The organism is Rhizobium metallidurans (genome assembly GCF_014196505.1).
In the GTDB taxonomy this organism is placed as follows: Bacteria; Pseudomonadota; Alphaproteobacteria; order Rhizobiales; family Rhizobiaceae; genus Rhizobium; species Rhizobium metallidurans.
In genome coordinates this window covers 111,645-155,145 of the sequence record NZ_JACIDW010000011.1, presented here as the reverse complement: position 1 = coordinate 155,145, position 43,501 = coordinate 111,645, and the positions used below count along the sequence as shown (strand labels likewise).

Below are 43,501 nucleotides of genomic sequence, written 5' to 3'. Positions count from 1 at the left end.
CGGGCGAGCTTGCGCGGAACGCCGGTGCTCTGGACCGCGATGACGCGCTTGGCGGTGTTCTTGCCGAGGTCGCCGACGCGCTCGAGGTCGGCGGCAATGCGGATCGAACCCATGATCTCGCGGAGGTCGGCAGCCATCGGCTGACGGCGGGCGATCGTGATGATGGCCTTTTCGCCGACTTCACGTTCGGCGTTGTCCAGGATCACGTCGTCGGAAATGACCTTCTGGGCGAGCGAGATGTCACCGTTGACCAGCGCCCGGACAGCGTCCGAGACCATCTGCTCGGCAAGGCCGCCCATCTCCGAAATACGGCGGGTCAGGAACTTGAGATCATCGTCATAAGCGGAATAGATATGTGTCGATGCCATGGGGCTTATCCTTGAATGTCCTGAGGTTTACCGGTTTCGGAGATCAGCCGAAGCGACCCATGATGTAATCCTGGGTGCGCGGATCGTCCGGGTTGGTGAACATCTTGTCGGTATCGTTCTCCTCGACAAGGTTACCGAGGTGGAACATGGCGGTGCGCTGCGAGACGCGGGCCGCCTGCTGCATGGAGTGCGTGACGATGACGATCGTGTAGGCTTCACGCAGCTCGTGGATGAGTTCCTCGACCTTGGCGGTCGCGATCGGGTCGAGCGCCGAGCAAGGTTCGTCCATGAGGATGACTTCAGGGCTGACGGCGATCGCGCGGGCGATGCACAGACGCTGCTGCTGACCGCCCGAGAGGCCGGTGCCGCCTTCATGCACGCGGTCCTTGACTTCGTTCCACAGGCCGGCGCGCTGCAGGCTCTGCTCGACGATGACGTCCATGTCGGCCTTCGTCTTGGCGAGACCATGGATGCGCGGGCCGTAGGCGACGTTTTCGTAGATCGACTTCGGGAAGGGGTTCGGCTTCTGGAACACCATGCCGACGCGGGCGCGCAGTTCGACGACGTCGATATCCGGATCGTAGATATCATCGCCATCGAGCGTGATCTTGCCGGTGACGCGGCAGTTGTCGATCGTGTCGTTCATGCGGTTCAGGCTGCGCAGGAAAGTGGACTTGCCGCAGCCCGACGGACCGATGAGAGCCGTCACGGTGTTTTCGCGGATGTTCAGCTTCACGTCGAAAAGCGCACGCTTGTCGCCGTAGTAAACCGAGACGTCCTGGCCGATCATTTTATACGGAATGGTATTCATCTTCTGGTCTAGCGCCTTCTCAACTGCTGCTTCCGTCAACATGTTCATGATGTTTACTCCGTTTACCAGCGGCGCTCAAAGCGACGACGCAAGAGGATGGCTCCGAGGTTCATGACGATCAGGAACAGGAGCAGGACGATGATCGCGCCGGACGTGCGCTCGACAAAGGCGCGTTCGGCTTCGTTTGCCCACATGTAGACCTGCACCGGCAGAGCCGTGGAGGGATCCATCGGGGTGGTCGGCGCATTGGCGACGAAGGCGACCATGCCGATCAGGAGCAGCGGCGCGGTTTCGCCGAGCGCGTGCGCCAGACCGATGATGGTGCCGGTCAGGATGCCAGGCATTGCCAGTGGCAGGACATGGTGGAACACCATCTGCATCTTCGAGGCGCCGAGGCCCAGCGCCGCGGCGCGGATCGACGGCGGCACGGCGCGCAACGCCGCGCGGGTGGCGATGATGATGGTCGGCAGCGTCATCAGCGTCAGCACCAGACCGCCGACCAGCGACGCGGAGCGCGGGAGCCCAGCGAAGTTGATGAAGACGGCGAGACCGAGCAGACCGTAGACGATGGAGGGCACCGCCGCGAGGTTGTTGATGTTGACCTCGATCAGGTCGGTCAGCTTGTTCTTCGGCGCGAACTCCTCGAGATAGATCGAGGCAGCGACGCCGATCGGCAGCGACAAGGCGAGAACGATCAGCATCAGGTAGAGCGAGCCGATCAGGGCCACGCCGAGACCTGCTGCCTCAGGACGGCTGGAGTTGCCGTTGACGAAGAGGCCGGTGTTGAACTGCTTGGTCAGCGCGCCGCTGGCGGTAAGCTGCTGCATCCAGCCGACCTGGCGGTCGTTGACCTTGCGGTTCTTCTCGTCGACCGTCAGATCGATCTGGCCCTTGTTGGCCGAGTCGACGTTGGCGTCGGCGAGCAGCGTGACGTTGACCGTCTTGCCGATGAGCGACGGGTCGGCGACGACCATGTCGCGGAGCACGATCGGCGCGCCCTTGGAGATCATCGCGGTGGCGTCACGCGTTTCCGGACGGCTCTGGGCGTTGATGCCCAGCGTCTTGACCATGGCATCGCGGATCAGCACCGGATAGTTGCCGGTGATCAGCACCGAGGGGTCGGTGGCGCGCTTGTTGTTGGGATCGAGAACCTTTTCGGAGAACTCGATGGGGAGCGTGATCGCGGTCTGCTGGAATGCCGTGTAGCCCTGACGGACGACCGTCGTGATCAGGATGGCGAGGAAGATCAGACCGAAGGAGATGGCGGCGATGCCATAGGCCTGGAACCGGCGCTCGGCGGCGTAGCGACGCTTGATGCCGATGTCGCGGCGGGCCGGCGCCTTGGAGACGACGACGCCCTGCGAGGAGGAAACAACGTCCGTCATTCGTACTGCTCCCGGTATTTGCGCACGATGAAGAGCGCGTAGATGTTAAGGCAAAGCGTGATGAAGAACAGCGTGATGCCAAGCGCGAAGGCAACCAGCGTCTGCGGCGAGGTGAACTCGAGGTCACCCGTCAGCTGGTTGACGATCTTGACCGTCACCGTCGTCATCGGCTCGAAGGGGTTGATCTGGATGCGGGCGGCGACGCCGGCCGCAAGCACGACGATCATGGTTTCGCCGATGGCGCGCGAGGCGGTCATCAGGAGAGCGCCGACGATGCCAGGCAGGGCGGCGGGGAGAACCACCTTCTTGATCGTTTCCGAGCGCGTGGCGCCGAGACCGAGCGAACCGTCACGCAGGGCGCGCGGTACGGCGGTGATGATGTCGTCCGACAGCGAGGAGACGTACGGGATCAGCATGATGCCCATGACGATGCCGGCGGTCAGTACGCTCTGCGCCTGGATGAAGTTGCTGTAGTCGCCGGTCAGGAGACCATTCACCTGGGAAGAGAGGTCGCGCAGGAACGGACCGACGGTGACGAGGGCGAAGAAGCCGTAGACGATGGTCGGGATACCGGCCAGGACTTCGAGCAGCGGCTTGGCGATACCGCGAATCCTGGGAGCCGCGTATTCCGCCATGTAGATGGCCGCGAACAGGCCGACCGGAACGGCGACGAGCATGGCGACGAAGCCGATGTAGAGCGTGCCGAGCAACAGCGGGATGAGGCCGAACTGACCGAAGGACGAACTGCCGGCGCCGGCGAAGCGCGGATCCCAGACCGTGCCGAAGAAGAACTCGGCGGCCGGAACCTCGGAGAAGAAGGCGGCCGCTTCCGTCAGCATCGACATGACGATGCCAACCGTGGTCAGGATGGCGATGGAGGACGCAAGCAACAGGCCCCAGAGCATGACGCGCTCGACGCGGTTGCGGGCACGGAAACGTGGGGCGACTTCGCGCAGCGCATAGGCGCCGCCGGCGACGGCAAGCACCAGAACGACCAGCGTCATGATCAGGCGGCTGACACCGCTCTCGGCGTTCAGCGTCTGCGCGCCTTCGATCATGTAAGGCTGCGGCACGCCGGCGAGCGGAACGCCCTTAGCGGCGAGCTTGGCCTGCAGGCCGGCGGGATCGCCGACGCCCGCGGCGACGTCTTCCTGCGCGAGCAGCGGCAGACCACGGGCGATGGCGTTGACCATGCCGTAGTTCAGGTTCTGCTGTGCGGCCGGCAGGGCCTTGACGTCTTCAGGGAAGCCGCCACGGACGGAGGATTCGATGATGGATGGGCTGATGATAAGCCAGGCGCACAGCACGAGCAGCGCGGGCAGGACAGCCCAGATAGCGGCGTAGGCACCGTAGTAGCCGGGCCGGGAATGCAGTGCCGAGGACTTGCCTCCGGCAAGCGCCGTCGCGCGGCCGCGCGCTGCCACGAAGGCAACGGCGCCAAGCACAACGAGGCACAAGAGTAAGACGGATGTACTCATTCGTTAAGGTCCCCCAGGCCCTTGGCCCCCAAAGAGCGAAATGCCAGCACGGCCATTTCGGCTTCCAATCATGGAGTAGTTCAACTTCGCCGCCCCCTTAGAGCGGACAAAGGCAGTGCCGGCGCGAACCCTTCGGTTCGCGCCGGCAAAGTCGATTACATGGTCTTGCCGTCTTCGACTGCCTTGCGGGTCGCTTCGCGCTCGGCGTCCGGAGCAGCAACCAGGCCGTACTCGACGAGCGGGCTGTCAGGGCCAACCATCTGGTCGGATACGAAGAAGTTCACGTATTCCTTCAGACCCGGGATAACGCCCAGGTGAGCCTTCTTCACGTAGAAGAACAGCGGACGGGAAACCGGATAGGTGCCGTTAGCGATCGTTTCCGGGGTCGGAACGATGCCCTTTACGGTGGCAACCTTCAGCTTGTCAGCGTTGTTTTCGTAGAAGGAGAGGCCGAATACGCCAACGCCGGTCTTGTTGGCAGCGATGCGTGCCAGCGTTTCCGGGTAGTCGCCGTCGATGTCGACTGCAGCGCCGTCCTTGCGAACAGCAACGCAAGCCTTGCTCTGGGCAGCCTTGTCGGTGATTTCCTTGGAGATCACGTCGAGAGCGCCGCTATCCTTGCAGCCAGCAGCGAGAACGTTCAGTTCGAACACTTCGCGGGTGCCGTGCTTTTCGCCAGGGATGTAGGCAGCGATATTAACAGCCGGGAGCTTCGGGTTGACTTCCGACCACTTCTTGTAGGGGTTTGCGACCAGCTTGCCGTCGACAACAACCTGAGCAGCGAGAGCCTTGTAGAGGTCGGCCGGCTCGTAAGCGACGTCAGGGTTGGACGAGTCGGTCGCGAAGACGATGCCGTCGTAGCCGATCTTGACTTCCTGGACGTCGGTGACGCCGGCAGCCTTGCAGGCTTCCAGTTCCTTGGCGTTGATCGGACGCGAAGCGTTGGCGATATCGATCGTGTCAGGGCCTACGCCCTTGCAGAATTCCTTGAGGCCAGCGCCGGTGCCGCCGGATTCAACGACCGGCGTCTTGAAGTCCTTGAAGGTTTCGCCGAAGCTCTCGGCAACGATCTTGGCGTAAGGCAGAACGGTGGACGAACCACTGACCTGCACCTGGTCGCGAGCAACAGCCGCGCCTGCGAAAGCGGCGGAAGCAGCAAGTGCGGCGACCGTAAGTTTAAAAGCGTTCATAATAGTCTCCCGGGCTTATAGCTGTCTGGGTGGGGCCTGGAACGGCCCCTGACGGTGCCGTCTCTGTCAGCGGCACGCATTCTTTAGCCCCTGATGACAAGAGCTTTTATGTCAATTCGGTGAAACATTTATGACAGTCTATGCATTTGAAATACATAGATAAAACTGAACTTCACGAACGAAGACCGTTCTTTTATGTCAAAATCGGACTGTAAAGCTCGTTCCCTTGCCGACCTCGGACTTCACGATCAGGCGCGCACGGTGGCGGGTCAGGATGTGCTTGACGATGGCAAGCCCCAGCCCGGTGCCCTTCTTCGAACGGCTGTCCTCGATGTTGACGCGGTAAAAGCGCTCCGTCAGGCGCGGAACATGCTCAGCCGGAATCCCCGGTCCCTTGTCGACGACGGTGACCTCGACCGGTCGGCCGGGACCATTGTTGAGGAAGACCTCGACGACCTTTCCTTCCTGGCCGTACTTGCAGGCGTTCTCGATCAGGTTTTCAAATACCTGCACGAGCTCGTCGCGGTCGCCGAGCACCTCGGCCCGGCCTTCCGGCAGATGCAGCCGGATATCGACGCCGACATCGTTTGCAAGCGGCAGAAGCGCATCCCGGACATGGCCGAGCAGCGGAACGAGATCGACCTTCTCGTCGGGCGCGATATGCGACTTCAGCTCGAGACGCGACAGCGACAAGAGGTCGTCGACCAGCCGGCTCATGCGCGTCGTCTGGTCGAACATGATGCCGAGAAAGCGTTCCTGTGCCTTCAGGTCGCTTTTTGCCGGGCCCTGGATCGTTTCGATGAAGCCGCGCAGCGAAGCGAGCGGCGTGCGCAGCTCATGGCTGGCGTTGGCAACGAAATCCGAGCGCATGCGGTCGATACGGCGGACCTCCGATATATCGCGGAAGGACAGGACGAAGAGGCGCTCGCCTGATCCACCAACGATACCATTGATGGCGCCGAGCTCCACCGGCGAGCTTCGGACAATATAGACGCGCTCGGACGGCAGGCGTTCCGAGTGCTCGATCTGGTTCGGGGCATTGGTGACGATCGTTTCGCGAACCATGTCGAGAATGCTCGGCGAGCGGAGGCGCGCGGAGATATGCGCCCCGATGACGACCTCGCCAAATGCCTTTTCGGCGGCGCGATTCTGGAACAGCACCGAGGCATCGCCGGCCAGCACCATGACCGGGATATCAAGCGCGGAAAGCGTGGCAGACACCTCGGGCAAGAGGCTGCGCGCTGGCTCATCGACCTCGGGCACAGGTGGCGCCGGCGTGATCTGCTTGCGCGGCTCGGACGAACACATGATGGCGAGAAGCATGATCGCCAGCAGCCCGAGCACGCCCCATCCGTTCATGCCCGCGGTAGCGGCGATGAAAGCGATCGCCACTGCGACAAGAAGCACGAAGCTCTCCCGACGGATCTTCGCCGTCAGTTTTGCCGTCCATGGCGTTTGCTGTTCCAAGTGCCCCTCGCGACGTTGATTCGTTCTTCGTTGGCTATCAAACTTCGCCTGATAGCGCTCTTTCATGACAGAAGTTTACCGATGCCGCCAGCAAACCGACAAGCGCCAAGCCTACGCACATAATTTTTACCGGCGCCAAGATGTTTGATTTTCAAAAGGAAATATGTTCGCCTTGGCCGCTACTCATAGACCGAGGAGGATCGTCATGGCGCAGGAAGTCGAAAGCAGGGCAGTCGAACTGGAAATTCGCGGCAAGAAGCGCGTCTTCGACGTGGATGACCCCGTTCTGCCCGACTGGGTCGACGAGGAAGCGCTGAAATCGGGCGACTTCCCCTACAACAAGAAGCTCAAGGAAGATGAGTATCTCGAAGAGCTGAAGGCGCTTCAGGTCGAACTGGTGAAGGTGCAGTTCTGGCTGCAGGCGACCGGAAAGCGCGTCATGGCGCTGTTCGAGGGCCGCGACGCGGCCGGCAAGGGCGGCGCGATCTCCGCCTCTTCCGCGCACATGAACCCCCGCCTTGCCCGCGTCGTGGCGCTGACGAAGCCCACCGACCGCGAGGCCGGGCAATGGTATTTCCAGCGCTACATCGCGCAGTTTCCGACGGCTGGCGAATTCGTGCTGTTCGACCGCTCCTGGTACAACCGCGCCGGCGTCGAGCCGATCATGGGCTTCTGCACGCAAAAGCAATACGAGGACTTTCTCGCGCAGGCACCGCAGATCGAGAAGGTGATCAGCCACGAAGGCATCTTCTTCTTCAAGTTCTACCTGGATATCGGTCGCGAGATGCAGCTCAAGCGGTTTCACGACCGCCGCCATGATCCGCGAAAGGTGTGGAAGCTGTCGTCGATGGATATAGCCGCGCTGACGAAATGGGACGAGTACAGCGAAAAACGCGACCGGATGCTCAAGCAGACGCATACGGAATTCGCGCCCTGGACCGTCGTTCACGCCAACGACAAGCGTCGCGCCCGGCTGAACCTTATCCGCCACATGCTGAAGACGATCGAATATGACGGCAAGGACAAGGACGCGATCGGCAAGCTCGACGACAAGATCATCGGCCAGGGACCGAAGTTCCTGGCGTGATCGCACCCAAGCGCGTCACCTGAGCGCGTTACTGGCCGGGCAGAATGCGCACGGCGTAGAGGTTGATGCCCCGCGCCTTGCCGTCCACGTCGCTGTTGATCAGCAGGTTGCCGGCGGAGGTGGGCGCCAGCGATCGATCGAACCGGACCTGCAGCAGCACGTCCGACTTCTCCCTGTTGATCGTGAAGCGGTGACGGGCGCAATCGCCGAGCGACTGGAAGTCGCATTCGACGGTGATCTGCGTCGGCTCGTCGGAGGTCGACTGCAGGGTAATGGCGATCGTCGAGGACTTGCCCGCGAGCTGCTGCAGGATATCGGGGGGAACGCTGATCCCGACATTGCCGTCGGTTCCCGGGGCTTGCGACGTCAGGCGGAGTGCCGGGCCATCATTTTCCGCGACGTTTTCGACACGCGCCTGCGCACCCTTGACGATCTTGTTGGTATCGGAGGGTTTGAAAACCTCGAGCCAGGCGGCGGAGAAGGAATTCTGCGGATCGATGGCAGGCGCCGTGTCGCTATCGGCGCTATGGCCGTCATCCGTGCTGGTGCCGTTGAAATCCTCCGGCGCGGTGGTGGCGGGCGGATTGGCGACGCTGGTATCACGCTCGGCAGCGGTCATCAAAAGGCCGGAGGTCTGCACCCACCAGGCGCCCATGCCGATAAAGGCGAGCAAGACGCACCAGACGAGCAGCCGGGAGAAGAACTTTCGCGGCTTGCGCCGGGAAACCGCACGTTCCGGGCGGAAATCCATGCCGGCCGGCTTCTTTTCGGCCGCCAAGGGTTCGGGTGCGGCCGACAGATGATCCGCATTTCCGGCGTGCAGGCCGGCGAGGCCGGAATCGTCATCTTGGCGATGATCGGCAACCATGACCTCGGGGGCGCGCGTTTCGCCACCGATCGAGGGGCTGTCGAAATCCTCGCGGGCGCGCGGAGCCGGCGGGGGCGGAAGATCGACGACCGGCGGCACCGGCACCTCCGGCGGCCCCTGGCGCGGATGTAGGCGCTGCCGCTCCTCGGCCTCGATCATGTGGATCGTCGTTTCCAGGCGGTGGCGATGATGCGCGATCGCGTTGGTATCGGTGACGTCCTGCTTGCGCAGACCGGCCTCCAGCGCCTGGCGCGCGGATTGATAGATCTTGGCTCGGACTTCGGGATTGTCGCGATCGGCGTTGTCTAGCGCCGTTCTGATAGCCGTTTCTAATCCGCTCACGTCCGGTCCTTCGTTCTGATGACAGGCGTCATTATGCTTAACAATATGCCACTGCGGTAGCGGCTGATGCCGCAAACCGCAAGGCTGAGGCTGCCAACGGCCCCCGTTCAACAGGGGATAATACCGAAAGGCAGACCTTTTTATAGAGCAACCGATGTTGGCGGAACCGCGACGGCGGTCTTTTCCTGGCGAAAACTCTCTGCTATCACATTGACGTTTTCGTAAACGTCAATTCTTCACGGTGACCCATGGCCCTGCCCCCGATCCTGACGCGGAACCTCAGACTGCCCGTGGTGGCCTCTCCGCTGTTCATCATCTCGCATCCGGCGCTGACGCTGGCGCAGTGCAAGGCCGGCGTGATCGGCGCATTCCCGGCGCTCAACGCACGGCCGGAAAGCCAGTTCGACGAATGGCTTGCGATGATGACCGAGGACCTCGCAGCACACGACGCCGCCAATCCGGACAGGCCGGCCGCACCCTTTGCGGTCAACCAGATCGTCCACACGTCGAACAAGCGGCTGGAGCACGACCTGATGCTCTGCGTCAAATACAAGGTGCCGATCGTCATCTCCTCGCTCGGCGCCGTGCCCGAGGTGAACGCCGCCGTGCACTCCTATGGCGGCATCGTGCTGCATGACGTGATCAACAACCGCCACGCCAACTCGGCCATCCGCAAGGGCGCCGACGGACTGATCGCGGTGGCGGCGGGTGCCGGCGGCCATGCGGGCACGTTGTCGCCGTTTGCTCTGGTGCAGGAGATCCGCGAATGGTTCGACGGCCCGCTTCTGCTTGCCGGCGCGATCGCCAATGGCGGCGCGATCCTGGCGGCGCAGGCGATGGGCGCCGACATGGCGTATATCGGCAGCCCCTTCATCGCGACCGACGAGGCACGCGCCTCCGACGCCTACAAGCAGGCGATCGTCGACTGTGCGTCCACGGACATTGTCTATTCCAACTATTTCACCGGCGTCGCCGGCAACTACCTGAAACCGTCGGTCAAGGCCGTCGGCCTAGACCCCGACAACCTGCCGGTGGCCGACGCCTCGAAGATGGATTTCGAACAGGCCGTGGGCGGCGCCAAGGCCTGGAAGGACATCTGGGGCAGCGGCCAGGGGATCGGCGCCATCAAGGCCGTCGAACCCGTCGAGGCGCTGGTGGAGCGACTGAAAAAGGAATACGACACGGCCCGCGGCCGGCTGGCGCTGCCCGCGCCGGTCTGAGCCGCGCCGGGTAATTTCCACAGCGACGTTCTTTTTTGCCAAAGACGTGACAGGGCGCTTGAAATCTTTGGCCAATGCTTGTATCAGCGCCATGCAAATCGCGGGCCGAACACAAATCACCCGCCGGATTGCCGCTTTAGCTCAGGTGGTAGAGCACATCATTCGTAATGATGGGGTCGCAGGTTCGAGTCCTGCAAGCGGCACCACTATCCAACTGATGATACTAATGATTTTTTGGGCGCGATGAGCCTGCATAGCGGGTAATTGCGCGGGTCGCCACCGGGTCGCCACGTTTATGGCGCTTCGCCGCTGCCTCGACAATCACTGCGTTCGTCGTCTGATTCCTGTACCCAGAAAAGAAGTTCGACGGCAAAGGTGGCAATTGTCGTTTCCGAGCCTTGTCCATCTGGCTCTCAACGTCATTTATGACTAGCTCGCGATCCCGAACGTCCCCAATGGTAGTCGCAATCGACCATCCATTCTTGTGACGAAAAAGCACCGCTTGAACTTCGTTGATCGAGCGGAGCGCGGCGTCAGGAACCGTAGCGCGATGTTTCCACGGAATGAAAAAGCGAATGATACTTTTCGACGCTTGACGTCGACCGCAGCCGACCAGACCATAGAGAGAGACACCGCATCATCGGGCTGGAACCCTCCGCGGTGTCTTTCGGAGTACGTGATGATCATCGCCGCTGGCACGATTGCTGTAAAGACCCGCCGCCGTAATCGGTGAGCCCCGGGTCGGGACATATCCCGACCGAGACGACGCCACCGCCTGACCCTCCAGTCAAAAATGTTGACAGCGCCAGAAACAGCAAGGATTTCTCTGGCAATCCTCATCTTGCCGATGCGGTTTTGACCACCCGCGAGCAGGAGCGCAAGTATACCACCTGGCTCGAACAGGCCGAGAAGGCGAAGCGTCAGAAGGCCGACAGCCGGCGCAATGCCAAAGCCTCGCGCCTCGCCAGCATTCAGTCGCTTCCAGAACGCCTTGCCGCGCAGGCGGCGATGATCGAAGCCCATGGCGGGCGTCTTCCCCCGCGCTGGCGCTATGAACCCGCCAGGAAGAAGGTCAAGGGCGAACTCGTCGAGTACTACAAGCGTATCGTCAATCGCCCCGCTTACATCCCGACGATGCCCTACGATCCGGAGATCGACGGGCGTCGGCGCGAAACCCTTCAGGAGCGGGCCGCCGAACGGCGCGATCGGATCGATGTCGGTTTCCGTCTCAGCCACGATGTCGTGCTGTCTGGGCACCTCGTATCCAAAGGACTCGAATACGAAGGCTATAAATCGGAATCCCTCGGCACCCGGTCGGCGCTCCGCTGGCCCGCCCTCGTCCATCGTTCGAGTAAAATGCGCGTCTGCTGGCATCGCGGGAACCATAGCGACCTCGAAATCCAGGTTGCTGCAGCGCGGGCAAATGGTGTTCCGGAATGGATGCTCGCCGAGCATGGTATCGAAATGACCGACGGGGATGTCCGCGATATCGTTGCGGATGCTGATGACCAGGATTTGAACATGCGCGTGCTGGAACCGGCGCATCATAAAGTGCTCGGCCTCGATGCCCCGACTGTCGAAGGCAACAAAACGTTGTTCGGGTTTCTGCGCATCGACACGGACCTGACATGGCGGAGCGTCGAGCATCTGATGAGGAAGCTGCGTAAGAAGGTCGAGGATCGAAAAATCAGGTCCCTGCCTAACTTCATCGTAGGCATCAAAACCGACGATGGCCGTCTCATCCGCCCCCACTTGATCTGGCTTCTGCCCATCGACATGGGCGTGCTGAATGTCGACAACAAGCACCTACGCCTGTTCAAAGCGGTCTATTACGGCCTGTGCCACGCCCTTGCCGACTTGGGCGCTGATCCACAAGCGCCAGCCACGTCGCAATTGACGAAAAACCCGTTGTCGCCGCTCTATCACACGGAATGTCTTGGCGACGAATGGCCGACGCTCACCGAGCATGCGTCATGCCTGGAAATGGGCCACAACCGGGTCAAGCTCATCCGCGAGTCCGTCGCGACGGTCACGGGTGAGACGTTCAGGCACTCGAACGAGTATCTCAATGGCTGCATGGATGCAGCCCGCGGCCTGATGGCGCGCTGGCTGGAAGAGAGCGATCCGGTTTACGTTGAGGCTTTCGATACCAACGACCATGGCCTTCTCATCCACCGTCTGCAGGAAGCGCTTTCGACGCTGGTGACATGTGAAGGCATGCGATCGAGCTCGATGGAATATGCCCGATACAAAGTCGCTACGTGGATCGTCGAGACCTGGAACCCCAGCAAGGTTTCTAGGTCTGGACTTCAGACACGGGGCCGGCTCGGTCACATCGTCGAGGAAATCCGAGGCACCAGGGCGCGTCAGGCTGTTGCGGGGCAGTATTCGGCGAAGGTTCGTGCCGACAAGACGCTCGGGCGTCTGCTTGAGGCTTGGGATCGGCTTTCCGTCAATGGCGTACCGTCGAAATCGGCACTGGCGAGGGAATCTGGTCTCACTCGTCAGACGGTGCATAACCGCTATGACGATCTCCAGGCGGCAATCACCGAACGCGGTGTAAAAGACGCAGTTACGTTATATGGGAGGGTCATACCCGCCAGTCCCGAAAAAATCTCCATCACCACGCACTGCAACCCTATTGAAGAGAAAATACGCATCACACCTGACAGTGAGGCGCATGGCGAACGGGATGTCGTTTTGGATGATATCAATCTCACCGGGGACGGTGATGACGATCTGGAGGCGTTAACGGCACACGAGATATGGATCGCCAAACAGGAAGGCCGCATGCTACACCATGACATCAGGAATGCGGTTTCGGCGTCAGTCGGACCCGCGTCCCGCCAATGGCGGCACGATGCTGACGCTCCTGCGGCTGACGTTTCCTCCGAAACCGCATGCGCGAATTCCCGTCCCATCTCCGTCCCGGAGAACGCTATGCTTGGCTCTCCGATATGCTCATTCTCCTGGACGCGGATTCCCGCGTCGAAGAGCCATTTGGGCGATTTTGCCGAACTCCACCCCCAAACGACTGCCACAGAAGCCCGTACACCGCGTTTCTCGGTTCTCGGTGACCTGGACACCATCCCTTTTTGAGGGGTTTTGTCCAAAACGAAGAGCTTGCCAACGTGCTCACTCGGTCAACGGCAATGCCGTCCTCCACTCCGTTCTGGCCCCTTGCGGGGTGACCACCATTCCGCGCGCCGGCCCGCTTTGAGGTATCGGGACGGGGAACATCCAGTTCCGCGCATTGCGCGGGTTCGACTTGCCTGCGGCCGCATCGAACAGGGAACATGGGATTCAGCGCCATCATGAACCAACTACGGTTTCGTTATAATCTGATCGACCCCGTTCACAGCTCCTCCGGCACAATCGGGCTCGACCTTGGACGGTCCTGGGCTCCATTGGTGGCAAATGGTAGAACAAGACATTGAAAAAGCGGGCAATCGAGGCATTGTATGGCGACCACGATTACACAGTTCCAAGGGCTTACGTTCAGCATTCTGGTCGAGGAATTTCACGACAAGGGCACTGACGGTCGCCTTAACTGCTATCTCGCATCGATCTATACTCAGGACAAGGCAACCGCGGTGCGCCATCTGGTTCGTCGATCCCGCCTGCCTGGAGCGGCATCCGCCATGAAACGCGAGATCGAACGTGAAGGTATTAAGGCATTCCACCGTCTTCGCGGCGAGAAGCGCCATGACCGCGTTGATGGCTAGGGTCCCAGTGCTCCAGGCAGCACGGGGTCAGGTAGAAAATTTGTCAGCGGCGATCCCGACGAACCGGCCGCGATGTAACCGCGGAGCATCATCGCGGCGAAAGGGATAATCGTCATATTATCGACCGCTGCGTGGCCGTGACAGCAATCGTTGCCATAACCATGACCGTTCGCACGACTTGACCGTACTCCCCGCCAGAAGGCGGGTTTCGGCGTAGTCAGATAGTGGCGTCGTTCTTCATCCGCCAGAGGCCACATTTCCTCGGACGAACAGCGTCACACGTACTAGGTATCCGCTACCAGGCTCGAAAACCTCCACTGCGTCCGCCGCAAAGAAAAATGGGCCACCTCCCTTGCGCTGTCTGAATTTTGGACCCAGCATCATGATGTGGGGCGCACCAAGACACGGCTTCACAAATTCTCACCTCCTGAAAATCAGGAATAAAGTCCACTCATACCGTCGCTTTGGCGCGGATGGCGAAGCTATGTCCGCGGGGCATTTCGCCAGGCTCAACAGGAAAGAAATCGAAATGGATCGACACATCAGTAGGATTATCGGCGGACTCCGGTACGACACCACGACCGCAACCGAAGTCTGCGTTCACGAGAGCGGTGAGTTCCAGGGCGACTTCGATTTCGAAGTCACGGGCCTCTACCGGACGCCGCGCGGTCGCTTCTTCCTTGCCGGCCATAGCGGCGCGCGGAGCCGCTGGTCAAGGCCCGTTCAGGGCAGTTGCACGGGGGGAGAAGGCTTGATGCCGATCGGCCATCGCGCAGCTCGCGATTTCGCCGAACAGAACGCCGACGACGCAACGGTTGCCGAATACTTCGCGGTCGAGGAGGCCTGAATTGCACAACACCGAGGACGGTAAACCAGGAGGAATAGCAGGCATGAACAGGACCGCAGACAGAGCCGATGACTTCGGCAATGACGATGCTTTGCCGATCGTCGACAACAATTGTCACCAGGAATGGCGGGTCGAGAAGACAAACACCAGTGACGGCGTGCGCCAGGAGCGGATCAGGCACCTGACGATGCCACGCTTCTCCGTGCGCCTGGTCAGGATCGATCCTTTCGAAAACCGCCCAGTGCAAGCGGAAGGCAGCGTCGATGTCAGGAGACCGATCTACAGGATCGATCACCAGACGGCCCTCTGCGAAATCGACTGGACCGATGAACTTCCCGAAGATCAGCATTTGCCGTGGCTCAATGCCGCACGCAAGGCACACACCGCGCTGCGCGGGTATTTTGACCGATGGAAATCCCTCTCGCCAGTCAAAGAAATGGCTGAGCGAATCGAACTCGATATCGGCGCATGCCAGTCATGGTGGGACTACACAGAGAGTTTCTGCGCTGAGAATGACCGCACAGAAGGCGCTCTCGTAAACCGGGTCAAGGGGCTCGCGGGCGTGGTCTCCACGGGCGAGCTGCCCGTCCTTCTTGCGATGCTCCATGCCGCTGACTACTCGCGTGCTGCCGATGAGCTTGCGGGCGAAGACCTCTGGAGGCGGCTGGACCTGACGTACGGAGATTGCGCCGAGGCGGTCGGTCTCGCCATCATGAGGCAATAGGGTCAAAATCGAAGGCGTTCATCATGAACCCCTTTTTTGAAAATCCCTTGTTCCCGACGTGACCAAGGGATTTCGAGTTTCTGCCATCCCTGTCATTCAGGATGAGCAGCGTCGATGCCAGTCTCCCCCTAAGTTGCAAGGCTTGCCATTAAGCGGGTTCCTAGCGGAAGCCGGCTAGAACAGGGCAATTTGTCCCTTTCGGAGAGCCGACTCCGAAATTCGAAGCGTAGGGAGGTCCGTACAGCACAATTCCCATCCTCTGATCAGGTCTGGTGGCCACTCGAATTCCCGAAATCGCGCTCCTCGTCGCCCGGGTTCGACCATATGCAATCGGTCGTTTGATCCTCTTACAGCACCGCCGGAGCCGGCCAGCGCCTTACCGATAGGTTGCCCAAGTTGCGCCGGCGGAGACCTGACCGCATCCTTTTCATAGAAGTCAGAAAGGGGAGCCAGCAATGCCTTGTGCCCACATGGGGCCCGGCAACTGGTCAGGGGGAGGAAATCCCCCGTGAACCCCCTCACGGCCTGTACGGCCAGAAAGGAGAGGTAGTTATGCGCAACAGGATCGTTCGCATCCGCGTTAGCGATGCCGAGCTTGCGGCCCTGAAGTCCTTGGCCGTCGCGCGGGGTCTTTCATTGTCCGATCTCCTTCGTCGCGCAGCTCTATGCATCCGGATGCCCGCCCGACGTTTCTACCAGGCCGATGCCGCTATCCTCGTCAAGACGCTCGGCGAACTCGGACGCATAGGCGGAAATCTCAATCAGCTTACCCGGCGCGCGAATGCCGGAAAGCTGGCGGGCCATGATGCCGATCTTGCGACCACGCTCGCTGGCATCGACGCATTGCGGACGCGCGTTCGGGAGATCATCGCATGATCATCCAGGCAACCCGTATCACCCGTGCAGGCGGCGTTGACTATCTGGCGCGCCATTTGCTCGACAAATCACACGAGAATGAGCGAATCGAGGTGCTGGCTGGCGACAGAGCCGCGCTCCATGATGCTCATGCCCTCGCGACGGTGAAAGGCTGCCGATATGCCTTGCGGCACTGGTCGATTTCCCCGGAGCGGGAGATGACGCCCGCGCAGCTGTCCGTCTTCATGAAATCGATCGATACCGAATTTAATGTCGGGACAGATCGCCCGCGCCTCATTGTCAGGCACGTCAAGGACGGCCGTTCGCATTTTCATGTCGCCATTGCGGAGGTCGATCCCGAAACACTCCGCGTGCTTGATTGCCGGAACGATTTTCGGCGTCTCGAAGGCCTCGCACGCCTGTACGAGCAGGAGCACGGCGAGACGATTCAGCCGACGCGGGCCGAACGACGCATGCATAAGGTCGAGGGGTTTTCCGACACCGCCCGCAAACGGGCCGAGCGCACCGCCCCAGAATTCGACCGCACCAAACTACGACGCGCAGCCGCACAGGGTCGCTTTGCTTTCGTTCAGGAGCTTGGTCGACAGGGGCTTCGCATCACCGAGGGGGAAAAGGGGCCGATTCTCGTTTCCGTATCCGGCACATTCGTTGCCGCCGCCAACCGCGCCGCCGGCATGAAGCGCGCCGACTTTCAGAAATTTCTAATAGAAGGATACGAGAATGAACAAACCGCCAGAACCGCGCGCCGAGTCCCTGACCACGCTGGCACGAATAGACGGCAACCTGATCCAGCTTCTGCCGCTATTGTCACTGTTGGAGGGGCCCGAAGGCCCGGACAGGATTGCGCAGTTGTTGGAACTCCTCGGCCTCATCCTGGAATCCCAGAACCAGCAAGCCGCCGCGCTACAACGCCTCGCCGAAAAGCTCGATCGCTTGCCCCGTCGATAGCGGGCTTCCGGGAGGCGCTGTTTCTACACCGTCTTACGAAGCTCGATCTGGACGATTTGCTTCGGCGCGCATTGGCCTTTGCGGCATCGATCCGTTCGATGCTCGAGCCTGAAACCGATCGCCTGACGCGCCAGATAGCCGAAACGAGGAAGCGACGGGAATCTTTCTCACCGGCCGAACCGATCGAGCCGCAAGGCCCGACCTATAGTTTCAGAAGGAGGATCACATGAATGACCAGTATCCACGGCAGCGAAAACGCCGCACTTGCTACGATCAGCTTCGCAAGCGCTGGCTTGATGCCCGCCGCGCACGGACATCCAATCCCGCCGCGTCCGCAGCCACGCAATTGCTCGGCATCTTCGGCTTTATCCTCGGACGAGTGCCGATCGCCGCGCCGATGCCCACCCCACAGCGCTATGTCGCGCCGACCATGTCGTCCCGGCACGCACAACGCGTCGAGGCTGCGCGGCGGCTTGGCGTCCCGACAAGGTATCTCGATATCGTGCTCACTAAAGGCAGGGTCCCATACCCAATTCTAATCGAGCACATTCGCCTCGGCGGAGTTACCCGCAGGGATGCACTCGATGAGCTACGCAAAACAATTCCCGCCGAAACCTTGGATTGGCTCGCGCACATCGAGAAACGCGCGCTCTGGTCGGAGCTGACACGTTGTTTTCGTCCAGAGGCAAGCGACGATGACATCCATGTTCAATTCTTGAAGAACACGCTGGCGTGGGTAGCGTCCCAGAAGAAGTCGGGCGGCGAGCCCTCCGAGCCGGCCGAGAGAACACACGGCCTGGAGCCACCGAAGCCCGGTGAAAACAGAGACCCCGACGACGACCCGAAACCGCCGAGGCCATGAGCGCCTCTCTTCCGACGTTAGTTGGTGAGCGAGATTAGCACGGCATAAGTGAGTGCATCGATACCCCGCATTATCACCTACATATACATGATCACAATCGCACCTTCCGCCGTGAGTTCTACACACGGCCCGAGGTTATCGCGCGATTAGCGCTTGGACGAGCCGAATTTCTTTTGCAACTCACGATATCCAACTTGTCCGGACTTAACGCGAAGGGCATAGATATAGGGACCAAGGACACCGATTCCTCATGGCCCATCAGGGACTTCCCGAGAGTCATCGGCCCGAAACGCCGCGGGTTAGCAGAATGAAATTGATCGACAATACTTCTCATCTCCTTGGAAACGACTTAAAGCAGGCGATTGGCAAAGGAACGCGATTGAAGATCGCCGCATCCTGCTTTTCGATCTATGCCTTTGAAGCGCTGAAGGCAGAATTGTCGAAAGTCGAGAGCCTGCAGTTCATATTCACCTCACCGACGTTCATTCCAAACGAGGTGACCGACCGTTTGCGGAAAGAGCGGCGCGAGTTCTTCATTCCAAAGGCTACGAGGGAAAGCGGCCTTTACGGAACAGAATTCGAAATCCAGCTGCGCAACAAGCTCACCCAGAGAGCCGTTGCGCGCGAGTGCGCGGAATGGATTCGCAAAAAGGCGCGCTTCAAGTCGAATGCCTCTAAGGCACCCATGCAACAGTTCATCCACATGGGCAACGAAATCGGCGCGGCCGCATATATGCCCATCAGCGGCTTTACCGCGGTTGATCTGGGCTATCAGAAGGGCGATGCGGTATCGAATTTCGTGACGCGTGTGGATGATCAGCACCACACCGAAATCTACCTACAGCTCTTCAATCAGATTTGGAACGATGCCGACAAGGTGACGGATGTTACTTCGGCCATCTGCGATCATATCGAATCCGTGTACAAGGAAAATTCGCCGCAGCGGCTGTATTTTCAAATTCTCTACAATATCTTCCAGGACTTCCTTGAGGACATCGATCAGGACGCGCTGCCGAATGACCTGACTGGCTACAAGGACAGCCTCGTTTGGAACAAGCTTTTCAACTATCAGCGCGATGCCGCGACAGGCATCATCAATAAGCTGGAGACCCACAACGGGTGTATTCTCGCCGACAGCGTAGGCCTGGGCAAAACATTCACCGCCCTGGCGGTGGTGAAGTATTACGAGCTCCGAAATCGGTCAGTGCTGGTCCTGTGCCCCAAGAAGTTGGCCGACAACTGGCGGAACTACAACACCAACCTCAAGACCAACATCTTCGCGAAGGACCGCTTCAATTATGATGTCCTTTGCCATACCGATCTGTCGCGGACGTCGGGGGAATCGTTCGGCATCCCGCTCAACCGCCTGAACTGGGGGAACTACGATCTCGTCGTCATCGACGAGTCGCACAACTTCCGAAACAACGACGTCTACAAGGACCGGGAGACTCGTTACCAGAAGCTAATGAACAAGGTCATCCGCGACGGCGTGAAAACCAAGGTTCTCATGCTGTCTGCGACCCCGGTGAATAATCGCTTCAACGATCTCCGCAACCAACTCGCACTCGCTTACGAAGGTGAATCAGAGGCTCTCACCCGCAACCTCAAAACCAACACCAGCGTCGAAGAGATTTTTCGGCGGGCGCAGAAGGCATTTAACCTTTGGTCGGAGCTTCCGCCTGAGGAGCGAACCGCGGCGACCATCCTCAAGGCGCTGGATTTCGATTTCTTCGAACTCCTCGATGCCGTGACGATCGCGCGGTCGCGCAAACATATCGAAACCTTCTACGACACCAAGGACATCGGCAAGTTCCCGCAGCGTCGAAAGCCTCTGTCCTATCAGTGCCCGATCACCCAACGACCTGATGTGCTGGGTCTCAACGATATCTTCGGTCGGCTCTCCGTTCTGAAACTCGCGGTCTATGCACCGATCAGCTACATCCTGCCGAGCAGGCTCCGGAAATACGAGGAGATTTACGACACTCAGGTTGAAGGCGGTCGCGGCAAACTGCGCCAGGCGGATCGCGAGCGTAGCCTGCAGGCCCTGATGACGACGAACCTGCTAAAGCGGCTCGAAAGCTCCGTAGAAGCGTTCCGCCTCACGCTCCGGGCGCTCGGCGACAACATCACCCGGACTTTGACCGCGATCACCGAATTCGAGCGCTCGGGCGGGGGGCAGACGATTGCCGACTATATCACCGATGCGCCCTTCGATAGCGACGACGAGGATGAAGACCTCATCGGTGTTGGAGAGTTTACCGTCGGCAAAAAGGTGCAGATCAGTCTTGGCGACATGGACGTGCCGTCGTGGAAGCACGATCTGGACGCAGACCTTTTCCTGATTGAAGAACTGATCTCGTCCATGGAGCTGGTCTCGCCAGACGAGGATGCCAAGCTCCAGCATTTGAAAAACGTCATCGCGGGCAAGATTGCCGAACCGCTGAATCCTAGCAATCGCAAGGTCATCATCTTCACCGCGTTCGCCGATACGGCTAATTATCTCTATGCAAATCTGAGTCCGGCCCTGCTACAGTCTCACGGCCTGCAGACGGGCATGGTCACAGGCTCTGACGGGCCGAAAACCACCCTCAAGAAGAACTACGATTTCCAATCTGTCTTGACGCTCTTCTCGCCGCGGTCGAAGGAGAAGCATCTTATCATGCCGGAGGACCCGGCCGAACTCGACATACTTATTGGCACCGATTGCATTTCGGAAGGCCAAAACCTTCAGGACTGTGACTTTCTGATCAACTACGACATCCATTGGAACCCGGTGCGCATTATTCAGCGCTTCGGACGGATCGACCGTATCGGATCGCCGAACAGCCAAATCCAGTTGGTCAATTACTGGCCCGATATCTCGCTTGACGAATACATCAACCTGAGAGAGCGGGTCGAGAACCGCATGATGATCGCCGACGTCACCGCGACGGGTGACGACAATGTTCTGACATCCAAGAGCAGCGAGATCGCCTATCGGAAAGACCAGCTCAAGCGCCTTCAGACCGAAGTCATCGAGCTTGAAGATGTCAGGACTGGAATATCGATAACGGACCTGGGTCTCAACGATTTCCGCATGGACCTACTCAACTACATCAAGGAAAATGGCGACCTCGACAAGCTGCCCAACGGTATGCATGCCGTCGTCCCAGCGCAACCCACGCTTGGCCTTCACCCTGGGGTCATTTTCGCGTTAAAGAACATTCACGACAGCGTCAACGTCAACCAGCAAAACCGATTGCATCCCTATTATCTCGTCTATGTCCGCGACAATGGGGAAGTTGCCGTCGATCACACTCAGGTCAAGCGGTTGCTCGATCTTATCCGGGCAAGCTGTAAGGACCAATCGGAGCCGGTCCAGAAGGTGTGCCGGCTCTTCAACGAGCGAACTCAGGATGGGCGAAAGATGGAGCAATGCTCCAGCCTTCTGAGCGCAGCCATCAGCTCGATGATAGAGGTCAAGGAGGAAAAGGACCTCGACAGCCTGTTCAGTGGCGGGCGCACGACTGCCCTAGTGAACACGATCGCCGGGCTTGATGACTTCGAGCTGATCGCCTTCCTGGTAGTTGAGGAGGCGAAAGAGTGAGTGCATTCTTTGACTATCCCGAAGCCGCTTCGTTCGGGCGCGTGGTGCCGAAGAACAAGATTTACGAACACGCTGGAGCGACGAAGGCGCTCAAGGACTTGTACATTACCCAGGTTGACCAAATCACCTGGATGTACAAGCTTGCGCCTGAGACCATCAACCTCGCCGCGGTGAAGTCCGTAGCCGAAATACAAATCTTCTCCATCACATTGCGGACGGGAAAACTTGACCATGAGGTATTGCGCGCGATCGATCGCGCCATACCGTTCCCACTAATTTTCGAAATCCTCTGGGCCGGCAAGCGCCAGGTCGTTGCCGCGTTCAAGCGCCCCAGCGAAGCCGATTCCACCAAATGGGTTGTCAGCGATTATTTCGAATCGGAATGGGTACCGGAGGAGTTGCCGCGGCAGACACTTCCTGTGGCGCTCAATCTCGGTGCGCTTTATGAGAAGCTATTAACGGCTCTGATGTCCGCCGAGATGCCGACAGGGGAAGATATCAAGTTACGTGTTGCCCGTTTGGAGGCAGTTCGCGCCAAAAGACGTGAGATCGAACGCATCAAGGTGCGGCTAGAGAAAGAAAAGCAATTTAACAAGCGCGTAGCTATCAATGCTGAACTTAGAATCGAAAACCTAAAACTGGAAGAAATTCTCAAGGGAGAATGACACGATGGATGTAACTTTTTTCAACGCTGCCAAAGATGTAGTTCTTGAGGTGGAGGTTAACCCAAAAGGTGCTGCAAAATTTGAGAGCGATTACGCGTTATTAACTGGAGTGACTCCGACCGTGGGCGACCACTATCAAATGCAGCCCAATAAGTGGGGTCGTGAATGCCGAGTATACTTCAATACCACTGAAGATTTATCTGATGAGTTTACCGATATAGGTGTCTATGTGGAAGAAGGCGGGAGGCCCTATCGAGGTCAATGGCAATATCGGATAAATGATCGGGAATTTTTCTGGGCCGTCGTCCGGGCGGGCTATAGGCTTGGAACCAACTAAATTCAAACACGTTCGCTGTGGTCAAACATGCCGTTAGAAAAACTTGAACTGAAAACTCCGGGAAACTTGAGCAGCAACATCCGAAAGCTGATCGAGATATTTCCATCTTGTGCGACCGTTTCATACGATGAGAAAGGCCGGCCTGTTCAAAAAATTGACTTTGATATGCTCAAGCAGGTGCTTGCAGATGATATCGTCGATGGACCTGTAGAGCGCTACAGGATGGAATGGCCCGGAAAAAGAGCCGCAATACTTGAAGCAAACTTGTCGACGACAAAAACACTCAGGCCAGATCGCGCTGAAAGTAAATCTTTCGATCAAACGAAAAATATATTTATAGAGGGCGACAATCTTGATGCGCTGAAAATAGTTCAAGAGTCTCTCCTGGGTTCCGTCAAATTGATATACATAGACCCTCCGTACAATACTGGTACGGATTTAGTCTATAAGGACGATTTTAGGGCAACAGAGTCCTCCTATCTTTCTAGTTCAGATCAGCGCGATTCATACGGCGCTCGCTTAGTTGCAAACACTGAATCTAATGGCAGATTTCATTCCGACTGGCTTTCGATGATTTATCCACGCCTCAAAGTCGCTCGCAACCTTCTCAGTGACGATGGAATTATCGCCATCTCAATCGATGAGAATGAGAGATCGAATCTTCAGAAGATATGTGACGAAATCTTCGGTGAAAGTAACTTCATTGGTTGTTTCGTTTGGAAGCGTCGTAGCGGCGCTATGGATGCCGTGAGCAATCTAAGCGAGGATCACGAGTATGTTCTTATGTATGGAAAAAAAGAGGGAAAATTAAACGGCGTTACAAGGACATTCGAAAAATATCAAAATTTAGATAACGATCCACGAGGCCCTTGGATAGCGGATAACCTAAGTGCTGGAAAGCCGGGTGGAGACACCCATTATGCAATCCTCGACCCAATTACCGGAAGTGAGTTTTGGCCCCCGAAAGGTCGCTTTTGGCCGTACAGCAGAACTACCATGGCCCAGAAGATAAAAGAAGGTCGCGTTATTTTCCCCAAATCCCCTACGGGAACCCCGATGCTCAAACGCTTTGCTTCCGAAGCCCAACGGGACACTATTCCAGTGTCATCCTGGATCGAGCGTCCGAGCGCTAGCGCCAACCAATCAACTATATCCGTTCCGATGAATAGCGCTGCCACGAAGGCTATGATCGACCTTATGGGAGGCAAAATATTCTCATTCCCAAAGCCAGTTGAATTAATTGAGGCTCTCGTTGTTCAGGCAACGTCCAAGGACAGCCTTGTCATGGACTTCTTCGCGGGGTCCGCGACCACAGCTGAAGCAGTTTTGGCGCGGAACGCCAAGGATGGCGGAAGCAGGCGCTATATACTTGTACAAATTCCTGAAGAGCTGGAAGCGTCATCTGCCGCATTTCAAGCGGGTTTTCGTACCATCGCGGACGTTTCTAAAGAGCGGATTCGTCTCTCTGGTGCAAAAGCATTGGAGGGTGAATTTCACCCTGATTGGAATAGGGATGTGGGCTTTCGAGTCTTAAAAGTTGATACGTCAAACATGAAAGACGTGTACTACAGCCCCGAACAGTTTGATCAAGGTGATTTGCTTTCTTCCGTTGAGAACGTCAAACCGGACCGCACTGGCGAGGACTTGCTTTTTCAAGTTTTGGTGGATTGGGGCGTAGACCTCACACTACCAATTAGTTGTGACAAACTATACAACAAATCCGTGTTTTTCGTAGATGGAAACACGCTCGTTGCTTGCTTTGAGGCGGGCATAAGTGAGGAGCTGGTAAAGGAACTCGCTCTTCGCGAACCGCTCCGCGTCGTATTTCGTGATAACGGTTTCGTCTCTGATGCGGTGAAGATCAATGTCGAACAGATTTTTCGGCAGCTGTCACCGGGAACCGAAGTGAAGACGATCTGAACATGGATCAGGGCGAGCTGACGTCACTTCTGTCCGCGTTGATCTCCACCTGGGAAAATGAGGTGGTGGAATTCAAGCAGGCTGGAAGCGACTATGACACCGACAAGATAGGCGAATACTTCTCTGCCCTCAGCAACGAAGCGAACCTGCGCGGACTGGAGCGGGGATGGCTGGTTTTCGGTGTCAACAACAAGTCGCGTTCCATCGTCGGGTCCGACTATCGGAGAGAGCCGGAGCGTCTTCACGGCCTCAAGCATCAGATCGCCCAAAGTGCCGAACCAAGGTCGACGTTTCGCGATATTCATGTGCTCGACCATCCGGATGGCCGTGTCGTATTGTTCGAGATTCCGGCCGCGCCCCGCGGCATTCCGATTGCCTGGAAGGGACATTATTATGCGCGGGCCGGTGAAAGCCTAACCTCGCTGGGCCTGGACAAACAGGATGCAATCCGCCAGCAGACAATCGACCAAGATTGGACGGCGCAAGTCGTCGAGGCTGCGTCGCTCGATGATCTGGATGCCACGGCCTGCGACCGCGCGCGCAGCGCGTTCGCCAGAAAGCACGCCAATCGATTCCCTTCGGACGAAGTCGCCACTTGGCCTCTTGCCACGTTGCTCGACCGGGCGAAGGTAACTCAGTCTGGTAGCATAACCCGGACCGCCTTGCTTCTTCTGGGAAAGCCAGAGTCCGCGTACCATCTCTCGCCGCATCCAGCGCAGATGACGTGGAAGCTTGAAGGACCGGAACGCGCCTACGAGCATTTTGGACCGCCCTTCCTTTTGACGACAACTCGGCTTTTTCAGCGCATCCGGAACATCCAGTTGCGTCTGATGCCAGACGATGAACTCGTGCCATACGAGGTGTCGAAGTACGACCAGGTCGTCATCCTCGAAGCGCTTCACAACTGCATAGCCCACCAGGATTACGGCCGGAAAGGTCGCATTCTGGTCACGGAATATCCGGCCAGACTGACATTCGAGAACGAGGGAAGTTTTTTTGAAGGCGGGCCGGACGACTATGTCGATGGTACCAAGACGCCGCGGCGCTATCGCAACCCTTTTCTGGTTCAGGCCATGACCGAGCTGAACATGATCGACACGATGGGATATGGAATCCATCGTATGTTCAGCGAGCAGCGTAAACGCTATTTTCCGCTTCCAGACTATGCGATTTCCGGCGACGGCGTTTGCCTGACGATCCATGGTGGCGTTGTCGATCCAGCCTATACCCGGTTGCTGATGGAGAACTCTGATTTGGCCCTTCAGGATGTTCTTGCGCTCGACCGGGTGCAGAAGAAACTGCCTATCCCGGATGCTGCCATAGCAAAGCTCCGCCGTGCCAATCTGATCGAGGGGCGCAAACCAAATCTCCATGTATCCGCGACCGTAGCCGATGCCACCTCTGAGAAGGCGAAATACATCCGGACACGACCGTTCGATGATCAGCACTATGAGGAGATGATCGTCACATTCCTAAGAAAGTTCGGCCAAGCCTCACGAAAGGAGGTCAACGAACTTTTGTGGGATAAACTAAGCGATGCGTTGGACGAAATTCAGAAAGACAACAAAATAGGAAATCTTCTCAGCCACTTGAGGAAATCTGGGCGCATTCAGAACGACGGTAGCCGTACAGCGCCGAAATGGCGGCTCATAGACTAAAGCGTGAACATTTTACGAAAGCCCTACGAAAGAAATTACGAAAGCAGCCGCGGTATGAAACTGAAATTCAAGGTCCAACCCTATCAGACGAATGCGGTGGAATCTGTCGTGGACTGCTTCGCGGGCCAGACGTTGGTGAGCGGTATAGGCTACAGGATCGACCCCGGCCGCAAGGCACAGACCAGCGCCTTCGAGGAGGGCTTCAAGAATGCCGATATCCAATTGGCCGACACCCAGGTTTTGGCCAATATCCGTGATGTTCAGAAGCGCCAGAACCTGCCAATCTCCGATGCACTCACGGTAAGCACCGGATGCAAGTTCAATCTCGACGTCGAAATGGAGACCGGGACAGGCAAAACCTATTGCTACATCAAGACCATCTTCGAGATGAACAAGCGGTTCGGATGGTCGAAGTTCATCATCATGGTGCCGTCGATCGCCATCCGTGAAGGGGTGTACAAGTCGCTCCAGATTACCGCGGACCATTTCACGGAGAATTACGGGAAGAAAGCTCGTTTTTTCATTTACAATTCCAAGCGCCTGCATGAGCTGGAAAGCTTCTCGTCGGATGCCGGCATCAACGTGATGGTCATCAACATCCAGGCCTTCGCCGCCAGAGGCGCGGACAACCGCCGCATTTATGACGAGCTGGACGACTTCCAGTCCCGTCGTCCTATCGATGTTATTGCTTCGAACCGACCAATCCTGATTCTTGACGAGCCACAGAAGATGGAAGGGGCGGCTACAAGGGATGCTCTGCCGAAGTTCAAGCCGCTGATGATTCTACGCTACTCGGCCACCCACAAGACGCAGCACAACCGGGTACATCGCCTCGACGCGCTCGACGCATATAATCAGAAGCTCGTGAAGAAGATCGCCGTTCGCGGTATCCAGACCCGCGGCCTGGCTGGCACGAATGCCTATCTCTATCTCGAAAGCATCGAGATTTCGAAAAAGGCTCCGGTAGCGCGCCTCGAACTTGAGGTGCGCCTGAAGTCGGGCGAGATCAAGCGGCAGTTAAGGAAGTTGGAGTTTCGCGATGACCTCTTCACCGAGTCCGGCGAACTGGACCAGTACCGTGATGGCTTCACCGTTTCCCAGATCGATTACAACAACGACACCCTCGAATTTACCAACGGCATTGTGCTGAAAGCCGGAGAGGCCATCGGAGACGTCTCCGAACGCGATATTCGCCGTATCCAGATCAGGGAGACGATCAAGGCGCATTTCGACAAGGAGAGGCAGCTGTTCGCCCAGGGTATCAAGGTGCTGTCGCTGTTCTTCATCGACGAAGTCGTGAAGTACCGGGACTACTCACAGGCGGACGAGAAGGGCGAATATGCGCATGTCTTTGAGGAAGAATATGACCTGCTGAGGACAGAATATCTCTCCGAACTCGCAATCGAAAATGAAAGCTATCGCAAATTCCTGGAGCGCGACCCTCCTGTAAAAGTACATGAGGGTTATTTCTCGATCGATAAGCAAAAACGTCTCGTTGACCCCGACATCAAGAAGAGCGGGGAAGACAAGGGCATGTCAGATGATGCCGATGCATACGATCTGATTCTGAAGAACAAGGAGCGGCTGCTGTCGCAAGGTGAGCCGGTCCGGTTCATCTTCTCACATTCGGCACTGCGCGAGGGTTGGGACAATCCTAATGTCTTTGTCATGTGCATGCTCAAGCACAGCGACAATACGGTTTCCCGACGTCAAGAGGTGGGCCGCGGCTTGCGGCTGGCAGTCAACCAGCACGGGGACCGCATGGACCATCCTTCCACGGTCCACGACACCAACGTCCTGACCGTCGTCGCCAGCGAGAGCTACAAGAACTTCGTCGCAGGGCTTCAGGCGGAAATCGCGGACACCCTTTCGGCGCGACCGCGGAAGGCGACAGAAGCTTTCTTTACTGGCAAAACGCTGGCAACAGAGACAGGGCCGATCACAGTTACTGCGGCACTTGCCAAGCAGCTATACCGTTATCTGGTGAAGAACGACTACACCGACGATGCTGACCAGATCGCTGATGCATATCACGACGCGAAGGCAGCCGGAACGCTGGCGGATTTGCCCAGCGACCTGAAGCCTTACGAAGATCAGATTTTCGATCTTATCGACACCGTCTTCAGTGAAGCAAATCTTCCCAAAATGGAAGATGGACGGAAGCCAAAAACCAACCCGTTGAATGCCAACTTCGACAAGAAGGAGTTTCAGGCGCTCTGGTCTCGGATCAATCAGAGAGCAGTTTACCGGGTGGAATTCGATTCCGCCGAACTCATCAAGAAGTGCATCAGCGCCCTGGACAGCCAGCTGCGTGTCACACCGCTCCAGTATACGGTCAAGTCTGGGGTTCAGCTCGACAGTTTGACCCGTGAAGAGCTCGTCGATGCCGCTGGCTTCAACGAAAACGAACAAGCGACCTATCAGGCGGAAACCGTGACGTCGCTCGTACGCTATGATCTCCTTGGGAAAATCGGCGAAGGCACCCAGCTCACCCGGAAGACGGTTGCGGAAATTCTAACAGGCATCCAGGCCAGTGTGTTTGCCCAGTTCCGGCAGAACCCAGAACATTTCATTTCCGAGGCCACACGGATCATCCATGAGCAGAAAGCGTCCATGGTGATCGAACGTCTGACATACGACGGCGTGTCCGAAAAATTCGGCATCGATATCTTCACGGCAGCTCAGACTGGACAGGATTTTTCAAGAGCCACCGCAAAGTTGAAGCACCATGTCTATGATTACGCCATCCTAGACTCTGCCGTGGAAAGAGACTTCATCAGCGATCTCGACAACAGCAAGGAAGTGGTCGTCTACGCCAAGCTGCCGCGAGGATTTCTCATACCTACGCCAGTGGGCGATTATAATCCCGACTGGGCCATCTCTTTCGAAGCAGGCAGCGTCAAACATGTCTACTTCGTCGCCGAGACCAAGGGCACAATGTCGTCTTTGAAACTGCGCGAGTTGGAAAACACGAAGATCGCCTGCGCGCGAAAGTTCTTTGACGAGATTGGCAAGCGGGTCGCAAACGATAAGTTGAAATATGATGTCGTTACCGATTACGCGAAATTGATGGACATTGTTTCGACATCGACGGCCTGAACTGGGGAAGCGATGAAGTGGGGAGGTCACCCATCGGCGGGGGCCATGGTGCAACTTTCGCGGTGGTTGAGTTCGCTCCCATGGGATGGATGACTATACCGCTTTAAAAAGGCACCGCTACGGGTTCCCGCCAGTGACGCGGTACCTTTTTCTTCACCTTGGGTGGCCTCAGAACTGGGTCAAGTGCCGAAGTCGGCATCCGTGTCGTCGACGTCGACCAAAGCGGCCGACAGATTGTCGTTTCCTGCGGGCGTCTTCCGCAAGCGGCCCTTTTTCTTCACTTTGGGGGTCTCGTTCAGGAACGCAGTATAGAGGCGGAGGGCCTGACGGATGTCGGACTTGGACGCAACGGGCAGCGAAACGAAGCCCGCGAGTTGCTGGAGGGCTGCGATTTCCATCTCGACGTTGTCGAAGATGCGATTGCCCAACAGCTTGCGCGCGCGACGCAGGCTGGATTTCACGTTATATCCGGATGAACGCGAGCGGCCCTTCAGAACTACCCAGTCCACGAAACCGTCGATGATCTCCGCTCCGCTTTCACCACGATGCCAGTCCATGATGACCTTGCCGAGACGCGCTGCGACCGGAGCCGGAACTGCGTTCGCGATCATTTGGCAGATGTCGCGCTTGGACTTGGCCAACCAACGCCAGTCGGCGGGAAAGCCTTGGATACGCGAAATCTGGCTCAAGGTGAGAACTGCGGTGTCGGCCGCGGACACGGGGTCCTTCTCGTTCTGAGCGTTGAGATAGCGTCCCGTAGGGCGCTCGAACGAGGTCCGCGTGATCGTGGACATGGGTTCGTCCACGGAACGGACACCACGGCCACCACGGAACGGCCGCGTATAGACGTAACCGTTTTCGATCAGCGCAGCATCCTCGTCGTGCGGCATATAGTTTGCCGGCACCGGACGGAGTGAAGACGAGCGGATGGTTGGCGCAGGCTCGTCGGGACCCCAGACGCTCCGCTTGCTGGGCATGCGGGCGGGGAAATAGAGTGCCTCCGGCACCGCCGCACCGAAGAGGTCTCGTAGGGTCATCGGACGATCGGAAGCGGCACGTTCAAGCGCCTTGTCCAAGAAGCCGTCGCATTCCCCGCGGCGACCAACCACGAAGCAGCGGCGGCGGGACTGGGGCACGCCGTAGAAGCTGCAGTCAGCCTTGAGAATGGAGATGCCAAAGCCGGCAACCTTCAGCACCTCCTTGGCGACCATCCAGGTGTCGGACGTGAGAACCTGAATGACGTTTTCCATCAGGAACCACTCCGGGCGAACGCCCGAAACGATCATCGAGAACGACTTGGTCAGGCTTGCATTCGCTTGTTCCTCGCGCTTGCCAGCGAGAGAATAGTCCTGACATGGCGGACCTCCGACAATGATGTCCGGCGAACGGCGGGCGATCTCGACAACAGCGCCGGCGACATCCTTGAGGTCAAAGACCTCGGCATGCGGACCGACGTTTGTGTTGTAGTTCTCGGTGGCAAGCTTCCAGGCGTCGAAAGCGCCGACGAGCTCAAAACCCGCGTTCTTCAGACCAAGGGACATACCGCCAGCGCCGGCGAAGAGTTCGAAAGCCTTCATTTGAGGCTCCTTCTATTGGAACAAAGGGAGTTGCCCGCGCCCGGCATGATCGGGAGCTGGCGGAGGTCGCTGCCGCGACGTTCTCTAAGGGAGAGGGAGGCAGGGCCGGACTGACGACGGATTGTGTCGTCAGCCGCGTCTCTGAACCGAACTATCGGTCCTTGCCCCAGCCATGGGTGTGGGAGAGCCAATTGGCTAGCCAGGGCTTGATGCCGTGCTTGACGATCAACTGATTGACCCCGAGATTAGTCGGGACAACAGCGTTGTCCGTCAGGCCTCCCGAACCATCGTCGAAGCTCGGGAGATCGATCGATGCGAGAACGCAGTCCATGATGAGCTTCTTCATGGTCTGGCTTCACGCGAAGGTCGTCGAGCGGCGGCGCTTGGAAGAAAGCCAAGCCGACAGATCGGTGGTGTCGTACACCACGGCTTTGCCGAGCTTGAGGTACACGGGACCGTCGCCAGCGAGACGCAACTTGTTCAGCGTCGAGGCCGAGAGGCCTGTGAAGACCGCTGCTTCCGCGGTGCGGAGCATGCGGTTAGAGGAGGGGTTGGTTCCTGCGGTCATTTGGGTCATTCCTTTCTGCTCTGGACGTCCAGGAGCGAGAAAGGATTTAGACAAAGAGCGCCCGGTGGGCGCTCATTCGCAATTCTGCTGACAATCGCAGTACTAATGATATTAATTCGTGGCGCGAAGCTGCCGAAACTCTTCATGGTACTGGCGGACGTACTTCGTCATGGCGGCGCGGCTTGGTTCCGTTTTCCAGGTTTTCTGGCAGAAGTCGAGCAGATCGTCGATCAATCTAGCCGGCAGCCACACGGGATCAACCCGGATGTCGAAGTCACCTTTTTCGTCAAGCAGTCGCAGCGCTTGCGCTCGGATGTCGGTGTCCCAAGGAAATCTAGCCCGCCGACCTCTGGGTTGTACCCTAGCGACGGGGCGGACTTGTTCGCGACCTCCATCTTCGACGGCAGGAATGGCGCGCTCAACGTAGGGATCGACCCCGTCGGCAGCGTCGTCGTCTTCCACCTCAAGGGGCCGGTCTGCGTCGTCCGAGACCCACTCTGCAACGATCGCCGCTGTATTGAATCTCAGCGTGTGATACCGCACAACATCGTGCTTGAACGCATCCACAAGATAGGCTTGCCCCTCATCATCGATGTGAAGTTTGAGAGTGGCGGATTCGGCAGCACTGATTGTTTTGAATTCATCCGCCTTGACGGTAAGTGCCGAAGCGACAACGATACCGGCCTGCACTTTGTCCCAAAGATTTCTGACGGCATCGTTGAACGATAACCTGGTCGTGGAGGACGACGCTTTAGCTCGGACTTCTGCCGGGCTCGCCGGCCCCAGAGACACGGGCTGGTAGCCTTTAGCGCCCCCGTTGGGGACAAGTCTCCACTCAAAGCACTGTATTCGATAAGGCGTGTAGAAGCGCTGGACGGCTCGCTTCGATCCCCAAATCAGCCAAGCCAGAGTCATTTCGATCGACCAGGCTCGGAAATCGACAACGCTCGGCCCACTCCAAAAGGGAGTTGTGAGCGAGTCCAAACCCCGGTCGAACGCCCGTTCTTCAGCATTATCCGGCGTTAATCTCCCCGTCTTCACGGCTTCGAGGAGGTCCTCGCGAAATTCCTCTTCTTCCGCATCGTGCGACCGCATACGATCCATGAGGCTGAAGTCGAATCCTAAGTAGTCAAAACGGCGGTCCATGCTTCCCCCTGTTTAGGTCTTTGGCGGGAAGCTAAATGCCTGGCGTTGCCAATTCTCTAACAATCAGCCCTTTGTTTTCATGACTTTAGACATTTTTCCTCCGATCTGCTCCGACGCTTGTCTGAGAGCTGGATCGTTAAGATGCGCATAGCGCATTGTGGTCGTGATGCTCTTGTGGCCGAGCAATTTGCTCACCACCGCGAGGTGCGTGCCATCAATTACCGCGTGGCTTGCGAAGGTGTGACGGAGGTCGTGAAGTCGAACATCTGAAAGACCAGCATAAGCACGGATATTTGACCAAGGGCCTTTCAAATCGTACCGCGGCTTCTCACTCTGCGTTCCAGCGCTGTCGGAGGCGATCACATGTTCTCCGACGCGCTTGAGGTTGCGAAGAATGTCGATCGTCGCCATGCTCGCAACTAATTCTCGCGGCCCACCCTTGGCCTTTTCAAGCTTCAGAATCCCACGATTTAGGTCTACCGAGGACCACTTGAGCTGTAGAATTTCCCGGAGCCTTGCACCTGTTAGGAGGTAAAGTCGGATCGCGGCTACTGCATGAGGGCTTGCGACCGTACGCTGATTGGCTTTGGGCACGTGTTTTGTTTTCTTGTCCGGATCGATGGTCCAAGGGATACCTACCGTCTCGGCTTCCTCAAGAACCTCGCCAAGACGTTCCAGTTCTTCGACGGATAGAAACCTAGTGACTGTATTTTCCGGAAACTTTTTAATATCTTTGGCGGGATTTTCGCGTTTCGCGATCAGGTCCATCGTCATCCCGTAGGACATCATTGAGCTAAAGACCGCAAGCACCTTGTTGGCCATAATCGGTGTATTTCTTAGAGCGTGGTGAAGGTCTCCGAGGTCCCTCTTTTTGATCCCATCGGCCTTTCGCGCGCCAAGCGCTGGAAGAATGTGTTTGAAGGCATCCTTATAGGAAACGGCCGTGTTTGCAGCATTCATCTCCTTTACCAATTTCTCCATGAACTCGTGAGCGAGCTCTTTGACGGTGATGGCGGCACGTTTCTCGTTTTTATCGGCCTGAGGATCGCCGCCCAATGTGGCGGTGGCACTGTGGAGCTTTGCTTGCTTCCGGGCCTGGTCGGCAGTGATTTCCTTGGAAGTGCCAAGCTTCAACCGTCGTTTGTCGACATCTCTCCCGCCTCCATCAGGACGATACTCCAAAATCCAACTTTTCGATCCAGTCGGGTAGACCCTTAGACCAAAGCCGGCGATCTCGGTGTCCCAGATCACATACCGCTTATCCTTTGGAAGCGCGTCGTCCGCCACGGTCTTAGTTAGCTTCTGATTGTTCTTCATATGCCCCTACCTTCGGGTCGCCACTGGGTCGCCGCACCAAACGGAAACCAGGGCCATCTGTAGGAACAATCAGGACTCTTATCAACATGATTTAAAACGGTTTTTCACAAATTAGGAACGTTGGTAAATGATGCGGAAAGAAACACCTCATACTTCGTAATGATGGGGTCGCAGGTTCGAGTCCTGCAAGCGGCACCATTTCTCCAAGACAGATCCCTTTAAAGCTCGGCAACCACTAGTGTCGCAATCCGCTCGCAAGATCGTGGCTTTGCCGGGCGATGGTCGCGCGCCTCCACTCGCTGGCTGTGATAACGATCAATATGCCCGCCACTTCCAGGATCCAGTTCCATTTGAAGGCGAGAACGCGGCTGCCGATGAAGCGATCGACGTGTTGGAACGATCCAGCCCGAATGACCACATATCCCAGTACAAGCATCGAGCCTGCCAGCGCCAGCATGAGTTCACGCGGCGACCGCCTCACGCGAAAGAGAACGACGGAGGTTACCACGATCCCGACGACAGCGATCGCAAGAATGAAATAAAGCTGCACCGTTCGACGCTGTTCGTACCAGCCACCGGAAAGCGCGATCATGCGGCCGATCTGCGTGAAAGCAGACTGGAGGTCGAGCTGCTTGTTGACCCCAAGGCAGAAGAACGCCACCGAGATCATACGCCACGTCGCCGCTTCCGTACTTCCCGGCAGATGTCTTGATCCCGCAAATCCCGCGGTCCGCCAGCAGGTGACGCCGGCAAGCAGATAGAGGGCGACGGTGAACCATCCCACGACGGTGGGATCTCCGATGCCCGGACGCCAGCTGAATTCCTGGATCACTCCTGTTCCCCGAGCTTGTATGGTCAAACGCTGTTGGGGGTTGATCCTCACTGGTTGCATCGCCCGAGGCAAGTTGGTCTTTGGGTGCAGCGTCCTTGCGCCACGGCGACACCGGTTCAAAAGAACTTGAACATATTTTGATGCGCCAAACCGCCACATCCTCAGAATTGGCGATACCGCGACGCATTGATGTCGCATATGAGTGCCATCGTCCTGAAACGTGATGGCGGTCGCGTTTGGATTGGGCGGGCCGTGTCATGAGGGGTCTGAGGCACGGCCCGCAACGCAACGAGGGTAAGGGCACATGTGGGATATCCTGACGATATTGGGCATCTTCGCCCTGCTCTATCTGGGACGTGAAGTGCAGATCGTTTTCGCCAAGGCCCGCGCTTCCGGATGGAATGATTTCCCCCGGCGCTAGGCCGTCCCCAACCGGCTTCCTTCGATCAGCCGAAGATGCGTGACGCCGTAAGACGTGCCCGCTTCAATCGCCTGGGTCCGCCGTTCGTGGATCATCCGAATGAGCGAAGTGCAAGACGGCATCCGGGATGGTAGCGTTCGTTGTCTCGTCGGTATTGCGTATCCAATTGTATTGAGTTCGCGAGACGTGGCCCGCCTTGAGCGGGCTTTTTTTCGCCTGCATGGCGCCGCACGGCACTATTTCTCGTGCGCTTCCCCGTCCCCAAGGCTCTGCGGCAGGGATTGCAGCAAGGTCTGGCGCGCGGAGCGTAGATGCACCCTGCAGGCGGCATCGATCGCGGCGGGATCGCCGGTTTCAAGGGCTGCGATATAATCCAGATGTTCGTGGATGGCGCGCTCGTTGCGCTCTCGCGCGAAAGCCTTGTTCCACTGGTAGTGATAGTGGAAGACGATGGCGATGGCGTCGTAGAAATCGGCGATGAAGCGGTTCTTCGCCGCACCGTGAATCAACAAATGGAAGCGCTCGTCGAGGGCTGAGAATTCCTTGTAGCGGCGGTCGAGATCATCCAGCATGGCGTGGTGTTCGGCCTTGATCTCCGCCAGCGCCCGCCAGGCCTCGTTCTCCTCAGGAAGCCGGCCGAATTCGGCGGCGGAGTGCAGCTCGAACATCTCGCGCACCTCGGCGAGCTCGAGCGCGAATTCGCGGGTGAAACCCTTCAATATCCAGTGGCTGTTCGGCCGCTTCTCGATCAGCCCGAACCGCGAGAAGCGGATGAGGAATTCACGCACGCTGGTCGTGCCAGTGCCGATTTCGCGGGCAAGCTCCAGCTCGTTGATCTGCGTGCCGGGTGCCGCATCATCCGACAGGATGCGCTGCATGAAGCTGCGCTCGATGATGTTGTGCAGGGAATCGGTCTCTTCCGAGGGAAAGAGATCGGCCTGGGTCGGCGTGCGCAGCACCACCTTCTGGCGCTTGTTCCAGCGGATAATGCCCTCTTCGTCGAGGCGGGTCAGGATGGCGCGGGCGGTGCTGCGGCTGATGCCGAGCTTGGCGGCGATGTCGGGCTCGGAGGGCAGGGTCTCGTCGGCGCGCAGCGCCGCGGCATAGCGATTGAACGCTTCCTTGAAGACCGTGTTCTGCCGTGCCATGCACACCCCGCCTCGTTGCCCCGCCGCACGCGGCGAGGGCCCGCGATTGGCGGGCGCCGGCGCATGGCAGGAACTTATCTCTCGGCGATCCTTATCTTATTTTGGATCGTCCGCGGCTGTTTGCCTCCCTCGTCCACAGGATCAATAATCCCGTTGACTTGAAAATGTTTATTGTAGATAAAAAACAAAAGCAATGCGCATTCGCCAATGCAGCGAGTGTTTCCCTAGGGAGAAGATCGTTGAAGAAAGACCCTTGGATTATCCTGTCATCAGGCGACAACGTCGCTGTGGCCACGGCCCCGATCGCCGCCGGCGAGACGGTTGCGGGGGTGACGACGCTCGATAAGATCGACCCCGGCCACAAGATCGCGCTCGAAGATATCGCGCTCGGTCAGCCGGTCGTGAAGTACGGGCAGGCGATCGGGCGCACGACCGCTGACGTCAAGGCCGGCCAGCACATCCATAGCCAGAACCTGCATTTCGAAAACGACCGCCTGGCCGCCACCGCCAATTCGGCGCCGGAAGAAGCGAGTGCGGCCGACCGGGCGCGCACCTTCATGGGCTACAAGCGCGCCGACGGACGTTCGGCGACGCGCAACTATATCGGCATCATCGCCAGCGTGAACTGTTCCACCACGGTCTGTCGCGCCATCGCCGACCAGGCCAACCGCACCATCCTGCCGCATTACGAGGGCATCGACGGCTTCGTGCCTATCGTCCACGACCAGGGCTGCGGCATGAGCTCGACCGGCGACGGCATGGCCGTTCTGCACCGCACGCTTGCCGGCTATACGAGGCATGTGAATTTCGGCGGCGTGCTGATGATCGGGCTCGGCTGCGAGGTCAACCAGCTGACGCTCTACGGCCAGAGCGGCGCCGGCAATTCCAAGCGCCATTTCAACATTCAGGATGCCGGCGGATCGCGCCGCGCCGTCGAGCGCGCCATGGGCATGCTGAAGGAGATCGCCGACGATGTCGGGCGCGAGCGCCGCGTGCCGCTGCCGATCAGCGACATCATCATCGGCATGCAGTGCGGCGGTTCCGATGGTTTCTCGGGGATTACCGCCAATCCGGCGCTCGGTGTCGCGGCCGACCTTCTGGCGGCTGCCGGCGGCACGGCGATCCTGTCGGAGACCTCCGAGATCTACGGCGCCGAGCACTTGCTGCGCAGCCGCGCGGTCAGCGAGGAAGTCGCCCGCAAGCTCGACGAGAAGATCGTCTGGTGGGAGAAATACGTGGCGATGCACGGCGCCTCGCTCGACAACAACCCCTCCCCCGGCAACAAGCGCGGCGGGCTGACGACCATCCTGGAAAAGTCGCTCGGGGCCGTGGCCAAGGGCGGGCGTTCGCCGCTGACGGCGGTTTATGGCTATGCCGAACGGGTGACGGCACCCGGGCTCGTCTTCATGGACACACCCGGCTACGACCCTGTCTCGGCCACCGGCCAGGTCGCCGGCGGCGCCAACATGATCGCATTCACCACCGGGCGGGGCAGCTGCTTCGGCTGTCGGCCGGCACCGTCGATCAAGCTCTCCAGCAATTCGGCGCTCTATGCCTCGATGGAAGAGGACATGGACATCGACTGCGGCACGATCGCCAGCGGCGATGCGACGATCTCGGGCAAGGGGCGCGAGATCTTCGACCTGATCATCGATACGGCATCCGGCAGGAAGACCAAGAGCGAGGAGTTCGGCTACGGCGATAACGAATTCGTGCCTTGGCATCTCGGAGCGACGCTCTAATCAATATTGGACACAGTCTTCAGGGAGGAATGATGAAGACGAGGAGGATCGGCCGGACCGAGCTCGAGGTGACCGAAGTAAGCTTCGGCGCCGCGGCACTTGGCGGCCTCTACCGCGCCTGCCCGCGCGAGCAGGCAATGGAGACGCTCGACGCCGCCTGGGATAGCGGCATCCGCTATTTCGACGTGGCGCCCTGGTACGGACTGGGTCTCGGCGAGCGCCATGTCGGCGATTTTCTGCGCGGCAAGCCGGAAAGCGAATGGGTGCTGTCAAGCAAGGTCGGGCGGCTGCTCAGACCGGTGCCGACGGGGACGGTTCCCGACTACTCTTACGTCGATCCGCTCTCCTTCGATGCCGATTACGACTATTCCTATGACGGCATCATGCGCTCGGTCGAATTCAGCTACGCCCGGCTGGGGCTGAACCGCATCGATATCCTCTATGTTCACGATATCGGCGGCTATACGCATGGCGCCGCGAAGAACGCCGTCTATCTCAAGCAATTCCTCGATACCGGCATCAAGGCGCTGGAGGCACTGAAGAAGACGGGCGCGATCAAGGCCTTCGGGCTCGGTGTCAATGAAGTGCCCGTCTGCCTCGACGTCATGCGAAATGCCGATATCGACTGCATCCTGATGGCAGGGCGCTACACGCTGCTCGACCGCTCGGCCGAAGCCGAGCTGCTGCCGCTTTGCCGCAAGAAGGGGACCTCGCTTGTGGTCGGCGGCGTCTTCAACTCCGGCATTCTCGCGACCGGTGCCGTGGCAGGGTCGAACTTCGACTACATGCCGGCGACGGAAGAGGTACTGGCCAAGGTGCGCGGCATGGAAGAAGTCGCCAAGAAGAACGGTGTGTCGCTCGCCGCGCCGGCGCTGCAGTTCGCGCTGCGCGATCCTGTTGTCTCGTCGGTGCTGATCGGCACCGGCAAGGCATCCAGCGTGGCGCGCAACATGGAGCTCTTCTCACCGATTTTGCCGGAGACGATCTATCCGGAATTCGATAGCTTCACGCTCGTTGCGCCGCCGCTCGGCGACGACGCTGTCCGCGTTTAAGGAAAGAACAGAATGCTCAAAGGAATTCACCCCGTTCTCAGCCCCGATCTCCTGTGCGCCATCGCGCGCATGGGCCATGGAGACGAGATCGTCATCGCCGATGCCAACTTCCCGTCCTTTTCCATGGGCCCGGAAATGATCCGCGCCGACGGCGTCAGCGCGACCGCCATGGCGGAAGCCATTCTCAGCCACATGCCGCTCGATACGTTCGTGCCGGAATCGGCCTGGGTCATGGAAGTGGTGGGCGATCCGACCGCGGTGCCCGAGGTCTGCAAGGAATTTCAGACCATCGTGTCCAAGCGCGCGGGCGATTTCTCGATTTCGACGCTCGAGCGTTTCGCCTTTTACGAACGGTCGCGCAAGGCCGCCTATATCGTCGCGACCACCGAGTTCCGGCTTTATGGCAACCTGATCCTGAAGAAGGGCGTGGTGCTGCCGGACGAGGTATTCTGGGGATAAGGATAGAAACGGAATAAACGTTCCGTATTGACATTCGCGCGGAACCTATATTTCATAAATCGAACGCGACGGCCTTGCGGGCTGGATGTCCTGGAGAGACATCCGGTCCTGGATGGAAAAGGCCGGAGGGTATGGAAGAACGAGTTGCCGGCGCTTTGACGTCGGCTGCTCGGTCGGAGACCGGGGGCAGGTACCGGGGCGGAAAGAGCCAAAGGGCTTATCCCACACAGACTTGCAATCAGGGCAGGCCTCGGCTAGCTTCGAACTCGGAAATGTTTTTTATCGATAAAAGTCTCTCGTTCGCGTTCGCGAGAGATTTCCTGGAGGAGAACGCACCTGAGAGGAGAACCAACATGCGCATGAAGTCCATTCTTTCGCGTCGCGCCTTTACCGCCATGGCGGGCGCAGCCGTCATGGCAACGGCCATGCCGATGCCGTCCTTCGCGGCGGACGTGACCATTCCGATCATCGTCAAGGACACCACGTCCTTCTACTGGCAGATCGTGCTTGCCGGCGCCCGCGCCGCTGGCAAGGATCTCGGCGTCAACGTTCCTGAGCTTGGCGCACAGGCAGAATCCGACGTGAACGGCCAGATCAGCATTCTCGAGAACGCCGTTGCCGGCAAGCCGGCGGCGATCGTCATCTCGCCGACCGAGTTCAAGGCGCTCGGCAAGCCGATCGACGAAGCCGCCAAGTCCGTTCCGATCATCGGCATTGACTCGGCCGCGGATTCGAAGGCCTTCAAGTCGTTCCTCACCACCGACAACGTCCAGGGCGGCCGCATCGCAGCCGACGGCCTGGCGGCGGCGATCAAGGAAATGACCGGCAAGGAAGAAGGCGAAGTCGTCATCCTCACCAACCTGCCGGGCGTCGGCTCGCTGGAACAGCGCCGCGAAGGCTTCCTGGACCAGGTGAAGACCAAGTACCCGGGCCTCAAGGTGATCGCCGACAAGTACGGTGACGGCCAGGCGACGACCGGCCTCAACATGATGACCGACCTGATCACCGCCAACCCGAACCTCGTGGGTGCGTTCGCCTCGAACCTCATCCTCGGCCAGGGCGTCGGCCAGGCGATCGCCGAAAACAAGCTCGGCGACAAGATCAAGGTCATCGCCTTCGACAGCGACGACAAGACGGTCGGCTTCCTCAAGGACGGCTCGCTGGCTGGCCTCGTCGTGCAGGACCCCTATCGCATGGGCTATGATGGCGTGAAGACCGCGCTTGCCGTGTCCAAGGGCGAAAAGGTCGAGGAGAAGGTCGATACCGGCGCCAACCTCGTCACCAAGGCCAATATGAGCGACCCGAAGATCGACGCTCTCCTGAACCCGAAGGTCAAGTAACGAACTGACGATGGCCGTGCGGGAGCGATCCCGCGCGGCCTTTCTTCCCTTCAGCCGAACTCCTAGGGAGGAGCGGACGGCGAAGGACGGCATGGCAATTCGCGAGGAGGAAACGCACATGAGCCTGGAAGAGGTCAGTCATCGCCACGATGACAGCGCCAAGCTGAAGGAGGCGGACCGCGTACCCGCGGGTGCCCCGATCCTCGAACTCAAGGGATTGCAGAAGAATTACGGATATGTGCAGGCGCTGAAACCGGCGACGATCACTTTCCTCGCCGGCGAGATCCACGCGATCGTCGGCGAAAACGGCGCCGGCAAGTCGACGCTGATCAAGCTTCTGACCGGCGTCATCACCCGTACGGCGGGCGAAGTGCTCTGGTGCGGACGCCCGGTCGCGCTGGCGACGCCCAACGAGGCGATCGCGCGCGGCATCAACGCCGTGCACCAGGAAGTCGTTCTCTGCCCGCACCTGACGGTGGCGGCCAATCTCTTCCTCGGCGACGAGGTCAATCAATACGGCCTGATGCGCAAGCGGGAGATGGAGAAGATGGCGCAGGCCGTCCTCAACGATCTCGGCTTCGGCCTGCCGGCCGGCGTGCCCTTGAGCGACCTGACGATCGGCCAGCAGCAGCTGGTCGCGACCGCCCGCGCCGCCATGCGCGGCACGCAGTTCCTGATCTTCGACGAGCCGACCGCCTATCTGACGCGCCAGGAATCGGCGCAGCTCTTCAAGCTCATCCGCCGCCTGCAGAACGAAGGCGTGACGATCGTCTATATCAGCCATCGCATGGAAGAAGTCTTCGAGCTGGCGGACCGCGTCTCGGTGCTGCGCGACGGCACCCATGTGGGAACGCGCGACATCGGCGAAACCAACGAGAACGAGCTGATCGCGCTGATGATCAACCGCTCGATCGAGCAGATCTATCACAAGGAAGAGATTGCGATCGGCGAGACCATCGTCGATGTCCGCGGGTTGTCCGGGCCGGGCTTCGAGAACGTGTCGCTTTCGGTGAAGGCAGGACAGATCGTCGGCCTTTACGGCCTGATCGGCGCCGGACGCAGCGAATTCGCCCTCGGCCTTTACGGTCGCGAAAAGACCACGGCCGGTGAAATTCACTGGATGGGCAAGAAGGTCAACATCAAGGACGAGCGCACCGCGATGGAGCTCGGCATCGCGCTGGCGCCGGAAAGCCGCCGCGACCAGGGCCTCTGCCTCAACCTGCCGATCGGCCTCAACATCAACCTGCCGGTCTTCAAGCGGCTGAGCAAGGGACCGGTCATCAGCCACGGCGAGGAAAGCAGGAACGCCGACCAGCAGATCCGTGACCTGGCGATCAAGACGCCGAGCCGTCGGGTGCTGGTGTCGGCGATGTCTGGTGGCAACCAGCAGAAGGTCGTCATCGGCAAGTGGCTGAGCCATGGGGCGCGGCTCTTCATCTTCGACGAACCGACCGTCGGCGTCGATGTCGGCACCAAGGCGGAAATCTACCGGCTGTTCGCCAAGCTGCTGAAGCAGGGCGCGGGGATCATTCTCATCTCCTCCTACCTGCCCGAGGTCTACGAACTGGCGGACCGGCTGCATGTGTTCCGCAGTGGCCAGCTCGTGGCGAGCCACGACTTCCACGCCGCCACGCATGAAGAAGTGCTGAGCGAAGCGATCGGCGTCTAAAAGAACAAGAGGGAGAGAGAAAAATGACCGTAACCCCCACCGAGATCGCCGCGCCGCCGCCGCGCCGCAAGGTCAACATCCTGTTCGGCCTGACCCTGATCGGTCTTCTGGCCTTCCTGTGGATCCTGCTCGGCATCGTCACCGCCAGCTTCTGGACGCCGCTCAACATCTCCAACCTGCTGCGCCAGGGCGCGATGACGGCGATCCTGGCGCTTGGCCAGACCTTCGTGATCATCACCGCCGGCATCGACCTTTCCGTCGGCGCGATCGTCGGCTTCTGTACCGTCATCCTGGCATGGCTGCTGCAGGCGGGCTTCCCCGTCTGGGCGGCGATCCTGATCACGCTTTTGATCGGCGTCGGGATCGGGGTGTTTCATGGCTTCGGCATCGTCAAGATGGGCCTGCCGCCCTTCATCATCACGCTGGCGACGCTGACGTCGCTGCGCGGTATCGGGCTTCTGATCACCAACGGTTCGACGATCAACATCGTCAACGAGCCCTTCACGAACTTCGCCCGCGCCGACTTCCTCGGCGTCCCGAGCCTGTTCTGGATGGTCGTGCTGGTGGCGATCCCGTCCTACATCTTCCTGCATCTCAGCCGCTGGGGCCGCTATCTCTTCGCGGTCGGCTCCAATCGCGAGGCGGCGCGTCTGTCGGGTGTCAGGGTCAACGGCATCATCTACATGGCCTATATCCTGTCGGCGACCTTCGCGGCGTTCGTCGGTGTCCTGCTCGCCTCGCGTATCGCCATCGGCAACGCCACGCAG

The 43,501-nt window shown here is 58.8% G+C and carries 35 protein-coding genes and 1 tRNA gene (1 of these 36 running past the window's edge); 22 read left to right on the top strand and 14 right to left on the bottom strand.

What is annotated here, in order from left to right:
• The 6 genes from GGQ67_RS16840 to phoR form a co-directional block, all read right to left on the bottom strand.
• The coding region (locus tag GGQ67_RS16840; protein ID WP_281393602.1) for a phosphate signaling complex PhoU family protein at nt 1-368 on the bottom strand (368 nt) is incomplete at its 3' end.
• 43 nt (nt 369-411) lie between these two features.
• Nucleotides 412-1,227: a phosphate ABC transporter ATP-binding protein PstB gene (gene pstB / locus GGQ67_RS16835; RefSeq protein WP_183901296.1), complete on the bottom strand. Its 816-nt coding sequence runs from the start codon at nt 1,225-1,227 to the stop codon at nt 412-414.
• A 14-nt stretch (nt 1,228-1,241) separates the two neighbouring features.
• Nucleotides 1,242-2,564 (bottom strand): phosphate ABC transporter permease PstA, encoded by a 1,323-nt coding sequence (pstA, locus tag GGQ67_RS16830; RefSeq protein WP_183901295.1) that lies wholly within the window; start codon nt 2,562-2,564, stop codon nt 1,242-1,244.
• Complete coding sequence (gene pstC, locus GGQ67_RS16825) at nt 2,561-4,042, bottom strand: phosphate ABC transporter permease subunit PstC (protein ID WP_183901294.1); 1,482 nt, start codon at nt 4,040-4,042, stop codon at nt 2,561-2,563. The genes pstA and pstC overlap by 4 nt, the downstream gene beginning before the upstream one ends.
• Nucleotides 4,043-4,197: 155 nt before the next feature.
• Nucleotides 4,198-5,232: a substrate-binding domain-containing protein gene (locus tag GGQ67_RS16820; protein ID WP_183901293.1), complete on the bottom strand. Its 1,035-nt coding sequence runs from the start codon at nt 5,230-5,232 to the stop codon at nt 4,198-4,200.
• Between the two features lie 198 nt (nt 5,233-5,430).
• Nucleotides 5,431-6,699, bottom strand: coding sequence for a phosphate regulon sensor histidine kinase PhoR (gene phoR / locus GGQ67_RS16815; RefSeq protein ID WP_183901292.1), 1,269 nt, complete (start codon nt 6,697-6,699; stop codon nt 5,431-5,433).
• Nucleotides 6,700-6,904: 205 nt separating this feature from the next.
• On the opposite strand from phoR, the gene ppk2 reads away from it, so the two are divergent.
• Nucleotides 6,905-7,786, top strand: coding sequence for a polyphosphate kinase 2 (gene ppk2 / locus GGQ67_RS16810; RefSeq protein WP_183901291.1), 882 nt, complete (start codon nt 6,905-6,907; stop codon nt 7,784-7,786).
• 28 nt (nt 7,787-7,814) lie between these two features.
• Here ppk2 and GGQ67_RS16805 read toward each other — a convergent pair whose 3' ends face one another.
• On the bottom strand, nt 7,815-8,996 hold the full coding sequence (locus GGQ67_RS16805) for a hypothetical protein (RefSeq protein ID WP_183901290.1): 1,182 nt from the start codon (nt 8,994-8,996) through the stop codon (nt 7,815-7,817).
• A 248-nt stretch (nt 8,997-9,244) separates the two neighbouring features.
• Here GGQ67_RS16805 and GGQ67_RS16800 point away from each other — a divergent pair, with 248 nt between their 5' ends.
• From GGQ67_RS16800 to GGQ67_RS16730, 15 genes are all read left to right on the top strand, one after another.
• Nucleotides 9,245-10,216 carry an NAD(P)H-dependent flavin oxidoreductase gene (locus GGQ67_RS16800; protein WP_183901289.1) on the top strand — a complete coding sequence of 324 codons (972 nt, stop codon included), beginning with the start codon at nt 9,245-9,247 and terminating at the stop codon, nt 10,214-10,216.
• Between the two features lie 130 nt (nt 10,217-10,346).
• Nucleotides 10,347-10,422 (top strand) — tRNA-Thr (locus GGQ67_RS16795).
• Nucleotides 10,423-11,071: 649 nt separating this feature from the next.
• Entirely contained in the window at nt 11,072-13,315 is a 2,244-nt protein-coding gene (locus tag GGQ67_RS16790) for a hypothetical protein (protein ID WP_183901288.1), read from the top strand.
• Between the two features lie 362 nt (nt 13,316-13,677).
• Nucleotides 13,678-13,941, top strand: coding sequence for a hypothetical protein (locus GGQ67_RS16785; RefSeq protein WP_183901287.1), 264 nt, complete (start codon nt 13,678-13,680; stop codon nt 13,939-13,941).
• 529 nt (nt 13,942-14,470) lie between these two features.
• The gene (locus GGQ67_RS16780) at nt 14,471-14,788 is read left to right on the top strand and encodes a hypothetical protein (RefSeq protein ID WP_183901286.1); all 318 of its coding nucleotides are present in this window, start codon (nt 14,471-14,473) and stop codon (nt 14,786-14,788) included.
• Between the two features lie 43 nt (nt 14,789-14,831).
• Nucleotides 14,832-15,512: a hypothetical protein gene (locus GGQ67_RS16775; protein ID WP_183901285.1), complete on the top strand. Its 681-nt coding sequence runs from the start codon at nt 14,832-14,834 to the stop codon at nt 15,510-15,512.
• A gap of 552 nt (nt 15,513-16,064) precedes the next feature.
• Nucleotides 16,065-16,388: a plasmid mobilization protein gene (locus tag GGQ67_RS16770; RefSeq protein ID WP_183901284.1), complete on the top strand. Its 324-nt coding sequence runs from the start codon at nt 16,065-16,067 to the stop codon at nt 16,386-16,388.
• Entirely contained in the window at nt 16,385-17,566 is a 1,182-nt protein-coding gene (locus GGQ67_RS16765; RefSeq protein WP_183901283.1) for a relaxase/mobilization nuclease domain-containing protein, read from the top strand. The genes GGQ67_RS16770 and GGQ67_RS16765 overlap by 4 nt, the downstream gene beginning before the upstream one ends.
• On the top strand, nt 17,563-18,198 hold the full coding sequence (locus GGQ67_RS16760) for a hypothetical protein (RefSeq protein WP_183901282.1): 636 nt from the start codon (nt 17,563-17,565) through the stop codon (nt 18,196-18,198). Before GGQ67_RS16765 ends, GGQ67_RS16760 begins: the two co-directional genes overlap by 4 nt.
• A 307-nt stretch (nt 18,199-18,505) precedes the next feature.
• Nucleotides 18,506-21,784, top strand: a complete 3,279-nt coding sequence (locus tag GGQ67_RS16755; RefSeq protein WP_183901281.1) for a helicase-related protein — start codon at nt 18,506-18,508, stop codon at nt 21,782-21,784.
• The gene (locus GGQ67_RS16750; RefSeq protein ID WP_183901280.1) at nt 21,781-22,449 is read left to right on the top strand and encodes a DUF4391 domain-containing protein; all 669 of its coding nucleotides are present in this window, start codon (nt 21,781-21,783) and stop codon (nt 22,447-22,449) included. Before GGQ67_RS16755 ends, GGQ67_RS16750 begins: the two co-directional genes overlap by 4 nt.
• Nucleotides 22,450-22,453: 4 nt before the next feature.
• The gene (locus GGQ67_RS16745; protein WP_183901279.1) at nt 22,454-22,786 is read left to right on the top strand and encodes a hypothetical protein; all 333 of its coding nucleotides are present in this window, start codon (nt 22,454-22,456) and stop codon (nt 22,784-22,786) included.
• A 66-nt stretch (nt 22,787-22,852) separates the two neighbouring features.
• The gene (locus tag GGQ67_RS16740) at nt 22,853-24,706 is read left to right on the top strand and encodes a site-specific DNA-methyltransferase (RefSeq protein ID WP_246400204.1); all 1,854 of its coding nucleotides are present in this window, start codon (nt 22,853-22,855) and stop codon (nt 24,704-24,706) included.
• A gap of 2 nt (nt 24,707-24,708) precedes the next feature.
• On the top strand, nt 24,709-26,364 hold the full coding sequence (locus GGQ67_RS16735) for an RNA-binding domain-containing protein (protein WP_183901277.1): 1,656 nt from the start codon (nt 24,709-24,711) through the stop codon (nt 26,362-26,364).
• Nucleotides 26,365-26,418: 54 nt separating this feature from the next.
• Entirely contained in the window at nt 26,419-29,463 is a 3,045-nt protein-coding gene (locus GGQ67_RS16730) for a type III restriction-modification system endonuclease (RefSeq protein WP_183901276.1), read from the top strand.
• A 179-nt stretch (nt 29,464-29,642) separates the two neighbouring features.
• Here GGQ67_RS16730 and GGQ67_RS16725 read toward each other — a convergent pair whose 3' ends face one another.
• The 7 genes from GGQ67_RS16725 to GGQ67_RS16695 all read right to left on the bottom strand — a co-directional run bounded on the left by GGQ67_RS16725 (nt 29,643) and on the right by GGQ67_RS16695 (nt 36,472).
• Complete coding sequence (locus tag GGQ67_RS16725) at nt 29,643-31,040, bottom strand: DNA cytosine methyltransferase (RefSeq protein ID WP_183901275.1); 1,398 nt, start codon at nt 31,038-31,040, stop codon at nt 29,643-29,645.
• A gap of 151 nt (nt 31,041-31,191) precedes the next feature.
• Entirely contained in the window at nt 31,192-31,386 is a 195-nt protein-coding gene (locus tag GGQ67_RS16720) for a hypothetical protein (protein ID WP_183901274.1), read from the bottom strand.
• A 9-nt stretch (nt 31,387-31,395) separates the two neighbouring features.
• The gene (locus tag GGQ67_RS16715; protein WP_113528044.1) at nt 31,396-31,608 is read right to left on the bottom strand and encodes a helix-turn-helix transcriptional regulator; all 213 of its coding nucleotides are present in this window, start codon (nt 31,606-31,608) and stop codon (nt 31,396-31,398) included.
• Between the two features lie 111 nt (nt 31,609-31,719).
• Nucleotides 31,720-32,754 (bottom strand): hypothetical protein, encoded by a 1,035-nt coding sequence (locus tag GGQ67_RS16710; RefSeq protein WP_183901273.1) that lies wholly within the window; start codon nt 32,752-32,754, stop codon nt 31,720-31,722.
• Between the two features lie 63 nt (nt 32,755-32,817).
• Complete coding sequence (locus tag GGQ67_RS16705) at nt 32,818-34,071, bottom strand: site-specific integrase (RefSeq protein WP_183901272.1); 1,254 nt, start codon at nt 34,069-34,071, stop codon at nt 32,818-32,820.
• A gap of 235 nt (nt 34,072-34,306) precedes the next feature.
• On the bottom strand, nt 34,307-34,903 hold the full coding sequence (locus GGQ67_RS16700) for a hypothetical protein (RefSeq protein ID WP_183901271.1): 597 nt from the start codon (nt 34,901-34,903) through the stop codon (nt 34,307-34,309).
• Nucleotides 34,904-35,560: 657 nt separating this feature from the next.
• Nucleotides 35,561-36,472, bottom strand: coding sequence for a GntR family transcriptional regulator (locus GGQ67_RS16695; protein WP_183901270.1), 912 nt, complete (start codon nt 36,470-36,472; stop codon nt 35,561-35,563).
• Between the two features lie 239 nt (nt 36,473-36,711).
• Between GGQ67_RS16695 and GGQ67_RS16690 the strand changes: the two genes are divergently transcribed.
• The 6 genes from GGQ67_RS16690 to GGQ67_RS16665 form a co-directional block, all read left to right on the top strand.
• Nucleotides 36,712-38,214: a UxaA family hydrolase gene (locus GGQ67_RS16690; RefSeq protein ID WP_183901269.1), complete on the top strand. Its 1,503-nt coding sequence runs from the start codon at nt 36,712-36,714 to the stop codon at nt 38,212-38,214.
• 32 nt (nt 38,215-38,246) lie between these two features.
• A complete protein-coding gene (locus tag GGQ67_RS16685; protein WP_183901267.1) occupies nt 38,247-39,266 on the top strand; it encodes an aldo/keto reductase in 1,020 nt (339 codons plus the stop codon).
• 12 nt (nt 39,267-39,278) lie between these two features.
• Complete coding sequence (locus tag GGQ67_RS16680) at nt 39,279-39,725, top strand: RbsD/FucU family protein (protein ID WP_183901265.1); 447 nt, start codon at nt 39,279-39,281, stop codon at nt 39,723-39,725.
• A 353-nt stretch (nt 39,726-40,078) separates the two neighbouring features.
• On the top strand, nt 40,079-41,065 hold the full coding sequence (locus GGQ67_RS16675) for an ABC transporter substrate-binding protein (RefSeq protein WP_183901264.1): 987 nt from the start codon (nt 40,079-40,081) through the stop codon (nt 41,063-41,065).
• 91 nt (nt 41,066-41,156) lie between these two features.
• On the top strand, nt 41,157-42,734 hold the full coding sequence (locus GGQ67_RS16670; RefSeq protein WP_425503793.1) for a sugar ABC transporter ATP-binding protein: 1,578 nt from the start codon (nt 41,157-41,159) through the stop codon (nt 42,732-42,734).
• Between the two features lie 23 nt (nt 42,735-42,757).
• A protein-coding gene (locus tag GGQ67_RS16665; protein ID WP_183901262.1) for an ABC transporter permease crosses the window boundary here: on the top strand, nt 42,758-43,501 show its 5' portion. 231 nt of this gene lie beyond the right edge of the window; the window shows 744 of its 975 coding nt (coding positions 1-744); the start codon lies at nt 42,758-42,760; its stop codon lies off the right edge, out of view.

Excerpts from the sequence above, each read along its gene's own strand:
- GGQ67_RS16725 (WP_183901275.1), bottom strand. The coding sequence starts at position 31,040 with ATGAAGGCTTTCGAACTCTTCGCCGGCGCTGGCGGTATGTCCCTTGGT.
- GGQ67_RS16715 (WP_113528044.1), bottom strand. The coding sequence starts at position 31,608 with ATGACCGCAGGAACCAACCCCTCCTCTAACCGCATGCTCCGCACCGCG.
- GGQ67_RS16705 (WP_183901272.1), bottom strand. The coding sequence starts at position 34,071 with ATGAAGAACAATCAGAAGCTAACTAAGACCGTGGCGGACGACGCGCTT.
- GGQ67_RS16745 (WP_183901279.1), top strand. The coding sequence starts at position 22,454 with ATGGATGTAACTTTTTTCAACGCTGCCAAAGATGTAGTTCTTGAGGTG.
- GGQ67_RS16685 (WP_183901267.1), top strand. The coding sequence starts at position 38,247 with ATGAAGACGAGGAGGATCGGCCGGACCGAGCTCGAGGTGACCGAAGTA.
- GGQ67_RS16760 (WP_183901282.1), top strand. The coding sequence starts at position 17,563 with ATGAATGACCAGTATCCACGGCAGCGAAAACGCCGCACTTGCTACGAT.
- GGQ67_RS16765 (WP_183901283.1), top strand. The coding sequence starts at position 16,385 with ATGATCATCCAGGCAACCCGTATCACCCGTGCAGGCGGCGTTGACTAT.
- pstC (WP_183901294.1), bottom strand. The coding sequence starts at position 4,042 with ATGAGTACATCCGTCTTACTCTTGTGCCTCGTTGTGCTTGGCGCCGTT.
- GGQ67_RS16780 (WP_183901286.1), top strand. The coding sequence starts at position 14,471 with ATGGATCGACACATCAGTAGGATTATCGGCGGACTCCGGTACGACACC.
- GGQ67_RS16720 (WP_183901274.1), bottom strand. The coding sequence starts at position 31,386 with ATGAAGAAGCTCATCATGGACTGCGTTCTCGCATCGATCGATCTCCCG.
- ppk2 (WP_183901291.1), top strand. The coding sequence starts at position 6,905 with ATGGCGCAGGAAGTCGAAAGCAGGGCAGTCGAACTGGAAATTCGCGGC.
- GGQ67_RS16755 (WP_183901281.1), top strand. The coding sequence starts at position 18,506 with ATGAAATTGATCGACAATACTTCTCATCTCCTTGGAAACGACTTAAAG.
- GGQ67_RS16695 (WP_183901270.1), bottom strand. The coding sequence starts at position 36,472 with ATGGCACGGCAGAACACGGTCTTCAAGGAAGCGTTCAATCGCTATGCC.
- GGQ67_RS16820 (WP_183901293.1), bottom strand. The coding sequence starts at position 5,232 with ATGAACGCTTTTAAACTTACGGTCGCCGCACTTGCTGCTTCCGCCGCT.
- GGQ67_RS16730 (WP_183901276.1), top strand. The coding sequence starts at position 26,419 with ATGAAACTGAAATTCAAGGTCCAACCCTATCAGACGAATGCGGTGGAA.
- GGQ67_RS16670 (WP_425503793.1), top strand. The coding sequence starts at position 41,157 with ATGGCAATTCGCGAGGAGGAAACGCACATGAGCCTGGAAGAGGTCAGT.
- GGQ67_RS16735 (WP_183901277.1), top strand. The coding sequence starts at position 24,709 with ATGGATCAGGGCGAGCTGACGTCACTTCTGTCCGCGTTGATCTCCACC.
- GGQ67_RS16680 (WP_183901265.1), top strand. The coding sequence starts at position 39,279 with ATGCTCAAAGGAATTCACCCCGTTCTCAGCCCCGATCTCCTGTGCGCC.
- GGQ67_RS16800 (WP_183901289.1), top strand. The coding sequence starts at position 9,245 with ATGGCCCTGCCCCCGATCCTGACGCGGAACCTCAGACTGCCCGTGGTG.
- GGQ67_RS16710 (WP_183901273.1), bottom strand. The coding sequence starts at position 32,754 with ATGGACCGCCGTTTTGACTACTTAGGATTCGACTTCAGCCTCATGGAT.
- GGQ67_RS16775 (WP_183901285.1), top strand. The coding sequence starts at position 14,832 with ATGAACAGGACCGCAGACAGAGCCGATGACTTCGGCAATGACGATGCT.
- pstB (WP_183901296.1), bottom strand. The coding sequence starts at position 1,227 with ATGAACATGTTGACGGAAGCAGCAGTTGAGAAGGCGCTAGACCAGAAG.
- GGQ67_RS16770 (WP_183901284.1), top strand. The coding sequence starts at position 16,065 with ATGCGCAACAGGATCGTTCGCATCCGCGTTAGCGATGCCGAGCTTGCG.
- pstA (WP_183901295.1), bottom strand. The coding sequence starts at position 2,564 with ATGACGGACGTTGTTTCCTCCTCGCAGGGCGTCGTCGTCTCCAAGGCG.
- GGQ67_RS16675 (WP_183901264.1), top strand. The coding sequence starts at position 40,079 with ATGCGCATGAAGTCCATTCTTTCGCGTCGCGCCTTTACCGCCATGGCG.
- GGQ67_RS16785 (WP_183901287.1), top strand. The coding sequence starts at position 13,678 with ATGGCGACCACGATTACACAGTTCCAAGGGCTTACGTTCAGCATTCTG.